61 protein-coding genes and 1 pseudogene (1 of these 62 cut by a window edge) are annotated in these 56,468 nt (G+C 46.4%); 43 read left to right on the top strand and 19 right to left on the bottom strand.

Going from position 1 to position 56,468, the window contains the following annotated elements; all coding sequences use genetic code 11:
• Together KXZ66_RS16865 and sspG are read right to left on the bottom strand one after the other, a co-directional pair.
• Positions 1 to 255, bottom strand: partial view of a hypothetical protein gene (locus KXZ66_RS16865; protein WP_003243521.1) — the 5' portion only. It extends 21 nt beyond the left edge of the window; 255 of the gene's 276 nt are visible here — the first part of the coding sequence; the start codon lies at positions 253 to 255; the stop codon falls past the left edge of the window.
• Positions 255 to 401, bottom strand: a complete 147-nt coding sequence (gene sspG / locus KXZ66_RS16860) for an acid-soluble spore protein SspG (protein WP_003228613.1) — start codon at positions 399 to 401, stop codon at positions 255 to 257. The genes KXZ66_RS16865 and sspG overlap by 1 nt, the downstream gene beginning before the upstream one ends.
• Positions 402 to 559: 158 nt before the next feature.
• On the opposite strand from sspG, the gene KXZ66_RS16855 reads away from it, so the two are divergent.
• The 7 genes from KXZ66_RS16855 (at position 560) to frlD (ending at position 7,415) form a co-directional block, all read left to right on the top strand.
• Entirely contained in the window at positions 560 to 1,678 is a 1,119-nt protein-coding gene (locus KXZ66_RS16855; protein ID WP_167568116.1) for an NAD(P)/FAD-dependent oxidoreductase, read from the top strand.
• 102 nt (positions 1,679 to 1,780) lie between these two features.
• Positions 1,781 to 2,155: a nucleotide excision repair endonuclease gene (locus KXZ66_RS16850; RefSeq protein ID WP_003228617.1), complete on the top strand. Its 375-nt coding sequence runs from the start codon at positions 1,781 to 1,783 to the stop codon at positions 2,153 to 2,155.
• A 214-nt stretch (positions 2,156 to 2,369) separates the two neighbouring features.
• On the top strand, positions 2,370 to 3,356 hold the full coding sequence (gene frlB, locus KXZ66_RS16845; RefSeq protein ID WP_167568115.1) for a fructosamine deglycase FrlB: 987 nt from the start codon (positions 2,370 to 2,372) through the stop codon (positions 3,354 to 3,356).
• 80 nt (positions 3,357 to 3,436) lie between these two features.
• Positions 3,437 to 4,705 (top strand): ABC transporter substrate-binding protein, encoded by a 1,269-nt coding sequence (locus tag KXZ66_RS16840; protein ID WP_038827818.1) that lies wholly within the window; start codon positions 3,437 to 3,439, stop codon positions 4,703 to 4,705.
• Positions 4,706 to 4,762: 57 nt separating this feature from the next.
• Positions 4,763 to 5,641, top strand: a complete 879-nt coding sequence (locus tag KXZ66_RS16835; protein WP_014477910.1) for a carbohydrate ABC transporter permease — start codon at positions 4,763 to 4,765, stop codon at positions 5,639 to 5,641.
• A gap of 3 nt (positions 5,642 to 5,644) precedes the next feature.
• Positions 5,645 to 6,547 carry a carbohydrate ABC transporter permease gene (locus KXZ66_RS16830; RefSeq protein ID WP_046160823.1) on the top strand — a complete coding sequence of 301 codons (903 nt, stop codon included), beginning with the start codon at positions 5,645 to 5,647 and terminating at the stop codon, positions 6,545 to 6,547.
• Positions 6,548 to 6,560: 13 nt separating this feature from the next.
• Complete coding sequence (frlD, locus tag KXZ66_RS16825) at positions 6,561 to 7,415, top strand: fructosamine kinase FrlD (RefSeq protein ID WP_003228626.1); 855 nt, start codon at positions 6,561 to 6,563, stop codon at positions 7,413 to 7,415.
• A gap of 24 nt (positions 7,416 to 7,439) precedes the next feature.
• On the opposite strand, the gene frlR is transcribed toward frlD, so the two are convergent.
• Entirely contained in the window at positions 7,440 to 8,168 is a 729-nt protein-coding gene (gene frlR / locus KXZ66_RS16820; RefSeq protein WP_014480777.1) for a transcriptional regulator FrlR, read from the bottom strand.
• A 181-nt stretch (positions 8,169 to 8,349) separates the two neighbouring features.
• Here frlR and KXZ66_RS16815 point away from each other — a divergent pair, with 181 nt between their 5' ends.
• Positions 8,350 to 9,453: an ABC transporter ATP-binding protein gene (locus tag KXZ66_RS16815; RefSeq protein ID WP_120028550.1), complete on the top strand. Its 1,104-nt coding sequence runs from the start codon at positions 8,350 to 8,352 to the stop codon at positions 9,451 to 9,453.
• Positions 9,454 to 9,486: 33 nt separating this feature from the next.
• Here the strand turns inward: KXZ66_RS16815 and KXZ66_RS16810 are convergent, their stop codons facing one another.
• Both KXZ66_RS16810 and KXZ66_RS16805 read right to left on the bottom strand, forming a co-directional pair.
• Entirely contained in the window at positions 9,487 to 10,353 is an 867-nt protein-coding gene (locus tag KXZ66_RS16810; RefSeq protein WP_042974677.1) for an endonuclease I family protein, read from the bottom strand.
• Positions 10,354 to 10,434: 81 nt separating this feature from the next.
• Positions 10,435 to 10,554 (bottom strand): annotated as a pseudogene (locus KXZ66_RS16805) (hypothetical protein); the annotation flags it as partial.
• 244 nt (positions 10,555 to 10,798) lie between these two features.
• On the opposite strand from KXZ66_RS16805, the gene allC reads away from it, so the two are divergent.
• The 7 genes from allC (at position 10,799) to pucE (ending at position 18,717) form a co-directional block, all read left to right on the top strand.
• Positions 10,799 to 12,037 carry an allantoate deiminase gene (allC, locus tag KXZ66_RS16800; protein ID WP_049139632.1) on the top strand — a complete coding sequence of 413 codons (1,239 nt, stop codon included), beginning with the start codon at positions 10,799 to 10,801 and terminating at the stop codon, positions 12,035 to 12,037.
• Between the two features lie 16 nt (positions 12,038 to 12,053).
• Positions 12,054 to 13,304 carry a (S)-ureidoglycine--glyoxylate transaminase gene (gene pucG, locus KXZ66_RS16795; RefSeq protein WP_151870063.1) on the top strand — a complete coding sequence of 417 codons (1,251 nt, stop codon included), beginning with the start codon at positions 12,054 to 12,056 and terminating at the stop codon, positions 13,302 to 13,304.
• A gap of 226 nt (positions 13,305 to 13,530) precedes the next feature.
• Complete coding sequence (locus KXZ66_RS16790; RefSeq protein WP_120028548.1) at positions 13,531 to 14,523, top strand: XdhC family protein; 993 nt, start codon at positions 13,531 to 13,533, stop codon at positions 14,521 to 14,523.
• Complete coding sequence (gene pucB / locus KXZ66_RS16785) at positions 14,520 to 15,137, top strand: xanthine dehydrogenase accessory protein PucB (protein ID WP_021480548.1); 618 nt, start codon at positions 14,520 to 14,522, stop codon at positions 15,135 to 15,137. The genes KXZ66_RS16790 and pucB overlap by 4 nt, the downstream gene beginning before the upstream one ends.
• Positions 15,134 to 15,967 (top strand): xanthine dehydrogenase subunit C, encoded by an 834-nt coding sequence (gene pucC / locus KXZ66_RS16780; protein WP_038829784.1) that lies wholly within the window; start codon positions 15,134 to 15,136, stop codon positions 15,965 to 15,967. The genes pucB and pucC overlap by 4 nt, the downstream gene beginning before the upstream one ends.
• On the top strand, positions 15,968 to 18,205 hold the full coding sequence (pucD, locus tag KXZ66_RS16775) for a xanthine dehydrogenase subunit D (RefSeq protein WP_049139627.1): 2,238 nt from the start codon (positions 15,968 to 15,970) through the stop codon (positions 18,203 to 18,205).
• Positions 18,196 to 18,717, top strand: a complete 522-nt coding sequence (gene pucE / locus KXZ66_RS16770) for a xanthine dehydrogenase subunit E (protein WP_049139625.1) — start codon at positions 18,196 to 18,198, stop codon at positions 18,715 to 18,717. Before pucD ends, pucE begins: the two co-directional genes overlap by 10 nt.
• A gap of 206 nt (positions 18,718 to 18,923) precedes the next feature.
• Here the strand turns inward: pucE and yuzJ are convergent, their stop codons facing one another.
• The 6 genes from yuzJ to pucR form a co-directional block, all read right to left on the bottom strand.
• Complete coding sequence (yuzJ, locus tag KXZ66_RS16765; protein WP_009968115.1) at positions 18,924 to 19,055, bottom strand: YhzE/YjcZ family sporulation protein YuzJ; 132 nt, start codon at positions 19,053 to 19,055, stop codon at positions 18,924 to 18,926.
• Positions 19,056 to 19,478: 423 nt separating this feature from the next.
• Entirely contained in the window at positions 19,479 to 19,823 is a 345-nt protein-coding gene (gene uraH / locus KXZ66_RS16760) for a hydroxyisourate hydrolase (protein ID WP_101501435.1), read from the bottom strand.
• Positions 19,823 to 21,307, bottom strand: coding sequence for a factor-independent urate hydroxylase (gene pucL / locus KXZ66_RS16755; protein WP_101501434.1), 1,485 nt, complete (start codon positions 21,305 to 21,307; stop codon positions 19,823 to 19,825). The genes uraH and pucL overlap by 1 nt, the downstream gene beginning before the upstream one ends.
• 12 nt (positions 21,308 to 21,319) lie before the next feature.
• Positions 21,320 to 22,612 carry a uric acid permease PucK gene (gene pucK, locus KXZ66_RS16750; protein WP_038829790.1) on the bottom strand — a complete coding sequence of 431 codons (1,293 nt, stop codon included), beginning with the start codon at positions 22,610 to 22,612 and terminating at the stop codon, positions 21,320 to 21,322.
• A 5-nt stretch (positions 22,613 to 22,617) separates the two neighbouring features.
• Positions 22,618 to 23,967 carry a uric acid permease PucJ gene (gene pucJ, locus KXZ66_RS16745; RefSeq protein ID WP_038829792.1) on the bottom strand — a complete coding sequence of 450 codons (1,350 nt, stop codon included), beginning with the start codon at positions 23,965 to 23,967 and terminating at the stop codon, positions 22,618 to 22,620.
• A gap of 144 nt (positions 23,968 to 24,111) precedes the next feature.
• Positions 24,112 to 25,707 (bottom strand): purine catabolism transcriptional regulator PucR, encoded by a 1,596-nt coding sequence (gene pucR / locus KXZ66_RS16740; protein WP_014477890.1) that lies wholly within the window; start codon positions 25,705 to 25,707, stop codon positions 24,112 to 24,114.
• A gap of 174 nt (positions 25,708 to 25,881) precedes the next feature.
• On the opposite strand from pucR, the gene KXZ66_RS16735 reads away from it, so the two are divergent.
• The 7 genes from KXZ66_RS16735 to yunB all read left to right on the top strand — a co-directional run bounded on the left by KXZ66_RS16735 (position 25,882) and on the right by yunB (position 32,008).
• Positions 25,882 to 27,222, top strand: a complete 1,341-nt coding sequence (locus KXZ66_RS16735; RefSeq protein WP_151870067.1) for an allantoinase — start codon at positions 25,882 to 25,884, stop codon at positions 27,220 to 27,222.
• Positions 27,223 to 27,317: 95 nt separating this feature from the next.
• Positions 27,318 to 27,665: a YunG family protein gene (locus tag KXZ66_RS16730; RefSeq protein ID WP_014480757.1), complete on the top strand. Its 348-nt coding sequence runs from the start codon at positions 27,318 to 27,320 to the stop codon at positions 27,663 to 27,665.
• A 37-nt stretch (positions 27,666 to 27,702) separates the two neighbouring features.
• Positions 27,703 to 28,551 (top strand): DUF72 domain-containing protein, encoded by an 849-nt coding sequence (locus KXZ66_RS16725; RefSeq protein WP_003243895.1) that lies wholly within the window; start codon positions 27,703 to 27,705, stop codon positions 28,549 to 28,551.
• Positions 28,552 to 28,568: 17 nt separating this feature from the next.
• Complete coding sequence (locus KXZ66_RS16720) at positions 28,569 to 29,390, top strand: sulfite exporter TauE/SafE family protein (RefSeq protein WP_003228670.1); 822 nt, start codon at positions 28,569 to 28,571, stop codon at positions 29,388 to 29,390.
• Between the two features lie 19 nt (positions 29,391 to 29,409).
• Positions 29,410 to 30,798: a bifunctional metallophosphatase/5'-nucleotidase gene (locus tag KXZ66_RS16715; protein ID WP_151870068.1), complete on the top strand. Its 1,389-nt coding sequence runs from the start codon at positions 29,410 to 29,412 to the stop codon at positions 30,796 to 30,798.
• Between the two features lie 64 nt (positions 30,799 to 30,862).
• Entirely contained in the window at positions 30,863 to 31,168 is a 306-nt protein-coding gene (locus KXZ66_RS16710; RefSeq protein ID WP_019712942.1) for a YunC family protein, read from the top strand.
• A gap of 72 nt (positions 31,169 to 31,240) precedes the next feature.
• On the top strand, positions 31,241 to 32,008 hold the full coding sequence (yunB, locus tag KXZ66_RS16705) for a sporulation protein YunB (RefSeq protein WP_015483652.1): 768 nt from the start codon (positions 31,241 to 31,243) through the stop codon (positions 32,006 to 32,008).
• 27 nt (positions 32,009 to 32,035) lie between these two features.
• On the opposite strand, the gene lytH is transcribed toward yunB, so the two are convergent.
• Positions 32,036 to 33,016 carry an L-Ala--D-Glu endopeptidase gene (gene lytH, locus KXZ66_RS16700; RefSeq protein ID WP_003243462.1) on the bottom strand — a complete coding sequence of 327 codons (981 nt, stop codon included), beginning with the start codon at positions 33,014 to 33,016 and terminating at the stop codon, positions 32,036 to 32,038.
• Between the two features lie 234 nt (positions 33,017 to 33,250).
• On the opposite strand from lytH, the gene lipA reads away from it, so the two are divergent.
• Entirely contained in the window at positions 33,251 to 34,147 is an 897-nt protein-coding gene (gene lipA, locus KXZ66_RS16695) for a lipoyl synthase (RefSeq protein WP_003222888.1), read from the top strand.
• 15 nt (positions 34,148 to 34,162) lie between these two features.
• On the opposite strand, the gene KXZ66_RS16690 is transcribed toward lipA, so the two are convergent.
• Positions 34,163 to 34,795, bottom strand: coding sequence for a YhcN/YlaJ family sporulation lipoprotein (locus KXZ66_RS16690; protein WP_167568114.1), 633 nt, complete (start codon positions 34,793 to 34,795; stop codon positions 34,163 to 34,165).
• A 113-nt stretch (positions 34,796 to 34,908) separates the two neighbouring features.
• Here KXZ66_RS16690 and KXZ66_RS16685 point away from each other — a divergent pair, with 113 nt between their 5' ends.
• From KXZ66_RS16685 to nucF, 3 genes are read left to right on the top strand one after another with little or no spacing between them, the layout of a single operon-like run.
• Positions 34,909 to 35,184 carry a YutD family protein gene (locus KXZ66_RS16685; RefSeq protein ID WP_003228682.1) on the top strand — a complete coding sequence of 92 codons (276 nt, stop codon included), beginning with the start codon at positions 34,909 to 34,911 and terminating at the stop codon, positions 35,182 to 35,184.
• 23 nt (positions 35,185 to 35,207) lie between these two features.
• On the top strand, positions 35,208 to 35,642 hold the full coding sequence (locus KXZ66_RS16680) for a DUF86 domain-containing protein (protein WP_003228684.1): 435 nt from the start codon (positions 35,208 to 35,210) through the stop codon (positions 35,640 to 35,642).
• A 28-nt stretch (positions 35,643 to 35,670) separates the two neighbouring features.
• Positions 35,671 to 36,441: a 5' nucleotidase NucF gene (gene nucF, locus KXZ66_RS16675; RefSeq protein WP_003243196.1), complete on the top strand. Its 771-nt coding sequence runs from the start codon at positions 35,671 to 35,673 to the stop codon at positions 36,439 to 36,441.
• A 26-nt stretch (positions 36,442 to 36,467) separates the two neighbouring features.
• Here nucF and KXZ66_RS16670 read toward each other — a convergent pair whose 3' ends face one another.
• On the bottom strand, positions 36,468 to 36,968 hold the full coding sequence (locus KXZ66_RS16670) for a phosphatidylglycerophosphatase A family protein (RefSeq protein ID WP_003243814.1): 501 nt from the start codon (positions 36,966 to 36,968) through the stop codon (positions 36,468 to 36,470).
• Between the two features lie 152 nt (positions 36,969 to 37,120).
• Here KXZ66_RS16670 and cotNH point away from each other — a divergent pair, with 152 nt between their 5' ends.
• From cotNH to KXZ66_RS16645, 5 genes are all read left to right on the top strand, one after another.
• The gene (gene cotNH / locus KXZ66_RS16665; protein WP_151870069.1) at positions 37,121 to 38,140 is read left to right on the top strand and encodes a spore coat-associated protein CotNH; all 1,020 of its coding nucleotides are present in this window, start codon (positions 37,121 to 37,123) and stop codon (positions 38,138 to 38,140) included.
• A gap of 200 nt (positions 38,141 to 38,340) precedes the next feature.
• Complete coding sequence (locus KXZ66_RS16660) at positions 38,341 to 39,642, top strand: homoserine dehydrogenase (protein ID WP_014665242.1); 1,302 nt, start codon at positions 38,341 to 38,343, stop codon at positions 39,640 to 39,642.
• Positions 39,642 to 40,700 (top strand): threonine synthase, encoded by a 1,059-nt coding sequence (gene thrC, locus KXZ66_RS16655; protein WP_151870512.1) that lies wholly within the window; start codon positions 39,642 to 39,644, stop codon positions 40,698 to 40,700. The genes KXZ66_RS16660 and thrC overlap by 1 nt, the downstream gene beginning before the upstream one ends.
• Positions 40,697 to 41,626, top strand: coding sequence for a homoserine kinase (gene thrB / locus KXZ66_RS16650; RefSeq protein ID WP_151870070.1), 930 nt, complete (start codon positions 40,697 to 40,699; stop codon positions 41,624 to 41,626). The genes thrC and thrB overlap by 4 nt, the downstream gene beginning before the upstream one ends.
• 109 nt (positions 41,627 to 41,735) lie before the next feature.
• Positions 41,736 to 43,709 carry a S9 family peptidase gene (locus tag KXZ66_RS16645; protein ID WP_151870071.1) on the top strand — a complete coding sequence of 658 codons (1,974 nt, stop codon included), beginning with the start codon at positions 41,736 to 41,738 and terminating at the stop codon, positions 43,707 to 43,709.
• 42 nt (positions 43,710 to 43,751) lie between these two features.
• On the opposite strand, the gene KXZ66_RS16640 is transcribed toward KXZ66_RS16645, so the two are convergent.
• Positions 43,752 to 44,087, bottom strand: coding sequence for a NifU family protein (locus KXZ66_RS16640; RefSeq protein WP_010886606.1), 336 nt, complete (start codon positions 44,085 to 44,087; stop codon positions 43,752 to 43,754).
• A gap of 100 nt (positions 44,088 to 44,187) precedes the next feature.
• On the opposite strand from KXZ66_RS16640, the gene KXZ66_RS16635 reads away from it, so the two are divergent.
• A complete protein-coding gene (locus tag KXZ66_RS16635; RefSeq protein WP_021480530.1) occupies positions 44,188 to 44,514 on the top strand; it encodes a YuzD family protein in 327 nt (108 codons plus the stop codon).
• 25 nt (positions 44,515 to 44,539) lie between these two features.
• Here the strand turns inward: KXZ66_RS16635 and KXZ66_RS16630 are convergent, their stop codons facing one another.
• Positions 44,540 to 45,607, bottom strand: a complete 1,068-nt coding sequence (locus KXZ66_RS16630; RefSeq protein WP_003228707.1) for an NAD(P)/FAD-dependent oxidoreductase — start codon at positions 45,605 to 45,607, stop codon at positions 44,540 to 44,542.
• A gap of 262 nt (positions 45,608 to 45,869) precedes the next feature.
• On the opposite strand from KXZ66_RS16630, the gene KXZ66_RS16625 reads away from it, so the two are divergent.
• The 6 genes from KXZ66_RS16625 (at position 45,870) to paiB (ending at position 50,378) form a co-directional block, all read left to right on the top strand.
• Entirely contained in the window at positions 45,870 to 46,106 is a 237-nt protein-coding gene (locus KXZ66_RS16625) for a YuzB family protein (protein ID WP_003222913.1), read from the top strand.
• A gap of 136 nt (positions 46,107 to 46,242) precedes the next feature.
• Complete coding sequence (locus tag KXZ66_RS16620) at positions 46,243 to 47,457, top strand: NupC/NupG family nucleoside CNT transporter (protein WP_003228710.1); 1,215 nt, start codon at positions 46,243 to 46,245, stop codon at positions 47,455 to 47,457.
• A 122-nt stretch (positions 47,458 to 47,579) separates the two neighbouring features.
• Positions 47,580 to 48,434 carry a diaminopimelate epimerase gene (dapF, locus tag KXZ66_RS16615; protein WP_003243745.1) on the top strand — a complete coding sequence of 285 codons (855 nt, stop codon included), beginning with the start codon at positions 47,580 to 47,582 and terminating at the stop codon, positions 48,432 to 48,434.
• Positions 48,435 to 48,512: 78 nt separating this feature from the next.
• Complete coding sequence (locus tag KXZ66_RS16610; RefSeq protein WP_003244166.1) at positions 48,513 to 48,875, top strand: HesB/IscA family protein; 363 nt, start codon at positions 48,513 to 48,515, stop codon at positions 48,873 to 48,875.
• Positions 48,876 to 49,212: 337 nt separating this feature from the next.
• Complete coding sequence (gene paiA, locus KXZ66_RS16605; protein WP_003244000.1) at positions 49,213 to 49,731, top strand: spermidine/spermine N(1)-acetyltransferase; 519 nt, start codon at positions 49,213 to 49,215, stop codon at positions 49,729 to 49,731.
• Between the two features lie 23 nt (positions 49,732 to 49,754).
• Positions 49,755 to 50,378, top strand: coding sequence for a protease synthase/sporulation negative transcriptional regulator PaiB (paiB, locus tag KXZ66_RS16600; RefSeq protein ID WP_038427891.1), 624 nt, complete (start codon positions 49,755 to 49,757; stop codon positions 50,376 to 50,378).
• A gap of 73 nt (positions 50,379 to 50,451) precedes the next feature.
• Here paiB and guaC read toward each other — a convergent pair whose 3' ends face one another.
• The gene (gene guaC / locus KXZ66_RS16595) at positions 50,452 to 51,432 is read right to left on the bottom strand and encodes a GMP reductase (RefSeq protein ID WP_072173663.1); all 981 of its coding nucleotides are present in this window, start codon (positions 51,430 to 51,432) and stop codon (positions 50,452 to 50,454) included.
• A 278-nt stretch (positions 51,433 to 51,710) separates the two neighbouring features.
• Between guaC and KXZ66_RS16590 the strand changes: the two genes are divergently transcribed.
• Positions 51,711 to 51,851 (top strand): hypothetical protein, encoded by a 141-nt coding sequence (locus tag KXZ66_RS16590; protein ID WP_003228723.1) that lies wholly within the window; start codon positions 51,711 to 51,713, stop codon positions 51,849 to 51,851.
• A gap of 38 nt (positions 51,852 to 51,889) precedes the next feature.
• Here the strand turns inward: KXZ66_RS16590 and yumC are convergent, their stop codons facing one another.
• Positions 51,890 to 52,888 carry a ferredoxin--NADP reductase 2 gene (yumC, locus tag KXZ66_RS16585; protein WP_003220618.1) on the bottom strand — a complete coding sequence of 333 codons (999 nt, stop codon included), beginning with the start codon at positions 52,886 to 52,888 and terminating at the stop codon, positions 51,890 to 51,892.
• A gap of 331 nt (positions 52,889 to 53,219) precedes the next feature.
• Here yumC and KXZ66_RS16580 point away from each other — a divergent pair, with 331 nt between their 5' ends.
• From KXZ66_RS16580 to spsC, 4 genes are all read left to right on the top strand, one after another.
• Complete coding sequence (locus tag KXZ66_RS16580) at positions 53,220 to 54,440, top strand: NAD(P)/FAD-dependent oxidoreductase (RefSeq protein WP_010886605.1); 1,221 nt, start codon at positions 53,220 to 53,222, stop codon at positions 54,438 to 54,440.
• A gap of 172 nt (positions 54,441 to 54,612) precedes the next feature.
• Positions 54,613 to 54,756, top strand: a complete 144-nt coding sequence (locus KXZ66_RS16575) for a YuiA family protein (protein ID WP_003243733.1) — start codon at positions 54,613 to 54,615, stop codon at positions 54,754 to 54,756.
• A 53-nt stretch (positions 54,757 to 54,809) separates the two neighbouring features.
• Positions 54,810 to 55,130, top strand: coding sequence for a YuiB family protein (locus KXZ66_RS16570; protein WP_032726805.1), 321 nt, complete (start codon positions 54,810 to 54,812; stop codon positions 55,128 to 55,130).
• Positions 55,131 to 55,233: 103 nt separating this feature from the next.
• Positions 55,234 to 55,890: a stationary phase survival protein SpsC gene (gene spsC, locus KXZ66_RS16565; protein WP_080286255.1), complete on the top strand. Its 657-nt coding sequence runs from the start codon at positions 55,234 to 55,236 to the stop codon at positions 55,888 to 55,890.
• 29 nt (positions 55,891 to 55,919) lie between these two features.
• Here the strand turns inward: spsC and KXZ66_RS16560 are convergent, their stop codons facing one another.
• Positions 55,920 to 56,396, bottom strand: a complete 477-nt coding sequence (locus KXZ66_RS16560) for a divergent PAP2 family protein (RefSeq protein WP_003244337.1) — start codon at positions 56,394 to 56,396, stop codon at positions 55,920 to 55,922.
• Between the last annotated feature and the right edge of the window lie 72 nt (positions 56,397 to 56,468).

The raw sequence follows: 56,468 nt of genomic DNA, 5'->3' as shown, positions 1-56,468 counted from the left end.
ATTGATAATTTGCTTTACAGATGATCTGCTGTTATTTTCTCTGTTCATCTCTCGCAATTGAGTATAAGCCATATCGAATTCCTCTTTTGTCATCTGCTTTGCGGCTAATGCAGAGCATAATATAGCAAAAGCAATTGGCATTGTATCAATGTGAATGTCGATATGGACCTCTGAGTTGCCGCTGTTTTTGATAACAGATTCAGTAGTGGGTATCTCTTGAGTATGTCTGTTAAGAGGAATGATGTTTTCGTTCATTAGTCTTCTCCGTCTTGTGACTGCGCCTGTGCCTGATCCTGATCTGTGTTCACGCTGACCACGACTTTTGCATTACCGCTGTTTTGGACTTTTGCCACTGCCGCATCGCGTCTGTTTTCTTCATTTTCATGACGATTTTCGCTCATGGTATCATCCTTTCTCTATTGATAGTGACAGGATATTCGATAGGAGAGTAAAGAGATTGGACGAACTTCGCGGTTTTTCCACATTAGGGCAAAAGGTCGAAGGAAAGCATTCTATTTGGTAAAATGAATAGACATTATAATAGAAAAGGTGTTTGCATATGAAATCGTACATCATCGTCGGCGCAGGGATTCTGGGCGCGTCGACGGCTTATCATCTCGCAAAATCAGGCGCTCGCGTTACTGTCATTGATCGGAAAGAGCCGGGACAAGCGACTGATGCGGCGGCGGGGATCGTCTGTCCATGGCTCTCGCAACGCCGTAATCAGGATTGGTACCAGCTTGCTAAGGGGGGAGCCCGGTACTATAAGGATTTAATCCATCAATTGGAAAAAGACGGTGAATCGGATACAGGATACAAACGTGTCGGTGCCATCAGCATTCATACTGACGCGTCTAAACTCGATAAAATGGAGGAAAGAGCGTATAAGAGACGGGAGGATGCGCCGGAAATCGGCGACATTACCCGCTTGTCTGCAAGTGAAACGAAAAAGCTGTTTCCGATTTTAGCTGACGGCTATGAATCGGTTCATATCAGCGGTGCCGCCCGTGTGAACGGGAGAGCGCTGTGCCGGTCGCTTTTAAGCGCTGCAGAGAAACGCGGCGCAACGGTCATCAAAGGAAATGCGTCTTTGCTTTTTGAAAACGGAACAGTCACCGGCGTGCAAACAGATACAAAGCAGTTTGCGGCTGACGCGGTCATTGTGACGGCGGGAGCATGGGCCAATGAGATATTGAAGCCTCTTGGCATTCATTTTCAAGTGTCATTTCAAAAAGCGCAGATTATGCATTTTGAAATGACAGATGCAGATACAGGATCGTGGCCGGTTGTCATGCCGCCGAGTGATCAGTACATTCTTTCGTTTGATAACGGCAGAATTGTAGCCGGCGCCACACACGAAAACGATGCAGGCCTTGATGATCTTCGTGTGACAGCCGGAGGCCAGCACGAAGTATTAAGCAAAGCGTTAGCCGTTGCACCGGGTCTTGCTGATGCGGCTGCTGTTGAAACAAGAGTGGGCTTCAGGCCGTTTACACCGGGATTTCTGCCGGTCGTAGGGGCCGTGCCGAATGTTCAAGGCCTGTACGCTGCAAACGGTTTGGGTGCTTCTGGACTGACGATGGGGCCGTTCTTGGGTGCAGAGCTCGCAAAGCTAGTTCTCGGAAAGCAGACTGAAATCGACCTTGGCCCGTATGATCTAGCCGGAGCGCTTGCATAATAAATAAAGGCTTAACAAACAAATAGTATAAAGCTGTTCTGGCTTTTCTTTTCTGTATGTGTTAGCATTTATCTTTAATGAAAAAGAGGACGTGAACTGATTTTGATAAAAATTGATATACCCGCACCGAATGTCACCATCACTGAACGACAGCAGTCAGCTAATGATAACGAACCGAAGATAAAACCGATTCACGGATTCATCGACTTTCACCAGATCCCAAGGGACAAAGGCGGCATTTTTATGTTTTACAACATTCATGACGAGCTGCTGTTTGTCGGTAAAGCCAGAAAGTTAAGACAGAGAATTAAGAAGCATTTCGAAGACACTGTTTCACCGATCAAACATCACAGAGACGAAGTATATAAAATTGAGGTATGTGTAGTTGATGATCCAATGGAAAGAGAGATTTACGAAACATATATCATCAATACACAGCACTCGAAGTACAACATAGACAAGGTATTTTTTAAATAAGACGTCAGTCTGCGGATTGAACAGCGAGCCAGAGCTTAAGTCAAGTTCTGGCTTTTGATTTGGGCATTTTTACGCATATAGGCCCTTTGTCTATCATTCGAATAAATTATTGAGAAATTTCAGAAAATAATATTGACAATCCTAGCCGCGGACTTTAATATAACAATATATAATGTTATATAACGTTATATAATAAAAACGGGGAGTGAAGGATTTGAGTCAGGCCACAGCAAAAGTAAATCGTGAGGTTCAAGCTTTCTTGCAGGATTTGAAAGGGAAAACCATTGATCATGTATTCTTTGTCGCATGCGGAGGGTCTTCTGCCATTATGTATCCGAGTAAGTATGTGTTTGACAGAGAGTCAAAATCAATAAACTCCGACCTCTACAGCGCCAACGAATTTATTCAGCGTAACCCTGTTCAGCTTGGTGAAAAGTCTCTTGTTATTTTGTGCTCGCATTCGGGAAATACCCCGGAGACAGTCAAAGCTGCTGCGTTTGCAAGGGGCAAGGGTGCACTTACGATTGCGATGACGTTTAAACCGGAGTCTCCTTTAGCGCAGGAAGCGCAATATGTTGCCCAGTACGATTGGGGTGATGACGCGCTTGCGATCAATACAAACTATGGCGTTTTGTATCAAATCGTTTTTGGAACCCTGCAAGTATTAGAAAACAATACGAAATTCCAACAAGCAATTGAAGGCTTAGATCAATTGCAGGCTGTATATGAAAAAGCCCTTAAGCAGGAAGCTGACAACGCCAAGCAATTTGCAAAAGCCCATGAAAAAGAAAGTATTATTTATACCATGGCAAGCGGTGCAAACTACGGTGTCGCTTACTCCTACAGCATCTGCATTCTCATGGAAATGCAATGGATTCATTCCCACGCCATTCATGCCGGAGAATATTTTCACGGACCGTTTGAAATTATTGATGAATCCGTGCCGTTTATCATCCTGCTCGGTTTAGATGAAACAAGACCTCTTGAAGAGCGGGCGCTTACCTTCTCGAAAAAGTATGGCAAAAAGCTCACTGTGCTTGATGCTGCATCTTACGACTTCACTGCAATTGACGATTCAGTTAAAGGCTATCTTGCTCCGCTCGTTCTCAATCGTGTGCTGAGAAGCTATGCAGACGAGCTGGCAGAGGCGAGAAATCATCCTTTATCTCACAGAAGATACATGTGGAAAGTTGAGTATTGATCTGAAAATGAAGAACCATTATGCATTAGACTATAATGTTATATAACATTATAGTCTAATGTCCAGAGGAGGCCAACCCTTTGAAGAAAATGTTGTTGTTCTTGATCATTGCAGCTGTCAGTATGCTCACCATCGCAGGCTGTTCGAGCCAAAGCAGTTCAGCGGACGGAAAGGTGACATTGAAATTTTTCCACAGATGGCCAAAGGAGCCGGAAAAAAGTTATTTTGAAGAGGTTGTTAAGGAATTTGAAAAAGAACATCCGGATATCGACATTCAAATTGAAGCCGTTTTAAATGACTCCTATAAAGATAAAATTAAGGTCATGCTGGGAACCACCAGCCCTCCTGACATTTACTTCTCTTGGAGCGATGAGTTTGCTTTTAAATTTATCAGAGGCAATAAAGCACTTGATCTCTCGTCCTACTACAAAAATGACACCGATTGGTCATCACAGCTCGTTCAATCGCAAATTACACCATTTACTTATGAAAACAAGCAATATGGCGTGCCGTGGCAAATGGACGCTAAATCATTCTTCTATAATAAAGACATTTTCCAAAAGCTGAATCTTGATCCCCCGAAGACGTGGGATGAATTAATCGATGTGTCAAAAAAGCTGAAAGAACATGGCTACACACCGATCAGCTTCGGAACAAAGGCGACTTGGACAATCTCGCACTATATCGGCACGCTTAATCAGCGGATGGTCGATGAAAAAACGCGAGACAAGGACTATAACGCCAAAACGGGTGAATTTACTGATGAAGGCTATGTAAAAGCCCTTGAAAAGCTTCAGGAGCTGATGCCTTATTTTAATAAACATGTAAACTCCGTCGACCACGAATATGTGAGACAGCAATTTAAGAGCGAAAAGTCGGCGATGATATATGCGGAAACAGCGGAAATCAAGCTGGTTGAACCGGTTAATCTCGGGATGTTCCCATTTCCTAAAATCAGCGGGCAAAAAGGATCTTCAGAAGCGTTAACGGGAGCGCCGGAAGGATTCATGATTTCCTCAAGAACAAAACATCCGAAGGAAGCGATGGAATTTTTGCAGTTCTTGACGTCGAAAAAAATGGGCGAAAAGCTCGTGAAAGATGTCGGGAAATACAGTGCAGTGCAAGGTACGGCTACTGAAGAAAATGCAACAGCTATTCAGCGTGAAGCCGTTCAGCATATTGTTGATGCCAAATCAATGGTTCCATGGTTTGATATGGATGTCGATGTTGAAGTCGCAGATGCGTACCTAACAGGCGTCCAGCAAATGCTTGGCGGCGACATGACACCGCAGCAGGTGATGAAAGCCGTTCAAAAGGCAGCAAAGCAGGTGAGGGCGTCAGCTGAATAAATCAAAGAAAAGGTGAAGCTTCGCACCTTTTCTTTTTATAAAGGAGATGAGATACCCTTGGTCAATCAGAATAAAATAATCCCCTATTTGTTTTTGGTGCCCGCTCTCGTTTTTTTACTTTTCGTTTATATCCCGATTTTTGAGAATGTATTCCTCAGCCTGTTTCAGTGGAGCTCATTTTCTCCGGAAAAAACGTTTATCGGCTTAAAAAACTATGTTGAATTATTTCATGATCCTGTCTTCTATCAGGCACTTACCAATAATGTGCTTTATGCAGTGATCTCAATTGTATGCCAGGTATTTGGCGGTTTGATTTTGGCGGCGGTGCTTGAGGATAAGCTGGTCAGAAAATGGTCGCCGTTTTTTCGTACCGTTTTCTTTTTGCCGGTTGTCATCTCAATGACGGTGATCGCGCTTTTGTTTGATTTTATTTACAATCCGGAGACAGGGCTTTTGAATCAGCTGCTTCAGGCCATCGGTCTTGATCAGCTGACGAGGGCCTGGCTCGGGGATGACAGCACAGCTATGCTTTCTGTCATTTTTGTGTCCCAGTGGCAATCTGTCGGTTATATTGCGATGCTGTACATCGTGTCGATTCAAAAAATACCGGATGAACTGTATGAAGCGGCCCGGCTTGACGGCGCGGGTAAAATTCAGCAGTTTTTTCATATTACTGTTCCCCAGACGAAAGAGATGTCTTTTGTTGCGGTGGTCATGACGCTGACCGGGGCCTTTACGGTCTTTAATGAGCCGTACATTTTGACAGGCGGCGGGCCGGGAAACGCGTCAGAAGTCTTGAGCACGTTTTTATATAAAAGCGCCTTTACAAAGGATATGATGGGCTACGCCTCAGCTATTGCCACTGTCGTGTTAATCATTACGCTTGCATTATCGCTCATGCAAATGAAGTTCTTTAAAACCGGAAAGGAGGAGTAACTGATGCTGCCTCAGAAGAAGACAGATTCGTTCAGATTGGAGCCTGTGCCTGACCAGCACATTGAGGTTAAAGATAAGCCTAGACGAAAATGGTATATCGGAGAAACGTCTGTGTGGGTTTTTCTGTTTCTTTATCTGATTGCGATTGCCTATCCGCTTCTCTGGATGGTGATGAGCGCCTTTAAAAACTCTGACGATATTTTTGAGCACAGCTGGTCGCTGCCGTCTTCGTGGCATCCGGAAAATTTTGTTTCCGCCTGGAACCAGGGGATTTCTTCTTATTTTATGAACAGTGTCATCGTTACGGCGCTGACGTGTGTGATCACTGTCTTTATCAGTGCATGGGCAGCGTATGGTCTTTCCCGGTTTGAGTTTAAAGGAAAAGGATTCTTTTTGGTGCTATGTCTTGGCGGATTGATGCTGACGCCGCAGGTCAGTCTTGTGCCGCTTTATTCTATTATTCAGTCGCTTGGCCTGTACAATACGTATTGGGCGTTAATCCTGCCGTATGCGGCTTATCGGATCCCATTCACCATCATTTTGATCCGCTCTTATTTTCTTTCTATACCCAAAGAATTGGAGGAGGCGGCCTATTTGGATGGGTGTACAAGTTTTGGAGTATTTTTCAGAATTTTCTTACCAATGAGCGTGCCAATTTTGGTGACATCCGGCATTTTGACGGCTTACCATACATGGAATGAGTTTATGTTTGCGATTATTTTCATAGATGATGAGAATTTGCGGACCATTCCAGCCGGGCTGATGCAGTTCAGAGACGCGCTGCAGACAGACTGGGGCGTCCTGCTGGCGGGGTTAACGATTTCAGCCGCGCCGATTATTATTCTATTTTTATTGATGCAGAAATATTTTGTCCGCGGGATTGCAAGCGGCAGTGTAAAAGGATAAAGGAGGAAGCACTATGAAATTGATTGCGGTTGGAGATAATGTTGTAGATTATTACCAGGATCAAGAAACATTCTACCCGGGAGGAAATGCCTTAAACGTTGCTGTGCTTGCCAAGCGGCTCGGGCATGAGTCTTCCTATATCGGAATCGTCGGCAATGACGAAGCCGCGGCGCATCTGTTGAACGTTCTCAAGCTGGAGCAGGTCAATGCAGATTATATCCGCCAGGCGCACGGAGAAAACGGGATGGCGATTGTCACCCTTGATGAACAGGGGGACCGCATTTTTGTCAGATCAAATAAAGGCGGCATTCAGTCCCGGCTTCGCCTCGCGTTTCAGGAGAAAGATGTATCTTTTATCAGCGGGCATGATTTGCTGCATACGAGCGTGTACAGCAGGCTTGAGAACGATCTTCCGCAGCTGTGCGGGCTGGTCCCTGTCTCATTTGATTTTTCAACCAATCGGGAGGATGATTATTTGAGGAGGGTCTGTCCTTATGTGACGTATGCGTTTTTTTCAGGAAGCGATTTGAGTGAGTCGGAATGCGGTGAGCTTGCCAAAACAGCTCATGGGTACGGAGCCAAAATGGTTTGTATGACCCGAGGGGGCCAAGGAGCAATCCTGTCTGCGGGTGATCGAGTCTATCATCAGCCGATTGTGGAAGCTGATATAATAGATACACTTGGAGCGGGAGATTCTTTTATAGCAGGCTTTTTGACTGCCTTTTGCGTGAAGCAGGATATAACGTATGCTTTGCGCCAGGCTGCTGAAACGGCTGCGAAAACATGCGGTGTGTACGGAGCTTTCGGCTATGGCTATCCTTATCGCTTGGAGGACGGGGGAAGCAGTGAAAAAACGAGAATACTATAAGCAGTGTCTCGTTTTTTATGCCTGTTATGTGTAGGGGCTGTTGATGGTAAAAGTGACACGGTTTGTGTGCATCAAAAACAATGAGCAATAGATTGGCTGGTCGTTTGATGTAAAAGCCGTTTTATCAATTTCAAACAGCGCATCCCCGATATCACAATCCAGGTATTTGCTTTCCTCCTGTTGGGCATATACAACGTTTAATAGCTTCGTATTGTGCGTGGGTACAACTTTGTATTGCTGTTTCAAAATATCATGCATGGAGACGCCGTCAGCAATAAAGGTATCAATGCCGGGAAACAAATCAAGCGGATAATGCGTCACTTCAAAGGTGAGAGGCTGATCATCATTATATAAAATCCGTTTTAATTCAACGACAGGGCTCTCGGGATGGATTTGAAGCTTTTCTGCGATGGGTTTTGACGCTGGAATGATGTCATGGGACAGCACATGATGCTTCGGTTTTTTGCCGGTTGATTCCATAAATTCCGAGTAGCCGTTTACAGCGATCAGCTCTCGTTTTAATTTAGGGCTTTTAACGAACGTTCCCTTTCCCTGCTGCCTGATCAGATAGCCTTCTTCGACTAAATCGAGAATGGCTTTCCTGACGGTGATGCGGCTGACGTTATACTTGGTGCAAAGCTCGTTTTCGGTAGGCAGCTTGGCGGTTGGGGAATACACGCCCTTTTTGATGTCATCAGTGATGATTTGTTTTAGCTGAATGTATAAAGGTGTAGAACTTCCGTTGTTTAACAAAGGGTAGCCTCCTTTTAACCTATTATTTATATTATAATGTATTATGACGTTATAATACAAATTTACATTTTTTATTTTAGAAATATAGCAAAAATGGGAATCGATTACTCTAAAAATAACAGAAAGACCAAGTTGTTTCCAGTGACGAAATAACGGGTCAAAAGATAGGGGGACTTTTCTGATGGCTTCATTAACATTTGAACACGTCAAAAAATCATATCACTCACAATTAACCGTGAAGGACTTTGATTTAGATGTAAAGGATAAGGAGCTTTTGGTGCTGGTGGGGCCGTCAGGATGCGGAAAATCAACAACGCTGCGGATGGTGGCTGGATTAGAAAGCATTTCTGAAGGAAATCTTCTTATTGATGGGGAGCGGGTCAATGATCTTCCGCCGAAAGAACGTGATATTGCGATGGTATTCCAGAACTATGCGCTTTATCCGCATATGACGGTTTTTGATAATATGGCGTTTGGATTAAAGCTCAGAAAGATGGCGAAACAGGAAATTGCCGAGCGGGTTCATGCGGCAGCTAGAATTTTAGAAATTGAACATTTGCTGAAGAGAAAACCGAAGGCGCTCTCCGGCGGGCAGCGGCAAAGGGTGGCGCTTGGCAGGTCGATTGTGCGGGAGCCGAAGGTCTTTTTAATGGACGAGCCGCTTTCTAATCTGGATGCAAAACTAAGAGTGACGATGCGGACAGAAATCAGCAAGCTGCACCAGCGATTAGAGGCAACGATCATTTATGTCACGCATGACCAGACCGAAGCAATGACAATGGGAGATCGGATTGTCGTCATGAATGAAGGGGAAATCCAGCAAGTGGCGAAACCTCATGACATTTATCATTACCCGGCCAATTTGTTTGTCGCAGGTTTCATTGGCTCTCCTGGGATGAACTTTTTGAAAGGCATCATAGAACAGCAGCATGGCGAGCTGTTTTTCACAAATTCTTCGATCCGGCTTCATATTCCTGAAGAAAAAGCAAAGCGGCTGAAGGAAAAGGGATATGCCGGAGAACAGATGATTGCCGGTGTACGGCCGGAGCACATCACACAAATGACAGGAAATGACCAGTTGTTTGATTCAGTGTTTCAAGCGAACGTGGAAGTGAATGAAAATTTGGGCTCGGAGCTCATAGTGCATGTCATGGCTGGGGACGAGCGGCTCAAGGTCCGCCTGGACGGAAACACGCGAATCGATGCAGGCGATTCAATCCAGCTCTCAGTGAAAATGGACCACGTAGTCTTTTTCGATGTGGAAACGGAAGAGGCTGTGTATTAGAAAAAGGTGCTCCTAAAAAGGAGCACCTTTTTCTTACGGCCAAATCTCATCCGCCCATTCAGGGTGGTCGATAAATGGATTGCGGTTGTGCTGATATTTTTCATAAATGATTTCATTTCTTTTCCGCTCGCGGTCGTCAACCGGATCCTGCTTATTCCATTCGAGCAGGACAGATTGTTTGCCATGATAAGGAGCTGAGCCGTTGCCTGTCTTATCATTAAGCTCAAGATCAGGATAGCCGTCATCACCCTCGTAACGGACAGCCATGTAAAACAGCATGCGGGCAACATCGCCTTTCACATCATCGCGGGGCTCCCATGAATCGCCGTCATAATAATTTCCGGGTGCCTTCGCATATTCAGTGCCGCCATTGTCAAAATCCATATTTCCTCTGGCGCTGTTAACTTGAACATCAGCCGGGCGCAAATGATGAATATCAGTACCAGGTCCCTTGCTCGTACCAAAATCGCCATGGGATTTCGCCCAGACATGCTCGCGGTTCCAATCGCCGACATTCCCGCCGTTCAGGTTTTTGGACCGCGATTCTTTCGTATAGAGCAGGATGACGTTATTCGGATTTCTCGGATCTTCATCCGTTTCTTTCAGCGCGTTCCACACTTCGCTGTAGGACAGCATCGTGTGTCCGCTGATAATACGGTGCAGGGTGCTTTTTAGCGAGTCTCCTGTTTTACCTTCAGCCCCTTCATAATAGGTATCTGTGTCAGCATAGGGTGCAGCTGGGGCGGCTAATGAGAGAAGGCTTCCCGTTCCTGAAGGGGAAGACGCCAATCGGTCATTAAGGCTTAATGCGGTTTGCGCGCTTGCTGAAGCTGCCGGCGCAAGCCATCCGGAAATCAGTAATACACAGACGAGCGGCAGAAACCATGCTTTTTTTGTCATCACTTGCCCTCCTTTTATCAGATCATGTCTATTATCTAAAATTGAAATAAAGGATAGAAGTGTCATTTTGTATATTTTTCATTAAAATTGTAAATTAGTTCCTTTGGAGGAGGCGGAAATCTCCTGTTCCCATACCTTTAGGTCCTGTTTTTGCGGGCTGCCGGCATTTCTGTTTTCATCCGTTCCGCAAACATCGCCTCTCTGGCAAGCTGAGCTTGTTCATATGAAAGGCATTTTGACCCTCTTTTTCGCTCTTGCTGGCTCTCTTCCTTACCGTGTTTTCTTTTGACCTTTACATCAAAATAGTTGTGACATGTAGGGTGAATCTGGTTGCTGGATGGATACTGTGACTAAAAAATAAACGTTTTTTTGGTTAATCTGTCAATGAACTATCATGTTGCTCCTTCTATAATGAAGTCACCATAGCGGCCAGAGGGGGGAGTACATGGAAAAGCAGAAGCTTTCAGTAAAAAACAGCATCACAGATTATATTGAATGGCTCGCCCAATACGGTGCGTCTGCGGATGGCGGCGTAACGAGGCTTTTATACACAAAAGAGTGGATGGACGCACAGCTTGCTGTGAAAACGGAAATGTCTTCTTTCGGGCTTGAAACAAGATTCGACGATGTCGGCAATGTGTTTGGAAGGCTTTCGGGCACCCAGTCTCCGGATGAAGTCATTGTAACCGGTTCACATATCGATACTGTCATCAATGGGGGAAAATACGACGGCGCCTATGGTGTTCTGGCGGCAATGCTTGCGATAAAGCGGCTCAAAGAGACATATGGAGCGCCGAAAAAAACACTCGAAGCGGTATCTTTATGTGAGGAGGAGGGCAGCCGTTTTCCAATGACCTATTGGGGATCAGGGAATATGACGGGTGTTTTTTCATTACAGGATGGAGCAGAGCCAAGAGACGAATCAGGAGTCTCACTGCAACATGCGATGCATGAGAACGGTTTTGGCAAAGGTGTGTTTCAGGCAGCATATCGGACAGATATCAGCGCTTTTGTTGAGCTCCATATTGAACAGGGACAGACATTGGAAATGTCAGGACGGGATCTCGGGATTGTGACAAGCATTGCGGGTCAGAGGCGATATCTCGTCACGCTGGAGGGGGAATGCAATCATGCGGGAACCACCTCCATGAAATGGCGCAAGGACCCGCTCGCAGCCAGCAGCCGTATCATTCATGAGCTGCTGCTGCGGTCGGAGGAGTTGCCGGAGGAGCTCCGTCTGACATGCGGAAAAATAACGGCAGAGCCCAATGTAGCCAATGTCATACCGGGCCGCGTCCAGTTTTCAATCGATATTCGCCATCAGCATCAGCATGTGCTGGAGCAGTTTCATCAAGACATGGTTGCTTTGATCAACGGCATTTGCCTACAAAAAGGAATTCGCGCCGTGATTGATGAATATATGCGGATAGAGCCTGTGCCGATGGACGAAAGGCTGAAGGCTGCGGCTTTTGAAACAGCATTAGAAAACGGCTTCAGCTGTGAGGAAATGGTGAGCGGAGCAGGGCATGACGCGCAAATGATCGGAAGGCGCTATCCTGCTTGTATGCTGTTTGTGCCGAGCCGAGGCGGCGTCAGCCACTCACCGAAGGAATATACGTCAGCCAGACAGCTCGAGATCGGCGTCCGCGCACTGACTGATTTATTATACAAACTGGCTTACTGATAAAGGAGGAATGGCTGTGTCAGGCAGAAGAGAATTATGCACCCCGTTAAGAACGATTATGACGCCAGGGCCTGTTGAGGTTGATCCGCGTGTATTAAGAGTAATGAGCACCCCGGTTGTCGGCCAATTTGATCCGGCGTTTACAGGTATTATGAATGAAACGATGGAGATGCTTCGGGAGCTGTTCCAAACAAAAAACCGCTGGGCATACCCGATTGACGGCACTTCAAGGGCGGGAATTGAAGCAGTGCTGGCTAGTGTGATAGAGCCGGAAGATGATGTGCTCATTCCCATTTACGGCCGTTTCGGTTATTTGCTGACTGAAATCGCAGAGCGATATGGGGCAAATGTTCATATGCTTGAGTGCGAATGGGGAACGGTTTTTGACCCGGAGGACATCATACGGGAGATAAAAAAAGTAAAGCCGAAAATTGTGGCAATGGTGCATGGAGAAACATCGACAGGACGGATTCACCCGCTGAAAGCCATCGGCGAAGCCTGCCGCACCGAGGATGCATTGTTTATCGTCGATGCAGTCGCAACGATTGGGGGCTGCGAGGTTAAAGTCGATGAATGGAAGATTGATGCTGCCATCGGCGGAACGCAAAAGTGTTTGTCTGTGCCCTCAGGAATGGCGCCGATTACATATAATGAGCGGGTGGCGGACGTGATTGCAGCTCGTAAAAAGGTGGAGCGGGGGATTGCGTCACAAGCTGACAGGGAAGCGCTTTCGGGAAATCGGCCAATCACAAGCAACTACTTTGATTTGAGCCAGCTTGAGGATTATTGGAGCGAAAGACGGCTCAATCATCATACAGAAGCGACGACGATGCTGTACGCCTTACGTGAGGGAGTCAGACTGGTGCTTGAAGAAGGCCTTGAGGCGCGTTTTGAGCGGCATCGGCACCATGAAGCCGCATTAGCAGCAGGGATAAAGGCAATGGGGCTAAGATTGTTTGGAGATGATAGCTGCAAAATGCCTGTTGTCACCTGTGTCGAAATTCCCGGCGGCATTGACGGCGAGTCTGTCCGTGGCATGCTGCTGGCACAATTCGGTATTGAAATCGCCAGCTCATTCGGCCCGCTCGCAGGGAAGATCTGGAGAATCGGCACGATGGGGTACAGCTGCAGAAAAGAAAACGTGCTATTCGTGCTTGCCGGGTTAGAGGCTGTGCTTCTCAGACATAACGCAGGAATCGAAGCAGGAAAAGCGCTCCAAGCAGCGCTGAATGTGTATGAAAACGCTGGCCGCCAGGCAGCGGTGTAAAGAAAAGCTTGCGGAACTCCGCAAGCTTTTTAGATATGATTTCGTGTTTTCTCCAATCTAATTTTCTTCGTTTGACTCTTTTTACAAATCCTCTTTCTATGTGTTTCATTTTCTGACAAATCATGAGTCATTTTTTCTTCCATCGTCTATTCTTTATACAAGTTACCTATAAAATCACGCTGAACTAGTTGTTTCTCACGGCAATTTTCGAGAGGAGGATGCGGCATTGGGGAATTTTCACACGATGTTAGATGCGCTCCTGGAAGACCAGGAGGAGGCTGTACTGGCGACAATTGTTCAAGTGGAAGGCTCCGCGTATCGAAAAGCAGGCGCCTCTATGCTCTTTAAGAAAAATGGCAGACGGATTGGCTTGCTGAGCGGCGGGTGTGTGGAAGAAGATGTATTCCAAAGAATCAGTGCGCTGGGCGATCAGCTCACACCAACGCTGATTCCCTACGACATGCGGTCGGAGGACGATCTTTCTTGGGGCATGGGAGCCGGGTGCAATGGCATTATTCATGTTCATGCAGAGCGAATCACTCAGGAAAAAAGGCGGCACTATGAGAAAGTGAGGGACTGCCTTCAATCAGGCAAAGCTGTCACTTCCGTTACAAAGATTGGATCCTCCCATTATTTATTTCTGACGGAGAACGGGCATTTTGGCAACTGGCCGGACGCGCCTCTGCAAGATATTCAACGTACTCTTTCAACGCTTCATTTACCGCATTTCGATCCACCCACTAACATGTTTATTCAGCGAATTGAACCGAAGCCGCGCCTCATTCTGTTTGGGGCGGGTCCGGATACTGTACCGCTGGCCAATTTGGCGGCTGACACAGGGTTTTCTGTTATCGTGACGGATTGGCGGCCCGCTTATTGTACATCCTCTCTTTTTCCAAAAGCGGATCAGCTGATTACCGCTTTTCCGGAACAAATGCTTAGCAAATTTCAATTTTTTCCGCATGATGCAGCTGTTGTGGCAACCCATCATTATCAGCACGATCAAACGATCATCAACTTCTTATTTTCTCAAAACCTCCATTATATTGGACTGTTGGGTTCGGCAAACCGCACGAAACGGCTGCTGAACGGAAAACATCCTCCGTCTCACTTTTACAGTCCGGTCGGGCTGAAAATCGGTGCGGAAGGTCCAGAGGAAATTGCGGTAAGTGTAGTTGCAGAAATTATTCAAACAAGAAAACGGGTGGCGGTTGTATGAGAAACCCCTATCTGATCGGCGTGTTTCTCGCTGCCGGCAAAAGCAGAAGAATGGGCCAAAACAAGCTGGCTTTGCCGCTAAAAGGAGAAAACATCGGCTCACTTTCCTTGAAAACTGCTCTGTCGTCCCGCCTTGATCACGTGCTGGTCGTCGAGCGGACAGAACATGCCTCCCTTGAGTGGATAGGAGCGCCGTATCACGCTCCGCCTTTTCAAAAACGCTGGAGCCTGCACGTTTGCCAAGACGCAGAAAAGGGTCAGGGGCATTCAGTCGGCAGCGGGGTGAGAAAAGCAGAAAGCATGGGGGCGGACGGCGTTGTCATTTTGTTAGCCGACCAGCCTCAGCTTTCCGTCGATCATCTCAATGCCCTTGTGGCACTGGCCCCTGAGTCATTTGCCGTGTCATCGTTTTTAGGGGCGTTCACCCCGCCAATCTACTTCTCGTCGACATGTTTTCCTTATGTAAAGGGGTTAAAGGGAGATGAAGGGGCTCGCAGGCTCCTGAAAAGCGGACAGCTTGGAGCAGGAGCGGTTTTGGAGGCAAAGGATAGCGGCGAGTTGGACGATATTGATACACCCGAGGAATATGACATGGTAAGGAGGGCGATGGCTTGAACGGCCAAGTGACAAAAGCAAGGATGAATATTCAATTATGGAGGCCGACAGCGCTTGATGAGGCCTATTCGCTTTTAGAGAAGCTTGCTCCGGATGTGTGTGCCGCATCGGGAAGCACGCTGCTTCAGCTTCAGTGGGACAAAGGAACTCTGCCGAAACAGCACCTTGTCAGCCTTGAAGGGATTGACGAGATGCGAGGGATCAGCGCCAGTGACACCCACGTGTCGATCGGGGCGCTCACATCACTGAATGAATGCAGAAAGAACCCTTTGATCAAGAGAGCGCTTGGCTGTTTCAGTGACGCTGCTTCCGCTGTCGCTGCACCGGGGATCCGCAGCCGTGCCACGATTGGCGGCAACATAGCGAGTAAAATCGGTGATTTCATTCCGCTTCTGCTTGTGCTTGGTGCTGAGCTTATCGTATATCAAAAGGAGCTAATCAGGCTGCCGCTTGGCGCTTGGCTCAGTGAGGAAGACTTTAGAACGGCTATCGTCACGCGTGTCATCATCCCGCGGGCGGAGGGAGAGCGTGTATTTTATCACAAGCTTGGGAGGCGCCAGGCTTTTACAGGAGCGGCTGCTGTTGCAGCTGGACGTTTTTTGAAAGACGGCGGCATTCGCCTCGCCGCTGGCCATGCCGATATCACCCCTAGGAGATTATTGGACAGCGAAGCGAAATGGATGGCACCAGGGTGGGACTCGCATGAGCTGTACAAAACACTTATCCATGAGCTGCCGTTTTCCTCAGATGCTTTTATGTCAGCGGCATACAGAAAAAAAGCCGCTGCCAACGTCATCATGGCAGAGCTGATGGCTGAGGGAGGGGAATAAATGATCATCAACAAACCGTCAAGAGTCAGGCCGGATGGAAGGGATAAGGTCACAGGGGAATTGAAATATATGACCGATCTCAGCTTTCTGGGAATGCTGTATGGCAAGGTGCTGAGAAGTGCTTATCCTCATGCAGAGATTGTGTCGGTTTGCACCATAAAAGCTGAGAAAATGGAAGGCGTGCAAGCCATCGTCACGCATAAAGACGTTCCTGGCTTAAACCGATTTGGCATTGTCATCCCTGATCAGCCGGTTTTATGTGAGGACAGGGTGCGGTATGTCGGGGATGCGATCGCCGCAGTTGCTGCGGAAACGGAGGAAATCGCGGAAGCGGCGCTGGAGCTGATTCGAGTTGAGTATAAAGAGCTGGAAGTCATAGATTCACCAGAAAAAGCGCTTCGGCCGAATGCGCAAAGACTGCATGAGGACGGGAATATCCTGCACCGCACATTTTTTTCAAACGGCGATGTGGAAGAAGGGTTTCAAGCATCTGATACAGTCCTTGAAGAAACCTATGAGCTGCCGCGGCAGATGCATACGTATATGGAAACGGAGGGAGGCGTAGCCGTTCCGGAAGACGACGGGGGTTTTACGATGTATGCAGGAACTCAGCACGGCTATAAAGACCGTTTCCAGCTTGCCCGTATTTTTGATATTCCTGAAGAGAAGATCAGAATTGTGTCAAGTCCGATGGGCGGCTCGTTCGGAGGGAAGGATGAGCTGAATATTCAGCCGTATGCTGCGCTTTTGGCCCTGAAAAGCGGACGCCCTGTCAAAATCCATCAGACACGAAAGGAATCTGTACGTTCTGGCATTAAGCGCCATCCGATGAAGATTACGATAAAAACGGGTGCAGATCATTCGGGAAATCTATTGGCGCACGACGTGAAAATTGTGGCGGACACAGGCGCTTACGCCACGCTTGGGCCTGCCGTTCTAGATTTTTCTGTCGAGCATGCCGCGGGGCCGTACCGTATTCCGAATATCCGGACTGAAGGAATATCAGTATTTACGAACAACGGGGTGGCGGGTGAATTTCGAGGCTTTGGCGGCAACCAAATCACATTTGCACTCGAAACCCATCTCGATCGTCTCAGCGGCATGCTCGGCATCGACCCGCTGGAGCTGAGAAGAAAAAATATCAGAAAACCGCATGACTTGGGGCCGCTGGAGCATCGGATTGCATCGACTGACGGAGCGGCACAGGTGTTGAATGCCATATCTAAATCTCCCATTCTTAAAAAAACAAGCCGGAACTGCGGGTATCTGCAAAGAGGCACGGGAGCGGCAATTACAATGCACGGCGGCGGGCTGGGGTTTGGCCGAATGGATGCGGCAGGAGGCCGTTTGTCTCTTTCGAGTGAAGGCAAAATCACAGCATCATTTGGATTTGAAGAATGCGGACAGGGGATTCTAGCAGCGATTGAACAGATTGTCATGGAGGAGCTGGGTTGTGCCGCAGAGGATATTTCCATTGTTATTGGGGATACCGCAAAAGTGCCGAAGTCAGGCTCCTCCACAGCATCCCGCGGCACAAGCATGGTGTGGCACGCGATCCAGCGTTTGAAGAAGCCGTTTCTATCTCAGTTGAAAAAACGGGCGGCAGAATGGAGCGGCTGTTCAGCGGAAAACCTTATTCCCGGCGCTGCAGGCTTGCGTGACAAAAACACAAAGGCGCTCGTGGTGACGTATAAGGAGCTGGCTGAAAAAGGCCCTTTGGCAGAGGAAACGGCCTTTGACTTTCCAACAACGCCTGATCCTGTGGTGGGCGGCCATTTCCTCTACTCATTTGGAGCGGCTGCCGTTGAGGTGGAGGTAGATCTGTTAACAGGCGATGTCAAATTGATAGATTGTGAGCACGCTATTGCGGCAGGTCCGGTTGTCAGTCCGCAGGGATATCGAGGTCAAATTGAAGGCGGCGCTGCCATGGCACTCGGCTATACGCTGATGGAGGAAGCGAAAATGACGGACGGCCGTTATGCCGCAGAAAATCTAGATCACTATTTGATCCCTGGAGTCAAAGACGTTCCTGACATGAAGGTGATCGCAATAGAAGAACTAATGAAGGGTGATGCATATGGACCACGCGGTGTTGGCGAAATTGGAACAATCGCCATCACTCCGGCGATTGTAAAGGCAGTACATGATGCGGTCGGATGCTGGATAAACAAGCTGCCAATTTCAAGAGAAGAGCTGCTTGAAGCGATAGACAGAAAGGGGCTGAAGCAATGGACGTAAAAGAGGCCGGGCCATTTCCTGTAAAAAAGGAACAGTTCCGGATGACCGTGAATGGGCAGGAGTGGGAGGTTGCTGCCATTCCTACGACACATCTGAGTGACTTGCTTAGAAAGGAATTTCAGCTGACCGGGACAAAGGTGTCCTGCGGAATCGGCCGCTGCGGAGCCTGCTCTATTTTAATCGACGGAAAACTGGCCAATGCGTGTATGACCATGGCTTATCAAGTGGACGGCCACTCCATTACAACAATCGAGGGCGTACAACAAGAGGAACTGGATATCTGCCAAACCGCTTTTCTGGAAGAAGGAGGCTTCCAATGCGGCTACTGTACCCCAGGAATGATAATTGCGCTTAAAGCACTGTTTCGGGAAACCCCTCAACCTTCTGACAAAGATATAGAAGAAGGGCTGGCGGGGAACTTGTGCCGGTGTACCGGGTATGGCGGGATTATGCGGTCAGCTTGCAGGATTAGAAGAGAGTTGAACGGGGGTAGTCTGGAGTCCGGCTTTTAAGAGCCGGACTTTTTTAGCCTCAGTCAGACAGCGCGATCAAGACGCAGAAGCGTTGTGGGAAAACACACGATAAATCTCGTAGAACTTGACAGCTTCTGGATTAGAAAATGATTAGTGAATCACATAGCAAAGACGCCATAAAAACTTCTTATGGCGTCTGTCGGACAGGGAGGTGTTGGATACGGCGGAGGCAAGGAAAGTTAAACTTAATAATTAAAGATAGCTGCTCCAACAATGATCAACAAAATGAATAGCACCACGATCAAAGCGAAGGAGCTCCCGAAACCGTTTGAGTAACCAGAGTTTCCACTGTATCCACCAGAATTGTAGAATCCCATAATGTCACCTCCTTTAGTGGAGATAGTATAAGATATGCCAAACGATCATTTTCGACATAGATTTAAGTCTAAAAAAGAAAAAATGAATATTTTGTCTAAAGGTGTAAGAGAGAACGCATTATCAAAACTATTAAAACCGCAGCAATTGTTTTCAGAGTAATTTTTCGAGAAAAAACGCGGTCTGTTTATAGGATTGGAAAAGGGAGCTCGGCTTCTAAGAGCTGACTTATTAGTTTGAAACCCCGATTTATAAATGAAAGGACTACAGGATATTTTTCTCGTAGGCAATTATCCTGAAAAATATTGGTGAATGTTTATTCTAGCTGTTGTTTCACTAAGTGTGGGATCACTGCAAGTACTGTCCTAGGATTAAAAGTTTATTGAAGTGCAAATAGAAGCCCGCCTTACCGGCGGGCTTTCTTCTTAACTCCCCCTATACACCTGATAACCAAACGGCGACAGCAAGAGCGGGATATGATAATGTGCATCTGGATCTGCAAGCTGAAAACGGACGGTGACGATGGTTAAAAACGGCTGGTCGATCGTATTCACGTTTTTATTCGCAAAATAGTCTCCTGCATAAAATTCCATCACATACTCTCCGGAAACCAGCTCTTCACCAGCCAGCAGAGGGACATTGGCTCTGCCGTCATTGTTAGTGTAAACCTCTTTCAAAATACTTTCGCCCAGCCGCTTCACTTCAATTTTTACGTTCGCCGCTGGTTTGCCGCTGGTTAAATCTAAAATATGGGTTGTCAGTTTTCCCATCAGGCTTTCAGGCTCCGACATTTTTCAGCGGCTTTCTGTTTTTCTTTCTCGGCGTCTTCTCTTGTCACGGTAAAATGTTGGAAACCGTATGGCGGGCGCGGTTCGGTGTAGACTTTTCCTTGTGAGCCCGGGATTTCTTCGACAACCGTATCCCACGTGTGATTTTGAGATTGGAAGCTGACATCAGTGAGCTGCGGGAACCTCGCTAATATTCTGCAGCCGATATGATAGATTAAGTTTTGGATTGAAGGGGTTTCGAGCTCGTGAAAAACGGTGCTCGCTAAGTCGCGGACTTGTTCAGCCGCAACGTAGCGGGATGGATCAAAAGCGTATGCGTCATTGGTATTTTCATATTGCCAGCTGATGTTTAAATAGACAAACAGCGGGCGGTTGCCGTCTTCCGGGAGAGTCGTATATTCGTCCCGGATGAAGCCGACGAAGGAGTTGCCGCTCACCTTGACGAGCTGAAGATCCATGATTTCGCTGTATTGCTCTGTAATCGTTATGGTATTCCCGCTTCGTTCTGCTTTCAGCACAGAGCGGCTTCGTTCATTACGCGATCTTCTGAAGACGAGGCGGCTTGTGCTAAGCTCTTTCTCCTCGTATGCAGGCATTGCTTCAAACGGAATGTCTTCGCCAGTCAGAGTGATCTTGTCCATATGAGAATAGGTATCTAAAAATCGGTGAGCTACATAGTGTAGGAACCCCTCGGTTGTCGTTCCTTCATAGGATGCGAGATGGCGCTGGATAAAGTTTTTCATTGAATCCGTTGCCACGACGAGAGTATTGTCTCCGTCTGTAAATGATGGCAGGAAGGCTTCTCCGCCAATTTCGCATGTCACATCAACGCCGACAACGGTATTGCTTCTCCCGGCAAAAGATGATTCTGGGATTTGCTTCACTCCAGTGAGCGGTTTTAAAAACGTTCGGTATGCAAATACATTTCCTTTGCCATAAGACATAGTTCTTTTCATTTGCGTCTCTCCTTTTTCAGTGATGATGTCAGCCAGACGAAAGCGGGCGATTCGGTAAATTTCTATAAGGGCCTGCTGGAACTCCGTTTCTCGTTCGCTCTCAAGCCTTGCCAGAAGGGCTTGGTGAATGTCCTGTTTCGTCTTTCCCTTCACCGCTAAAATAAAAGGAAAGCCGAAGCGATCATAATAGTGTTCATTCAGTTTGAGAAACTCCTCGTATTCCTGCTGTTCTAATTTGCTGAGCCCCGCGTTCTGCTGCTCTCGTACCGAGTCATTGCTCATTGTTTTCTTTGTTCCGAGCCGGGGATGCTTTTTGATTAAATCAAGCTGTGTCTCGCGATCCGCGGCTTTTACAATGCCAGTCATTTTGCGGTGAAGATCAGAAAGCGACGAAAACGGCCGTAGTGCTGCGGATCTCTCCGCAATCCATGAAGAGTGTTCAAAAATAGAGCCAAGTGTGTCTGTCAGTGTTTGTGTGTCCATTTGGTTCAGGTCATCCATTGTGAACATTGGCATCTTCCTTTACGTTTTTATGTCTGCGCCATTCGACTGTTTGGTTTGAAAAAAAGCGTGCAGTGCAATGGCCGTCAAACTGCCGATCACAATTCCGCTTCCTGCCAAGACAGAGGCCGCGCCCGGAAGAGATGAAAACAACGCGGGAACTGTTGTAGCGCCAAGCCCTAAGCTGACGGAAGAGGCGATAATCAGCAGGTTGCCTTGCGAATCAAGGTCAACGCTGGATAGCATTTTGATCCCGTAAGAAATGACCATACCGAACATGACGATCATTGCGCCGCCGAGAACTGGGGTGGGGATCACTGTTGTCAGGGCCGCTGCTTTTGGAACCAGGCCGATCGCGACCAGTATGATTCCTGTGATGGCGATGACGTTGACACTTTTCATCTTTGAAAGCTGAACGATGCCGACATTCTGCGAGAAAGCTGTATAAGGAAACGCGTTAAATAAGCCGCCCAGCAAAATCGCAAGGCCTTCTGCCCGGTAGCCCTTTTCCAGATCCTTCTCCGACAGCCTGCGGTTTGTGATATCAGCGAGGGCAAAATAAACGCCTGTCGATTCAACGAGGCTGACAATCGCAACGAGAAGCATCGTGACAACAGCCGGCAGCTCAAAGGTTGGCGGTCCGAAATAAAACAGAGATGGAACATGAAGCCAAGACGCTTCCAAGGCCTCAGAAAAATCGACCTTTCCCATCAAATATGCAGCCGCTGTTCCTGCGATAAGACCGAGTAAAATCGCTATGGAGCGGATAAAGCCTTTAAAGAAATAAAATAGCAATAAGATAAAAGCTGTGACGCCAAACCCGAGGAGCACGTTGTCGAGTGAGCCGAATTCTTTGCTTCCTTCACCTCCGGCCAGGTTATTCATTGCCGTTGGAATCAGGCTGATGCCGATGATCATGACGACTGATCCGGTTACGACAGGCGGAAAAAAACGGACAAGCTTCCCGAAGAAGCCCGCGGCTAAGACGACAATCAGTCCTGCGGCGATAATGGCACCATATATCGCTGGGACACCGTAAGTGCTGCCGATGGAAATCATCGGGCCGACTGCGGTAAACGTACATCCGAGCACAACGGGAAGGCCGATGCCGAAATATCGGTTTCTCCAGAGCTGCAAAAGAGTTGCCGCCCCGCACATAAACAAATCAATCGCGATTAAATACGTCAGCTGCCCCGCATTCAGCCCGATCGCCGCTCCGACGATCAGCGGAACGAGAATGGCTCCCGCATACATGGCAAGCATGTGCTGAAGCCCCAGCATCATCAGCTGTAAGGCATTGTGTTGTTCCTTCATCTTTTTTACACCTCTTTTTCTAATACGAGTGTACGTTCTAATACCGGAAGTTCTGTTTGCTGTGCTGTTAATTCTTTTTTGTCGCGCAAGCTGAAAAATAGATTCAAAAAGATGGCGGTCAGGCTGCCAGTGATGGTGCCGTCACTGACCAGAATCCGGATCGGAGCGGGGAATTCAGCAAAAATCCCGGGGACCGTGCTGGCGCCGATGCCGAGTGCGATTGAGCATGCGATGGTCAGGAGGTGGTATTGATTTTTGAGATCCGCTGTGCTCAGCATTTTGACGCCAGAGGCAATCACCATGCCGAACATGACGAGGGTCGCGCCGCCAAGTACAGCAGCAGGAACGGCAGATGCAAGGGCGGCAATCTTCGGAATCAGCCCGAGACAGACAAGGATACAGCCTGCGGTAACGACGATGTTTCTTGTTTTCACTTTGGTCAGCTGCAATAAGCCGGCGTTTTGCGCAAAGGTATTATAAGGAAAGGCATTGAACAGCCCGCCGATGAGAATGGCGATTCCTTCCGCTCGATAGCCTTTGACGAGATCTTTTTCAGTTAAAGGTCTGCCGCATATCTTTCCGATTGCGTAAAAAACGCCGGTTGATTCCACAATAATGACGATTCCGACGATCAGCATCGTTAAGATCGGACCGATTTCAAACGTGGGGGCTCCGAAGTAAAAAGGCTTCGGGATTTGGAAGAACGGTGCTTCTGTAACAGAAGAAAAGCTGACTTTGCCCATGATCGCTGCTGCCGCTGTTCCGGCGGCGATGCCGATCAGAACGGACAGTGTTCGGGCAAATCCTTTGAGAAAGCGGTTGAGGACTAAGATCAGAACAAGGACACCGACAGAGAGAAGAAGGTTTTCGAGCGAACCGTATTCGGGGTTGGCGCTGCCGTTTATTTTTTCGCCGCCAGCCATATTTTTCACACCTGTCGGAACAAGTGAAAGGCCGATCAAGGTCACAACGGTACCTGTTACGACAGGAGGAAATAACACAGTCAGCTTGCCGAAAAAACGCGCAAACAAAAAGATGAACACACCGGCCGCGATGATGGAACCGTAAATCGCGTGAATGCCGTAATTGCTGCCGATTGCAATCATCGGGGTGACGGCCACAAATGAACTGCCAAGCATGACGGGAAGCCCGATGCCGATGTATGCTCCGCGCAAGGTTTGCAAAAGCGTCGCGACGCCGCACGTTAACAGGTCAATCGCCAATAGGTAGGACAGCTGTTCAGTTGTTACATTCAGCGCCCTGCCGACAAGCAGGGGCACCAAAATCGCACCTGCATACATGGCGAGCACATGCTGCAGGCCAAGCGTAAACACCTTAAACGATCTTTTTTTCACCATAGTCCCTCCCTGTATGTGAACTTTAGTAACATGATATCGTGCCGGCCGAGGGGTGTCATTGGATACAGTAGCTGAAAAAGACAGGTGTGATTGCTGAAAGTGACGAAAAATGATTCATTTTGTAGGAAAATGTGACAAACGTTAGCTGATCAGCCGCTGCATACGTAAGGCAAGCCGCAAACGCATCGTTGTTTCAGGATCTTTTAAGCTTTTACCCAGAAGCTCTTCGCATTTTTCAAGGCGGTATATGACCGTATTGCGATGAACGTACAGACGCTTTGCCGTCTCTGAAATTTGGCAGTGTGTCTCTAAATAGACGGAAAGCGTATGAAGCAGGCTTTGATCCTCCTGCTGTTTTTCAGCGAGGCTCTGAAGCGTGGAGTTGTAAAATTTCTTCAAATCCTCAACTGGGAGCAAGCGCAGAAGCTCAGGCACATCTTTGGCGTGATACACCTGGATAAATGCTGTGCTTCTTGACAAATGCCCCGATTGCAGAGCATCAGAAGCTTCTGTGAAAGCGTCGGGAACATCAATGAGCTTTTGGCATATATTGCTGATGCCAAAGGACACGGTTCGTTTAAATTGAGCGCTGACCTGTGTTTGAAACTGTTCTAAAAAGCTGATCACCGAGGCGTGCATTTCACTCCAGCTGTCTGTCGCCTCGATTAGAATAATGCCGACATTTCCTTTCATAAAGAAGTGAGGCGGAAACGGGAAGGCTGATAGTTCACCTTCAAGAAATTCGAATACGCTGTCGGAAGCGAGCTGATTTTCTGTAAAACTGATTGATTCATCATTCCGATCGAGTTTGCCGGCAATGCACATGTATTTTTGATCCCAGCGCAGCTTGAATTCTTTCGCCCGGTTTTTGATTTCGTCATCTGAAGAAAAGGACCGCTCAATAAAATTGTTGAAAAACTCATTGCGGGCCCGCCGGCTGAACTGCTTCAGCGCATTTTCCTTCAGCAGTTCAAAGGAAATGACGTTGGCCGCTTGTTCAATCGTGAGGATCAATCCTTTGTCGCCGGCCTGCACCATGTCCGGTATCAGCAGGTAGCCGCAGTTTTTTTCGTGATTATAAATAGGCAGGACAGAATATGTTTTCTGATCTGAGATTGTAGAGAAACAAGTGAAAAATGGCCCGGATACGGTATTCAGGGTGCCTTTCAGCTTTTCGGTCTCAACTGAAATCTGATGAGACGCAGACAGCATTTTGGCATGCTGGTCAAGCAGCAGCACGGGAAGCTGAAGGAGGTCTGACACCTTTTTGAGGAGGGATTGCAGCCCCTTGCCGCTCATAATGTGGTTTGTGAATTTTTTGTGCGCGTAAATGGCTTGCTGCAACTCGTTAGAACGCATATCGAGAATGTGGCTGAGTGTGGCATTTACAATATCGCCGAGGCGGATGTGTTCTGGAAGTTCAATGATCGGAAACGCATATGAATCGGCCAGTTCGATGATTTCCTTCGGGATATCTTCCAGATAGCGCTTTGTTTTAATGCCGAGGCCCGCGCAGCCGCGTTTTGCCATTTGCCGAATCAGTTCAGATAATTGATGCGGGTGATCCTTCAGGTGATAGGCGGTGGTGACGAGCAATTCATTCTTATGCAAAAAGTCTGCGATATCCGGAGCGTCCATCATATTGACATGCTGAACCTCTCTTTCCCCTCCTGCTTTTCCAGCGATTAAATTGGCGTTTTCAAAAGCCGGTATTTTCATCACATCAAAAATATTCATAGCGCATTCTCCTTTTCTATAAAAACATTGGTTAAGGTGAATAATTTTCAATAGGAATTCTAGCGGTTTTGCTGATGTAATACGATCATAGTAGCAGTAAACTGTTGAAAATAGAACTGGTTGTGTTACATAAACTGACATGAAAAATCGTCATCCTGACATGGGGGGATCAATATGGCTTACGATATGGTGATAAAAGGTGCGAAGGCAGTTACGCCAGATGGCGTTATAGAAGCTGAGATTGCAGTTCAAAACGGTGTCATTGCCGAGATAGGTTCTGACATTGAAGCAAGCGGGACGGAAATCATCCAGGCAGACGGGAAATACGTGTTTCCTGGTGTGATAGACTGCCATGTTCATTTTAATGAACCGGGCAGGGAGGATTGGGAGGGGTTTGAAACAGGTTCTCAAATGATGGCCGCAGGCGGTTGCACCACCTATTTTGATATGCCGCTCAACTGTATTCCATCAACCGTGACGGCAGAGCATCTTCTCGCAAAAGCTGAGCTAGGCAGGCAAAAATCTGCCGTGGATTTTGCGCTATGGGGCGGCCTTGTGCCAGGCCATATCGAGGACATCTGTCCGATGGCTGAAGCGGGAGCGATCGGGTTTAAAGCGTTTTTATCAAAGTCAGGCACTGATGAGTTCCGCTCTGTTGATGAACGGACATTGCTCAAAGGCATGGCAGAAATCGCGGCTGCAGGAAAAATCCTCGCTCTCCACGCGGAAAGCGACGCGATCACAAGCTACTTGCAGATGGTTTTGGCCAATAAAGGAAAGGTGGATGCGGATGCGTACGCCGCCTCCCGCCCGGAGGAAGCAGAAGTTGAAGCGGTGTATCGCACGATTCAGTATGCGAAGGTGACAGGCTGTCCGGTTCATTTTGTCCATATCAGCACGGCGAAAGCGGTCCGGCTGATCAGAGAGGCGAAACAGGAAGGTCTTGATGTTTCGGTTGAAACATGCCCGCATTATGTCTTGTTCAGCCATGACGATTTACGGCAAAGGGGCTCTGTCGCAAAATGCGCGCCTCCGCTCCGGTTACGGCAATCAAAAGAGACGCTGATCGAGACGCTCATTGCCGGGGACATTGACATGGTTTCCTCAGACCATTCCCCCTGCCGTCCATCCTTGAAGCGGGAGGATAACATGTTTTTATCATGGGGCGGAATCAGCGGCGGGCAGTTCACTTTATTAGGAATGCTGGAACTGGCGCTTGAGCATCAGATTCCGTTTGAAACCATCGCAGAATGGACAGCGGCGGCCCCTGCAAAACGATTCGGCCTTCAGAAAAAAGGGCGGCTTGAGGCGGGGTGTGATGCAGATTTCGTGCTCGTCAGCATGGAGCCGTACACTGTTACAAGAGAATCGATGTTTGCAAAGCATAAAAAAAGCATTTACGAAGGACATACATTTCCCTGCAGCATTTCGGCCACTTACAGCAAAGGCCGGTGCGTGTACAATGATGGGGAAAAAATCACTGAAATTGATGGAGCTCTGGTCGTTCCTTCGTAAGCCCGGCGGATTTACCGCCGGGTTTTTTGATTTCCTCCGTTCTAGTTTTTAAAATCTCATCAACGTGGTATCTTTTTTTAAAGGAGGCGGAGGCAATGGAGCATGTCAAATACATACTTAAGCAATCCTGGTCGCGTCATTCGAGCTCTAAATGGACGGAAGAATGCCCGTCATGCGGCCAATGCGGCGTGACGGCATTGGTGATTCAAGACCATTTCGGCGGCACGATTTTCAAAACAAAAGTCGGTGAGAGCTGGCATTTTTACAACAGCATCAATGGTGTGATGTACGATTTTACGAGTGAGCAGTTTCAGGCGCCTATTGAATATCAGCATATTCCTTCCTCAAGAGAAGAGGCGTTTTTAGATACGAATGAGGAACAATATCAGCATCTTCGTTCTGCATTTTCCCGCCATATGAACAGCATTTCCAAGGAAACCTGAAAACACGTGTGATAAACTGGAAGAGAGGTGAATGAGTGTGATTTATATCGGACTGACGGGGTGGGGGGATCATGACAGCATCTATCCGCCGAAAACGGCCAGCCAGAAAAAATTGCAGGCCTATTCCTCCCATTTTCCGATCGTGGAATTAGACGCGAGCTTTTACGCGATTCAGCCGGCGCGCAATAATGAAAAGTGGGTGAAGGAAACGCCCGAAACCTTCCAATTTATCGTGAAAGCATATCAGGGCATGACAGGGCATCAGCGCGGCGAAATTCCCTTTGACTCAAAAGAGGAGATGTTTGATGCGTTTAAGGTGTCTTTAACGCCATATTTACATAGCAATAAGCTCGCCATGGTGCTGTTTCAATTTCCGCCGTGGTTTGACTGCAAGAAGGAGAATGTCGCCTATTTGAGATGGTGCAAGCACCAAATGGGAGATATTCCTTGCGCGCTTGAATTCAGAAACCGTTCCTGGTTCTCGCCGCCATTTTATGAGCAGACGCTTTCATTTATGAAAGCGGAAGGCTGGATTCACAGTGTCTGTGATGAACCGCAAATCGGAGAAGGCAGCGTTCCGACCGTGTTGCGCGCGACCGATGAAAACAAAACGCTCGTCAGGTTTCACGGACGCAACAAGCAGGGCTGGATGAAGCCTGATGGCGGGAAAAACTGGCGGGAGGTCAGGTACTTATATCGCTACAACCAACAGGAGCTGGAGGATTGGAAAAAGCACCTGAATGAATTGCAGCAGCAATGTAAAGATGTTTTTGTCCTGTTCAACAATAATTCCGGCGGTGACGCTGCGGATAATGGCAAGCAGATGCTTGAACTGCTTGATATCGAGTACAGCGGACTTGCTCCGAGACAGCTCGATTTATTTTAGAAAAGAGGTTTTTACTGATGTCGTTTGTGATTTTGGTCGTCCTGGGATTAATCGCAGGTACGGTAGGAAGTCTGATCGGGCTTGGCGGCGGAATTGTCATTGTGCCATCTCTGATGTTTTTAAGCACAGTGACGCAGCTGTTTCAGGATGTGACGCCGCAGGTTGCGATTGGAACTTCGCTTTTGGTCATTATTTTTACGGGCCTTTCTTCAACTTTGGCTTATATTAAATATAAAACAGTTGATTATAAGAGCGGGCTCATTTTCTTTATCGGTTCAGGTCCCGGCAGCATGATCGGGGCTTACGTGTCAAAGCTGTTCAATTCAAACTCGTTTTCCGTTTGGTTTGGCATTTTTATGATTCTGATTTCATTATCCTTAATGCTGAAAGCGAAAGCCCGGCCAATCAACAAAGCGCACAAAGGAATTATCCGGACATTTCAGGATGATGCCGGTGAGCCTTATACGTACTCATATCAGGCCTCTGTGGGTATTGCCATTGCCTTTGTTGTCGGTTTTTTAGGCGGACTTTTCGGTATAGGCGGCGGATCACTGATGGTTCCGGCGATGATGCTGTTATTTCTGTTTCCGCCGAAGGTTGCGGTGGCAACGTCCATGTTTATTATTTTCCTGTCTTCTATGACAGGGTCTGTTTCACATATGATTTCCGGGCACGTCAATTGGCTGTACGCCCTCGCGCTTGTGCCCGGCGCTTGGTTCGGCGGAAAGCTTGGCGCCGCCATCAACAGAAAAATGCAGACGAAAACGATCGTTATGATCATGCGGATCGTATTGATTTTGATCGGCTGCCAGCTCATTTATGAAGGCATTTTCAGCTGAACGATTAGGGAGAGATATTATGAAGGAGAAGCTCCGCTTATATCATACAAATGATTTGCACAGCCATTTTGAAAATTGGCCGAAAATTGTAGATTATATCGAGCAGAAAAGAAAAGAGCATCAGTCAGACGGCGAAGAGACGCTCGTTTTTGATATTGGCGATCATCTTGATCGTTTTCAATTCTTGACAGAGGCGACATTCGGAAAAGCGAATGTCGATCTCTTAAACCGCCTTCACATTGATGGAGCGGCGATCGGCAATAACGAAGGGATTACGCTTCCGCATGAAGAGCTTGCTGCCTTATATGATCATGCTGAATTTCCTGTCATCGTCTCTAACCTGTTTGATAAAAATGGAAACCGTCCGTCCTGGGCGGTGCCTTACCATATCAAATCATTGAAAAACGGTATGTCCATTGCTTTCTTAGGTGTAACTGTGCCGTATTATCCTGTATATGACAAGCTGGGATGGACAGTAACGGATGCTCTTGAAAGCATAAAGGAAACCATTCGGGAAGTGAAAGGGCAGGCTGATATTATCGTTCTGCTGTCACATTTAGGCATTCTTGATGATCAGGCAGTGGCTGAAGCGGTGCCTGAGATTGATGTAATCCTCGAATCACATACCCATCATTTGCTTGAAGATGGACAAGTGGTGAATGGGGTACTGCTGGCCAGCGCCGAGAAATACGGGCATTATGTCGGCTGTGTAGAAATCACGGTGGACAGCGTACAGCGAAGCATCATCAGCAAAACGGCTTCTGTGCAGAACATGGCGGAATGGACAGGAGAATCCGCAGAAACAAAAGCGTTTCTCAATGAAAAAGAACGTGAAGCCGAGGAGAAGCTATCCGATGCCGTTGCAGAGCTTGCACAAGATGCTGAGGTGAAGTGGTTTGAAGAATCAGAGCTGCCTTTGCTTTTGGCATACGCCTTAAAGGAATGGTGCGAGACGGACATCAGTATGGTCAATTCAGGTGTCATTCTCGGTCCGCTAAAAGCAGGTCCTGTGACAAAGTTGGATCTGCACCGCATCTGTCCGCATCCGATCAACCCGGTGGCTGTCCGCCTGACGGGAGAAGAATTGAAGGAAACCATTGTCCATGCCGCTTCCGAACAAATGGAGCAGCTCCGGATCAAAGGACTTGGCTTCCGCGGAGAAGTGATGGGGAAAATGGTGTATGCCGGCGTTGAGGTAGAAACGAAACGGCTCGATGACGGGATCACCCACGTCACCCGGATCACACTGAACGGGGAAGATATTAAAAAACATAAACAATACTCCGTTGCGGTGCTTGATATGTTTACGCTCGGCAAACTGTTTCCGTTGATTCGCGACGCTGCAGAAAAAGAATATTTTATGCCGGAATTTTTGCGGGATCTGCTTGCTTGGAAGCTTGCGCAATAAGGCAGTCAGCCCACAACAAGCTGTGCCCTTCATCATAAAGTGATGAATGAAGGGAGTGGTTGACGTGGTAAACCTGACACCGATCATGATAGAAGGACAGCCTTTTACAGCTGTGACAGTGAAACTTCCAAAAACGAATTTTATGGCCGTCGCCAATGATCACGGATATATTATGTGCGGCGCGCTGGATGTGGCGCTGCTGAATGAAAAATTAAAGGAGCGCGGCATTGTGGCGGGACGCGCAGTTGGTGTCCGCACCATTGACCAGCTGTTAGACGCACCTTTAGAATCCGTCACGTACGCTGCGGAAGATCTTGGCATCAAAGTCGGTATGAGCGGCAGAGAAGCGCTTTTAAAAATGGTGAAATAAAATAAATTGGCCCCGGCTATTACTATGTCCCCTCTTACAAGCATACATTGTGATATGTAAGGGGGGATTTTCTTGCCAAGATATCGCGGCCCTTTTCGCAAGAGAGGACCTTTGCCTTTCCGTTACGTGATGCTCCTGTCCGTTGTTTTTTTTATCCTGTCAACAACGGTCAGCCTTTGGATGATCAATGGCTCGATCAAACCTGTTTTAATGGACATCGGCGAGATGGAAACGAAGCGTATAGCGACAGAGGTGATCCAGGATTCGATTGAGGACTATATGTCTGACAGTGAAAATATGAAAGATATGTTTCAAATGAATTCTGATGAAAACGGAAACTTAACGACAATCGATTTTAATACACAGGTTGTAAACAGTGTGAAAACAAAAGTGACAAAGCAGCTTCAGGCTCATTTGAAAGAGATGGAAACCCATACCGGACACAGCGGCGCCAGTGAAAACATTATGATCAACATTCCGCTGGGACAGGTAACCGGCAACAGCCTTCTTGGAAACCTCGGGCCGAAAATCCCGGTCCGGTTCAATTTAATCGGTGACGCTTTTACAGATGTCAAAACCAAAATCAAGCCGTATGGCATAAATAACGCACTTATTGATATCAGCATCTTTGTCGAAATTAAAGTGAAGGTCATCATTCCATTTGCCAGCAAAACCGCTGTCGTCACAAATAATGTTCCTGTATCGATTAAAGCAGTGCAGGGCGAAGTGCCGCAGTTTTATAATGGAAGCGGCGGCTCGGGTGTCACGCCTTCTGTCCAGCTCCCGAGCAGCAAAGAAGAAGACGGTGCTGATTCAAAAAAAGAAAAAAGCAGCAAATAAGCCGCCTGTCGTAGAGGCGGCTTTTTGTTACTTCTTTTTTTGGTATTCATATCGCTCCCACGCCCTCAAATGCGGGTATGGATCAAATGACCATTCGGTTCTTCCGTTATCTTTGTACATGCCATAGTGCAGATGCGGCGGGAACTTCCCGGCGGTTCCCGGCGGGCCGTATCCGGAGCTGCCGACTGATCCGATCACTTGGCCAGGCTCAACGATTTGTCCTGTTTTAATCCCTTTGGCAAACCCATTGAGATGGGCAAAATAATGATACGTATTGTTAATGTCCCTGATGCCGATTCTCCATCCTCCGAAGCGGTTCCAGCCCTTCATTTCAACTACGCCGTAACATGTGGATTTGACAGGAAGGCCGTAATGGGCAAAGATATCCGTACCTTCATGAATCCGCCTTCCACCGAAGCCGCGGGCATCTCCCCACGTGCTTCGGTAGCTGTAATCGGTTCTGATCGGAAGCGGGAATGCATGCTCGCCCAGATCAATATGGCCGTAGGCTTTAAACAGCTTCATGAATTCAGATATAATCCCCACTGTCTGATCACGCCGGTAATAATTCCAAAGCCCGATCCGGATGTTGTCTTCATCTGTGCCATACGACAGTAAGTATTGGCTGAACGTATACAAGATATCTTCATCGTTGCTGACCTCGGCTTTCCCGTCTCCATCGCCATCCATTCCGATTCCGTCAAACACTTTAATGCTTAACGGCGCATCGTCTTTCGGATTCGGGTTTTCAGGCCCGCTCCAGATATCATCGGGTATATAGATGCTGATGATTCCCGCCTTTTCAGGCAGATCTTTCCGGTTGCTCCGCACGTTTTCTTCGTATTGATCAACAGCGGCGAGCGCATACCAAGGGATCTGCGTCACAGCTTCGATTTTATGATATAATTCCATCCGTTTCGACAGCACTGGATCTGAAAGTTTTTTTCCAGACGCAGAAGGCTCAAATGCAAACAAAAGGAGAAGAAGAGCGGATAACAAAACTTTCACAAAATAATCTCCTTTCATATTGAATACACATAGTTTGCGGCAACCTGGCTTAAAAATGTCAGTAATCATCTTCCCTTGTCGAGAAATTTTTCCTATGTTAAAGTGTCTAAAGAAAAGACTTTCTTTAGTTAGAAAAACATTATTTTTGTTGCAGAACTAAAATCTGCACCTTTCTCGTTTTCAGAATGTTTCGTGTCAGAAATTGAGTATATTGGATATTGGAGATGATGGGAATTGGCAAAGAAAGACGAACACCTCAGAAAGCCCGAATGGCTTAAAATTAAATTAAATACAAATGAAAACTATACAGGGCTCAAAAAACTCATGCGGGAAAACAACCTTCATACCGTATGCGAAGAAGCAAAATGTCCGAATATTCATGAATGCTGGGCTGTCAGACGTACAGCGACATTTATGATTTTAGGTTCTGTTTGTACAAGAGCATGCCGTTTCTGTGCTGTCAAAACAGGCCTTCCAACTGAGCTTGACCTGCAAGAGCCGGAACGCGTAGCGGATTCAGTCGCGCTTATGAATCTGAAGCACGCGGTTATTACGGCTGTTGCGCGTGACGATCAGAAAGATGGAGGGGCAGGCATTTTCGCGGAAACTGTCCGTGCGATCCGCAGAAAAAGCCCGTTCACAACAATTGAGGTGCTGCCGTCTGATATGGGCGGAAACTACGATAACCTAAAAACCTTAATGGATACACGCCCAGACATCCTGAATCACAATATCGAAACGGTTCGCCGCCTGACGCCAAGAGTCCGTGCGCGTGCGACATACGACCGTTCATTGGAATTTTTGCGCCGTGCGAAGGAAATGCAGCCTGACATTCCGACAAAATCAAGTATCATGATCGGGCTCGGCGAAACAAAAGAAGAGATTATTGAAGTAATGGACGACCTCTTGGCGAACAACGTGGATATTATGGCAATCGGCCAATATCTGCAGCCGACGAAGAAACACTTGAAAGTCCAAAAATACTACCATCCTGATGAATTTGCAGAATTAAAAGAAATCGCGATGCAAAAAGGCTTCAGCCATTGTGAAGCCGGTCCGCTTGTCCGTTCCTCTTACCATGCGGATGAACAAGTAAACGAAGCATCTAAAAAGCGTCAAGCCCAAGCATAATGCCAAAACGCCAGATCATCTGGCGTTTTTGTCATTCCTATCGATTTTCATGTCCTGACGCGTTTCTCCATTGGCATTTTCATTCTCTGAGACAGGGCTTCCTTGCGGGGAGGTTTTCATTTCTTGAATCGTCCCCGACATGATCTCTCTGATATCCCTTGAACCAGAGCCGAGATTGCTGTAATTTTCGACGGACTGCATATGGTTTGGATTATCGGAAATATACACGTGATAGTATCGCGGTATCACGGAAGCCGCTGTTTTTTTCACCTGATCGGCGGTCAGCTCCCGGTTTTTAGAATCGGTTTTGTATACGACAAGCGCTTCTCGGTCAGTCACCAATGTCGCAGCATCTTGAATATGGGGGAGCTGAACCGTTAAACTTGATATCATGTGAGCGGTTTCTTCCCGGTTCATCACCGGCGTTTTCTGCTGGTCTCCGTCAAATTGTTCTTTTTGATAGCGGACATAGCCAAATTGTTCGTTCTCATTATGCCTGTTAAAAGCCTCGTTGCGGTCCGACACATGAATGGGTTTGATTTGATTCTGCGTCTGATTCCGGACATTTTGGGCATTATCCAATCCTGCGCCTCCGCACCCGGATAAAAGTCCGGTCAGCAGGCAGAGGCTGACAGCGGTTCGTTTCATTTATAAATCCCTCCTCATGTGTAGGGTAGCCAAATCGCATGATTTATTCTTTAGCAATTGATGGGGACGGGGCAATGAATTATGATAGGAATGAGTGAAAAAGAGGTGAGATCATGATTCTTATTCAAAATGCCGAATTTGAATTGGTGCACAATTTCAAAGACGGCTTCAACGAAGAGGCTTTTAAAGCCCGCTACTCCGATATATTAAATAAATACGATTATATTGTGGGAGACTGGGGATACGGTCAGCTAAGGCTCAAGGGCTTCTTTGACGACCAGAATCAAAAGGCAACCTTCGAAACGAAAATCAGCACATTAGATGAATATATTTACGAATACTGCAATTTCGGCTGTGCGTATTTTGTCTTGAAACGGATCAGAAAATAAATATACACAAAGGGGATGCTGTCATGTATTTTGTTGACAGAAGCAAAATCGAGAAAACACTAGGGTTCTTCGAGCACCAGCTGGCGCTATTTGACTCACAAACAGACTGGCAGTCTGAAATCGGGGAATTGGCACTTCAGCGTATAGGCCATCTGTTAATCGAATGCATTTTGGATACAGGCAATGACATGATTGACGGCTTTATTATGCGGGACCCGGGCAGCTATGACGACATTATGGATATACTTGTTGATGAGAAAGTTGTCACGGAAAAAGAGGGTGATGAGCTCAAAAAATTGATCGCCTACCGCAAAACGTTGGTTCAACAGTATCTGCTCGCTGACAGCGGCGAGCTTTACAGGCTGATCAAGGCGCATCAAACAGCTCTTCAGGACTTCCCGAAACGGATCAGAAGCTATTTGGAAACAGAGCTAGGACCTGTTTCTGCGTTTAAATAACAACTGGAAAGCCACAGGAGTGTTGGATATGAAAACATATAAAGGGTATTTAATTGATTTAGACGGAACGATGTACAATGGCACGGAAAAAATCGAGGAAGCGTGTGAATTTGTCAGAACGCTGAAAGATCGCGGCGTTCCTTATCTTTTCGTGACAAACAACTCTTCGCGCACACCGAAGCAGGTAGCGGACAAGCTCGTGTCTTTTGATATTCCGGCAACAGAAGAGCAGGTCTTCACGACCAGCATGGCAACTGCCCAGCACATTGCACAGCAGAAAAAAGACGCGTCTGTGTATGTGATTGGGGAGGAAGGAATCCGCCAGGCGATTGAAGAAAATGGCCTGACATTTGGCGGAGAAAACGCGGACTTTGTCGTTGTTGGCATCGACCGTTCCATTACATACGAAAAATTTGCTGTCGGCTGCCTGGCAATCAGAAATGGCGCCCGCTTTATTTCCACTAACGGAGATATTGCGATTCCGACTGAAAGAGGGCTTCTGCCGGGAAACGGCTCACTGACATCAGTGTTAACCGTATCTACAGGTGTACAGCCTGTATTTATCGGCAAGCCGGAATCAATTATTATGGAGCAGGCGATGCGCGTTCTCGGCACAGATGTGTCTGAAACACTCATGGTCGGCGACAACTACGCCACTGATATTATGGCCGGCATTAACGCGGGTATGGATACGCTGCTCGTTCACACAGGCGTAACGAAAAGAGAACATATGACAGACGATATGGAAAAACCGACTCATGCCATTGACTCTCTGACTGAATGGATTCCATACATTTGAAAAAAGGGCGCCCTAAAAGGGTGCCCTTATTCTGTATGCCGCGCGCGGTGAGCAAGTCTGCTTGAAGCCGCGGCGGAAATCGCTCCGACGATGTCATCTAAAAAAGTATGGCATTCACCGGTTGATTTATCATTCAATCGTTTAAGGATTCCGGGTTTTTCTTTGTCGATGTAACCGTAGTTCGTAAACCCGATCGATCCGTAAATGTTCACAATGGAAAATGCCAGAACTTCATCTACTCCATATAGGCTTTCATCTATTTCCAGCATCGTTTGCAGCGGTTCAGACAGTTTTTTCTGCTCAGCAAGAACATCCAATTCAATGCCCGTTAAAATCGCGTTTTGCACCTCGCGTTTTGCGAGAACACGATTGACGTTCAGCGTGCATTCATCAATGGTTAAATCCGGATGATATTTTTTCTGCAGAAAAAAGACAAGCTCGGCAATGTCTGATACCTCAACGCCGCGCTCCTTCATCCGTGCTCTTGCTTTAGCTTCCATCTGACTGAATTGTTCGTTTTCTGACATCAGCTTCACCCAATCTTTTTTACTAGTTTATACAAAATGCTTGAGAAGTTTACGACTTTTTCTTGCGCCTTCTTCGGATTAAAATATGTATTCATAATTCCGGCTGTGTATGACTACGATGTGATGAGCCCTAATTCAACAGGCAGGTGATCTTGGTGAAAGGTACAATAAAAGAAAAATACGGCATTCACATCAGGCAGCTTTCCATGTACCAGCACACATATCAATGCTTTCAGACGCCTAATTCATACTTTCTGATTGTCCCCGTTTCCCAATTCTCAGATACAGAGCTGGCGGAGCTTTATTACATGAGTCAGTATTTACAAGAACAAAGTGACCCATACGTTTCGGTTTTTATCTTTACAAAAGAAGGTGAGCTGACATTTGAACATGATGGAAAAACGTACGCTCTGCTGAAGGCGGCCCCCCCTTATTCAAACAGGGCGTTCTCCATTGGAGCGGAGCTGGCGGAATTTCACCGAAAAGGCCGAGGATATCCGTATGAGGTGAAGGCAGCCGGAAGAATCGGCCAGTGGAAGGATCTGTGGGGAAAACGAATTGATCAGCTGGAAGCATTTTGGCAGAGAAAGGTTCAGACCCCTCCGCATGAGCCATTCGATAAAAAAATGATCGAATCATTTCCCTATTATTTAGGACTGTCAGAAAACGCGATACAATATTTAGTGGACACTGAGCTGGATGACAAGCCCCAAGCCGCTGATTCAGGAACGATATGCCATCAGCGGATGGAAAGGCATACATGGTCACCGGAATCATTGATCAGGATTCCGGCGGATTGGGTGTTTGACCACGCTTCCCGTGATTTGGCTGAATATATGAGGCATACTTTTTTGCATCACAGACAAGATTTTAATCAGCATGGCTTTCTCTTTTTACAGGAATACGAGCAAGTCACACCGCTGTCTTCGTTTTCGAAACGCCTTTTATACAGCCGTCTGCTTTTCCCGCTTCATTATTTTGAAATCGTGGAAAGCTATTACATGTCATCAGAATCAGAAAAGCATTATTTTGAAGAACAGCTTGACTTCATTCTTAATGACTGTGGGCGTTATGAACAATTTCTCAATACAGCGCAGGAATTCATGAATATGAGGGCGCAGAAGCTGTTTGTTCCACGCGTCAGCTGGCTCGGCAAAGGCAGCTCAGGGTGAGGAGAAAATCTGACAAAAATAATTAGAAAATAAAGAATCTTGTCATATCAATGCGTTAAGCGTTTACATTCGCAAAATTCAGCCTAATGCTGTCTTGTCAAAATAGGAGCGGGCTTATATAATGTTTGTAACTTATATGTCTGTGTTGAGTTAACAATTGTCTTTTTCGAGAGGACAATTAAAAGAAAGGTGGAGTTTTTTTGAAAGCGATTCGTGTAGGGCTTTTAGGTTTAGGTACCGTCGGAAGCGGTGTCGTTAAAATTATTCAAGACCATCAGGATAAGCTTATGCATCAGGTCGGCTGTCCGGTTACGATAAAAAAAGTGCTTGTAAAAGATGTAGAGAAAAAGAGAGAAGTAGATTTGCCGAAAGAAGTGCTTACAACAGAAGTGTATGATGTCATTGATGATCCAGATGTTGATGTCGTCATCGAGGTGATCGGCGGCGTTGAGCAGACAAAACAATATTTGGTCGACGCGCTGAGATCGAAAAAGCATGTTGTCACAGCAAACAAGGACTTAATGGCAGTGTACGGCTCCGAGCTGCTTGCTGAAGCGAAGGAAAATGGATGCGATATCTACTTTGAAGCCAGTGTTGCCGGCGGGATTCCGATTCTGCGCACATTAGAGGAAGGCCTCTCATCTGATCGAATTACAAAAATGATGGGAATTGTGAACGGCACAACAAACTTTATCTTAACCAAAATGATCAAAGAGAAAAGCCCATACGAGGAAGTGCTTAAGGAAGCGCAGGATCTCGGTTTTGCCGAAGCTGATCCGACTTCTGACGTGGAAGGGCTTGACGCCGCACGGAAAATGGCGATATTGGCGCGCCTCGGCTTCTCGATGAACGTGGATCTGGAAGACGTCAAAGTAAAGGGGATCTCCCAAATTACAGACGAGGACATCAGCTTCAGCAAACGCCTCGGCTATACAATGAAGCTGATCGGGATTGCTCAGCGTGACGGCAGCAAAATCGAGGTCAGCGTACAGCCGACACTGCTTCCTGACCACCATCCGCTTTCTGCTGTTCATAATGAGTTTAACGCTGTTTATGTATACGGCGAGGCTGTCGGTGAGACGATGTTCTACGGGCCGGGAGCCGGAAGCATGCCGACAGCGACATCCGTTGTTTCTGACCTCGTCGCTGTCATGAAAAATATGCGCCTCGGTGTAACCGGCAACAGCTTTGTCGGACCGCAATATGAGAAAAACATGAAATCGCCGTCTGACATTTATGCACAGCAGTTTTTAAGAATTCATGTAAAAGATGAGGTTGGTTCATTCTCGAAAATTACATCTGTGTTCTCAGAGCGGGGCGTGAGCTTTGAAAAAATCCTTCAGCTGCCAATTAAAGGCCATGATGAGTTAGCTGAAATCGTAATTGTCACACATCATACATCAGAAGCTGATTTCAGTGATATTTTGCAAAACCTAAATGATTTGGAAGTCGTTCAAGAAGTCAAAAGCACATATCGTGTAGAAGGGAACGGTTGGAGCTAATGTGGAAAGGACTTATCCATCAATATAAAGAATTTTTACCTGTAACAGATCAAACACCGGCGCTAACTTTACATGAAGGAAACACACCTCTTATTCACCTGCCGAAGCTGTCTGAGCAGCTCGGAATTGAGCTTCATGTCAAAACGGAAGGCGTCAATCCTACGGGATCATTTAAAGATCGCGGAATGGTTATGGCTGTGGCCAAGGCAAAAGAAGAAGGCAATGACACGATTATGTGCGCGTCAACAGGTAACACTTCCGCTGCTGCGGCAGCATATGCAGCCCGTGCTAACATGAAATGCATTGTCATCATCCCGAACGGAAAAATTGCATTTGGAAAACTCGCTCAAGCTGTCATGTACGGAGCCGAGATTATCGCAATTGACGGAAACTTTGACGATGCGCTTAAAATTGTCCGTTCCATCTGTGAGAAATCACCGATTGCCCTTGTCAACTCAGTCAACCCTTACCGCATTGAAGGCCAAAAAACTGCTGCCTTCGAAGTGTGCGAACAGCTGGGGGAAGCGCCTGATGTTTTAGCGATCCCGGTCGGAAACGCGGGAAACATCACTGCGTACTGGAAGGGCTTCAAGGAATATCATGAGAAAAACGGCACAGGCCTTCCGAAAATGCGTGGCTTTGAAGCTGAGGGTGCGGCGGCAATCGTGCGCAATGAAGTGATTGAAAATCCTGAAACAATAGCGACAGCCATTCGTATCGGAAACCCGGCAAGCTGGGACAAAGCTGTAAAGGCAGCCAAGGAATCCAATGGGAAAATTGACGAAGTCTCTGATGATGAAATCCTTCACGCATATCAGTTGATCGCCCGTGTAGAAGGCGTGTTTGCAGAACCAGGTTCTTGCGCGTCTATCGCAGGAGTGCTGAAACAGGTGAAATCCGGAGAAATTCCGAAAGGCAGCAAGGTCGTAGCTGTGTTAACAGGAAACGGACTGAAAGATCCGAACACAGCGGTCGACATTTCAGAAATCAAGCCTGTCACATTGCCGACTGATGAAGACAGCATCCTTGAATATGTAAAAGGAGCGGCCCGTGTATGAACGAAGCCGACATGCTGTTCTCTGTCACTGTTCCCGGAAGCACAGCTAACCTAGGCCCCGGCTTTGATTCAGTCGGAATGGCGCTCAGCAGATATTTGAAGCTGACCGTCTTTGAAAGCGACAAATGGTCTTTTGAGGCTGAAACAGAAACAGTCGCCGGAATTCCGGCGGGTACAGATAACCTGATCTATCAAGTGGCTAAACGGACCGCAGATTTGTACGGAAAAGAAATGCCTCCTGTCCATGTGAAGGTGTGGAGCGACATCCCGCTTGCACGCGGCCTTGGCAGCAGCGCCGCGGCGATTGTAGCGGCCATTGAACTGGCTGATGAATTATGCGGCTTAAAGCTGTCTGAAGCGGACAAGCTGCATTTAGCCAGTCTAGAAGAAGGACACCCGGACAATGCTGGCGCTTCTCTCGTCGGCGGACTTGTGATCGGCCTGCATGAGGATGACGAGACCCAAATGATCCGCGTCCCGAATGCTGACATTGACGTAGTCGTTGTCATTCCTTTTTATGAAGTGCTGACAAGAGACGCGAGAGACGTGCTTCCGAAGGAGTTTCCATATGCCGATGCCGTAAAAGCAAGTGCTGTCAGCAATATCCTCATTGCTGCGATCATGTCGAAGGATTGGCCGCTTGTCGGGAAATTCATGAAGAAGGATATGTTCCATCAGCCGTACCGGGCGATGCTTGTGCCTGAGCTGTCAAAAGTAGAGCACGTCGCCGAGATGAAGGGCGCATATGGAACGGCTCTCAGCGGAGCAGGCCCAACGATTCTCGTCATGACCGAAAAAGGAAAGGGAGAAGAGCTAAAAGAACAGCTCGCGCTTCATTTCCCTCATTGTGAAGTAGACGCTTTGACCGTTCCGAAAGAGGGAAGTATAATAGAGCGAAATCCTTTATATCAAGTAAAAAGTGTATAGATCATGCCAAGCGTTCCTCAGCGTCAGCGGAGGGCGCTTTTTTTTTTGCTGGAGATAAAGGAGTTTTTATTTAGAAAAACGAAATACATGTAAAAAGGAGGAGATGAATATGAAAAAGCTGATAACCGCAGAAGACATCACAGCGATTGTCTCTGTGACCGATCCTCAATACGCCCCAGACGGCACCCGTGCCGCATATGTAAAGTCACAAGTAAATCAAGAGAAAGATTCGTATACATCAAATATATGGATCTATGAAACGAAAACGGGCGGATCTGTTCCTTGGACACATGGAGAAAAGCGAAGCACCGACCCAAGATGGTCTCCGGACGGGCGCACGCTTGCCTTTATTTCTGATCGAGAAGGCGATGCGGCACAGCTTTATATCATGAGCACTGAAGGCGGAGAAGCAAGAAAACTGACTGATATCCCATATGGCGTGTCAAAGCCAATATGGTCCCCGGATGGCGAATCGATTCTGGTCACTGTCAGTTTGGGAGAGGGAGAAAGCATTGATGACCGAGAAAAAACAGAGCAGGACAGCTATGAACCTGTTGAGGTGCAAAGCCTCTCCTACAAACGGGACGGCAAAGGGCTGACGAGAGGCGCGTATGCCCAGCTTGTGCTTGTCAGCGTAAAGTCGGGTGAGATGAAGGAGCTGACAAGTCACAAAGCTGATCATGGTGATCCTGCTTTTTCTCCTGACGGCAAATGGCTTGTTTTCTCAGCTAATTTAACTGAAACAGATGATGCCAGCAAGCCTCATGATGTTTACATAATGTCATTGGAGTCTGGAGATCTTAAGCAGGTTACACCTCATCGCGGCTCATTCGGATCTAGTTCATTTTCACCAGACGGAAGGTATCTTGCTTTGCTTGGAAATGAAAAGGAATATAAGAATGCAACGCTCTCAAAGGCGTGGCTCTATGATATCGAACAAGGCCGCCTCACATGTCTGACTGAGATGCTGGACGTTCATTTAGCGGATGCGCTGATTGGAGATTCGTTGATCGGTGGTGCTGAACAGCGCCCGATTTGGACAAAGGACAGCCAAGGGTTTTATGTCATCGGCACAGATCAAGGCAGTACGGGCATCTATTATATTTCGATTGAAGGCCTTGTGTATCCAGTTCGTCTGGAAAAAGAGTACATCAATAGCTTTTCTCTTTCACCTGATGAACAGCACTTTATTGCCAGTGTGACAAAGCCGGACAGACCGAGTGAGCTTTACAGTATCCCGCTTGGACAGGAAGAGAAACAGCTGACTGGCGCGAATGACAAGTTTGTCAGTGAGCATATGATATCAATACCTGAAGAGATTCAATATGCTACAGAAGACGGCGTGACGGTGAACGGCTGGCTGATGAAGCCTGCACAAATGGAAGGTGAGACAACATATCCACTTATTCTCAACATACACGGCGGTCCGCATATGATGTACGGACATACATATTTTCATGAGTTTCAGGTGCTGGCGGCGAAAGGATACGCGGTCGTTTATATCAATCCGAGAGGAAGCCACGGCTACGGGCAGGAATTTGTGAATGCGGTCAGAGGAGATTATGGAGGAAAGGATTATGACGATGTGATGCAAGCTGTGGATGAGGCTATCAAGCGAGATCCGCATATTGATCCTAAGCGGCTTGGTGTCACGGGCGGAAGCTACGGAGGTTTTATGACCAACTGGATCGTCGGACAGACAAACCGCTTTAAAGCTGCCGTCACCCAGCGCTCGATTTCAAACTGGATCAGCTTTCACGGCGTCAGTGATATCGGCTATTTCTTTACAGACTGGCAGCTTGAGCATGACATGTTTGAGGACACAGAAAAGCTCTGGGACCGGTCTCCTTTAAAATACGCAGCAAACGTGGAGACACCGCTTTTGATACTGCATGGCGAGCGGGATGACCGATGCCCGATCGAGCAGGCGGAGCAGCTGTTTATCGCTCTGAAAAAAATGGGCAAGGAAACCAAGCTTGTCCGTTTTCCGAATGCATCGCACAATTTGTCACGCACCGGACACCCAAGACAGCGGATCAAGCGCCTGAATTATATCAGCTCATGGTTTGACCAATATCTCTAATAAAAAAAGCCAGGCTGATCAAATATCCGCCTGGCTGCTTTATTAAAAGACTTGTTCTACTTCAACGACACCCGGCACTTCTTCTAGAAGAGCGCGCTCAATTCCGGCTTTCAACGTAATCGTTGAACTTGGGCAGCTGCCGCATGCGCCTAGAAGACGAAGCTTAACGATACCTTCATCTACGTCTACAAGCTCACAGTCACCGCCGTCACGAAGTAAAAACGGACGAAGTTTGTCCAGTACTTCCTGCACCTGTTCTTTCATTTCAACTTCAGTCATGACATTCGCTCCTTTCGTCGTCATAAAACCATTATATTCAGTGTAACAATAAAAATCTATTGTTTGGTTTGCAAAGTTGCTTTCCCTATTATAGCACATTCAGACTTCAACACAAAAACGGTTTTTTTTCTATAAAAACGCCCTTAGGCTCTGTATACTTAAAAGAAAGGACTTACATAGGAGAAGGGGGCGTCTACAAGTGATGAAACCAGTCATGCTAAGCGTGTACGGGGCAGAAACCGTTTGTGCGAGCTGTGTCAATATGCCGACAGCCAAGGATACATACGAGTGGCTTGAGGCTGCGCTGAAAAGAAAATATCCAAATCAGCCTTTTGAGATGCAGTACATCGATATTCATGAGCCGCCTGACAATGAACATGCGAAAGAGCTTGCGGAAAAAATCAGAAATGACGAGTATTTTTATCCGCTTGTGCTCGTAGAAGACAAAATTGTCGGTGAAGGCAATCCAAAATTAAAAGACGTTTATGAGGAAATGGAGAAGCATGGGTATACAGAAAACCGCTGACTTGATCAGCGGTTCTTCTCTATCATTAACCGTTATGGTGTTTATACATCCACAGCAAGCCGGATTTCAGCATACGCGGAACACGGCCGATCAGCGGACGGTCAGCAACAAGCCCGAAGCCGGCTTTTTTTCCGAGTGAACCGAGGACGCCTTTCAGCTTAAACTGCGGCATTGATTCAGGCAGGGCTTCTCCATTCCAGCGTTTTTGCAAGATTTGGACAATCTGCTCTGCTTGAGCCTCTGCCAGCTGGGCGCTCGGTGCATGAGGAAGGCTGGCGCAATCGCCGACAACGTACAGATGTTCATCACCTGGAAGATTATGATGAGGCGTTAATACAATACGCCCTTGTGCGTCCTTCTCCACATCTAAGTCTCTGACGACTTTGTTTGGCTGGATGCCGGCTGTCCACACGATGGCGTCTGCAGAAATCGGATCATCGTGGTTATACACAACGCCTTCTTCTACTTTTGTGATATTTGCCCTGTTAATAATGCGGACACCGTGCTCTTCGAACCATTTTTGTACATATTTGCTTAAACGCTCGGGAAAGCTTGATAAAATGAGATTACCGCGGTCGAACAAAATAATGTTCAGGTCATCACGGCTTTCTCTCAATTCACTTGCAAGCTCAACGCCGCTTAAGCCCGCTCCGACAATGGCGACGGTGGCATTAGCGCTCAGATTATTCAGCTTTTGGTAGGTTTCGCGGGACTGATCGATGGTTTGAATACTGTAGGTGAATTCAGGCGCTCCCGGCACGTTGTGATATTTATCCTCACAGCCGAGCCCGATTACGGCGTCATCGTAAGAAATCGGTTCACGATCTTGGAACAGCACTTGTTTTTGTACAATATCAATTGATGTGATATCACCGTATTGGACATCCAGGCGAGGGTGCTCTGGGAATGACACTCTGATATGATGGTCAGAAATTGTGCCTGCGGCAAGGGCATAATATTCTGTTTTCAAGCAGTGATAAGGATTTCTGTCAATTAACGTGATTGAAACATCATCAGGCAGCTGGTTTGGCAATAAGCGATGAAGAACACGCATGTTCCCGTAACCTCCGCCGATCAAGACCAATTTTTTCATTTGAATTCCCCTTTAATCCGAAGAGTATGATAGATACATTGAAGAAAATACGAACTATGTAAAATAACATCTAGAATTATATCGAATTTGATCTAAAATCACAATAATAGTTTCAAAATAACCTACAATTTAGCCTGAAAACACAAATTAGTAAAACGTTATTTGAGAAATAATATGTTACGATAATAAATTTTGAATCATCCGTTGTCTTTGACGAATAGTGAAAAATTCGCGATAATGGACATATGTGAGGTGAAACCGCATGAATCCAATGATTGAATTTTGTGTCAGCAATCTGGCTCACGGCTCTCAGGAAGCCCGGGCGATTTTGGAGAAGGATCCCAACCTTGATGTCCTTGAATATGGCTGCTTAAGCTACTGCGGGACATGCATGGAATCGCTTTTCGCTCTGGTAAACGGAGAAGTCGTCATGGGTGAAACGCCTGCTGAGCTTGTTGAGAATATATATACCTTTATTGAAGAAAATCCAATGTTTTAAAGAAAAGGGCCTGGACAGGCCCTTTTTTATTTTGCCGTACAAAAGAACTAAAAAAATGTGTAGACATCAAAAAATATTATTGTTATCGTATAAAAGATATTTTTTTAAATAAAATTTAAGAGGTGTACGAGTATTCATGAATGTTCTGTGGGGGCTGCTGGGCGCAGTTGCGATCATTGCTATCGCGTTTTTATTTTCAGAAAAGAAAAGCAATATTAAGATAAGAACCGTCATCGTTGGTTTATGCACACAGGTGGCGTTTGGATACATCGTGTTGAAATGGGAAGCGGGACGCGCTGTTTTTTTATGGTTTTCAAGCCGTGTACAGCTTCTGATTGACTATGCGAATGAAGGCATCAGTTTTATTTTTGGACCGCTTCTAAAGGTCGGAGACAGTCCGGCATTTGCATTAAGTGTACTGCCCGTTATCATTTTCTTCTCAGCACTGATTGCAGTTTTATATCATTTGAAAATCATGCAGCTCGTTTTCCGTGTCATTGGCGGCGGATTGTCGAAGCTCCTTGGAACAAGCAAAACGGAATCTCTGGCGGCTGCTGCCAATATTTTTGTAGGACAATCAGAATCTCCGTTAGTGATCAAACCCCTGATTGCCGGGCTGACGCGCTCTGAGTTGTTTACGATTATGACGAGCGGTCTATCGGCAGTAGCGGGATCTACCTTGTTTGGGTACGCGCTTCTCGGTATTCCGATTGAATACTTGCTGGCGGCCAGCTTTATGGCTGCTCCAGCTGGACTAGTCTTTGGTAAATTGATTATACCCGAAACGGAAAAAACGCAAACCGTAAAAAGCGATTTCAAAATGGATGAAGGCGAAGGCGCAGCCAATGTCATTGACGCAGCTGCAAAGGGAGCGTCAACAGGACTGCAAATTGCGTTAAACGTTGGGGCGATGCTGCTTGCGTTCGTTGCGTTAATCGCTGTAGTAAACGGTATTCTCGGCGGGGCTTTCGGCTTGTTCGGTTTAAAAGGCGTAACATTAGAATCCATTCTCGGCTATGTGTTTTCTCCTATCGCCTTTTTGATTGGCGTGCCTTGGCATGAAGCATTGCAGGCGGGAAGCTATATCGGCCAGAAATTGGTGCTGAATGAGTTTGTCGCTTATTCTAACTTCGGTCCGCACATCGGCGAGTTTTCTAAGAAAACTGCTACCATTATCAGTTTCGCGTTATGCGGATTCGCCAATTTTTCATCAATTGCGATTATGCTTGGTACGCTGGGCGGATTAGCGCCCAGCCGCCGTTCAGATATCGCACGTCTCGGCCTGAAGGCTGTTCTTGCAGGAACATTAGCCAATCTGCTCAGCGCAGCCATTGCCGGCATGTTTATATAAACGATAAAAGCTCCTTGCGTCAGTGCAAGGAGCTTTTATGTATGAAAAACGGGGGATAATTGTATTGTGTCCGCTTATAATAGCTTTTATACTAAGAAAAAGAAAAAAAGTTGGAGGCACCTATGAACTCATTTCGATTTACCAAAATGCACGGCCTGGGAAACAGTTATATTTATGTGAATCAATTTGAAGAACAGCTTCCAGAAGAAAAACTGTCAGAGATTGCAATTCAGGTTTCTTCTGTTTATACAGGGATCGGATCGGACGGAATGATCCTGATATGCCCATCAGACCAAGCGCCTGTTAAAATGCGGATTTTTAATAATGACGGGTCTGAAGGGAAAAACTGCGGCAATGGCCTGCGCTGCGTCGCAAAATACGCATATGAGCATAAGCTGGTTGAGGAAACATCTTTTCTGATTGAAACTCTTTCCGGGCTTGTAAAAGCGGAGGTTCAAGTCGAAAACGGAAAAGTGAATGTGGTCACTGTCGATATGGGCGAACCGCGCTTGACAAAATCCGAGCTCCCGATGCTTGACGGCGGGGAAGAGCACACAATCAATGAAACGATGGCATTTGGTGAAGTAGAACTAACAGGCACTGCCGTTTCAATGGGAAATCCGCATATCGTTTTTCCGATCGCAGACATTGAACAGGCACCCTTAACGACACTGGGGCCGGTGATTGAGAAAGATCCGAGATTTCCGGAAGGCATCAATGTGGAATTCGTTGAAACCGTGAATGAACAAGAATTGCATTTCCGCGTCTGGGAACGGGGATCAGGGATTACTCAGGCATGCGGGACAGGAGCATGTGCAGCGGCAGTCGCATCTGTATTAAACGGCGTATCAAAGCGAAATCAAGACATCACGGTGCATTTAGCAGGCGGGGATTTGGTGATAAACTGGAAAGATAACGGCCATGTAATGATGACAGGGCCGGCTGAAACCGTTTGTGAGGGTGTCTATTTCTTGTAAAACACCTTGTTTGAGAATTGGAACGATCATGTTTATAATAAAAGACAGCAACCGGTTTTTAAAAGGAGGTTCACAATGATGAGCAACCCGGTAACAATTACAGAAGCAGCAGCTTTGCATATAAAAGATATGATGAAAGAGCATGAAGAAGAAAACGCGTTTCTGCGTGTAGGCGTCAAAGGCGGCGGCTGCAGCGGACTTTCTTACGGCATGGGCTTTGAGCATGAAAAGAGTGAATCAGACAGTGTGTTTGATCAGCACGGCATCACTGTTCTAGTTGACAAAGAAAGCCTTGACATCATGAACGGCACCGTGATTGATTATAAACAATCCATGCTCGGCGGCGGCTTCACCATCGACAATCCAAACGCCATTGCTTCATGCGGCTGCGGTTCTTCGTTCAGAACAGCAACGAATGCAGGCAAGCCTGAAGAGTGCTAAGCACTAAAAACGGATAGCAACTATTAATGACGCTTTTCTTAGCGATAAATCATCGTTAAGGGAGGCGTTTTTATTATGGGGAAATGATGCAGAGAGTTCCGGGGACTTCGGCAAGAGAAACGCTGCTTTGTTGTTTGATTTTTGTTGTAAATACAGCAAAGTTACGCTATATTTAATGCGGAGTATATTTTATTGCATTTACAACAAAAACATGATAGGGAGTTGGTGATGAAGAAGATTTTTGGACTGGTAACAAGGCCAGTATCTGTTCCGTGTTTAAATATATAAAAGGGACACTAGACAATTGAATTTAAAATAAAGGGGCTGAATCCGAACAATGAGTGTAAAAATGAAAAAATGCAGCCGGGAAGATTTACAAACACTTCAACAATTGAGTATTGAAACATTCAATGACACTTTTAAGGAACAGAACTCACCTGAAAATATGAAAGCCTATTTAGAAAGCGCATTTAACACTGAGCAGCTGGAAAAAGAGTTATCCAATATGTCTTCGCAATTCTTTTTTATTTACTTTGATCATGAAATCGCTGGATATGTAAAAGTCAATATCGATGATGCTCAGTCTGAAGAAATGGGTGCTGAATCACTTGAAATCGAGAGAATTTATATAAAGAACAGCTTTCAAAAACATGGGCTTGGCAAACATCTGCTGAATAAAGCGATAGAAATTGCGCTGGAACGTAATAAAAAGAACATTTGGCTAGGTGTGTGGGAAAAAAATGAAAATGCCATCGCCTTTTATAAGAAAATGGGGTTTGTTCAGACCGGCGCCCACTCTTTTTATATGGGTGATGAAGAGCAAACGGATTTAATCATGGCTAAAACACTCATATAATATTTTTCGAAGGGTGGATGATGATGTATATTCCAAAATATTTTAAAGTCACAAATGCTGAAGAAATTTGGAATTTTGTACAAGAAAACTCCTTTGGTACGATTGTCACAACAGAACAAGGAAAACCAATTGCCACACATTTGCCGTTAGGATTCAATAAAAAAGACGATCATTACTATATTACGGGGCATTTCGCTTATGGAAATCCTCAGTGGAGAACGTTTGAAGCCTGTGAAGATGTACTTGTGATGTTTCAGGGACCGCACGCTTATATTTCTTCTTCCTGGTATTCTCGCGAAAATGTTCCGACGTGGAATTATCAGGCTGTCCACATGTATGGAAAAGCAAGTATGTTAGAGAAAGATGAATTAGCAGAAGAATTAACAATCATGCTGGAGAAATACGAAAAACATCGTGACAATCCTGTTTTATGGGATAAGCTTTCTCCAAAACTCTTAGAACGTGAATTGAAAGGTATCGTTGGATTTAAGATTAAGGTGGAAGATATTCAAGCGGCATATAAATTAAGCCAGAACCGAAATGAAACGGATTATATGAACATTATTGAACAGTTGCAAAATGAAGAAAATCCAAATGCAAAACAAATGGCAGAACTGATGGAAAATAAATTCAAAAAGCAAATATAAGCTTACTTTGCTGAAGAAGTAGCAGAAAACGCCAACTCAAGCGGAGAACCGCTGACTTGGCGTTTTTTTATGATTAATATTTATCCCCATTAAAAATGGAATTCTTCACAATCACATAATCCACATTGCGGATGGCGTCAAGCTTTGTTCCGCCTGCATAAGAAATAGAAGATTGAAGATCCTGCTCCATTTCAATCAGTGTATCCTTGATTGAGCCTTTATGCGCCACGTGCATTTTTTTGCCTTCGACATTTTTCTTTTCGCCTTTTTGGAATTCAGAGGCTGAGCCGAAGTACTCCTTGTAAAGCTTTCCGTCTTTTTCGATCGTTTGGCCTGGCGATTCTTCGTGTCCGGCAAATAGTGAACCGATCATGACCATCGTTGCGCCGAATCGGATTGATTTTGCGATGTCGCCATGGGTGCGGATGCCGCCATCGGCGATAATCGGTTTGCTGGCAGCCTTGGCACACCAGCGCAGCGCCGCTAATTGCCAGCCGCCTGTGCCGAAGCCGGTTTTGATTTTCGTAATACATACTTTTCCCGGTCCGATGCCGACTTTAGTGGCATCCGCTCCCGCATTTTCAAGCTCTCTGACTGCTTCCGGCGTTCCGACGTTGCCAGCAATAACAAAGCTGTCCGGCAAATGTTTTTTAAGGTGCTGGATCATTTCAATGACAGCATTTGAGTGCCCGTGAGCAATGTCAATTGTCACGTATTCAGGAGTCAGATTTTCTTCTGCCAGCTGGCGGACAAATTCATACTCCTCATCTTTGACGCCCACGCTGATAGAAGAGAATAACCCGCGTGCGTTCATATCTTTAATAAAATCAATTCGTGTCTCAGGCTCAAATCGGTGCATCACATAAAAGTAGCCATTTTCGGCTAATGAAATCGCTAGTTTTTCATCTATAATCGTCTGCATATTGGCAGGGACGACGGGCAATTTAAATGTACGTCCGCCTAAACGTACGGATGTATCACATTCTGAACGGCTATTTACAATGCATTTTGCAGGAATTAGCTGAATATCTTCGTAATCAAATACGTTTTCCATGGTTTTCACTCCTAAAAACGAATATTTAAAATTATATTATATGAAATGTTCGCCTTCTATAATGTACTCTGTTTTATTTAGGATGTCAAACATTATGATTTGCTGGCAGGTGTGGTGCAAGTGCCGAAGCTTGTCATGCAGGGTGAGTTTAGGTATCATAGTTTTAACGAATGGTCTTAGAGAGCGGATCAAAACGCGAATGATATACGTTCAGCAAAGCTTGGTCGTTCAGCACCAGGCTTTCTTTATGGCATGGACATGGGAAAGGAGCGAATAAAATGGCCCAAAACGAAGAAAAAACACCGAAGTCCCAAAAGATTCAGGACCGCATTATTATGGCAATGATCTGGGTAGTCGCAGCCCTTGTGATTGCGCTGGTTGTAGGAACTGCATTGAATTATATAAATATCTTCAAATAAAAAAGGAGCTGTGTCGCAGACACAAGCTCCCTTTTTTATTATTTATTTTCAAAAAGACTTGTTGAGTGAAGAGGCTGTACGCGGGCTTTCGGGTCCATGTAAGCCTTGGCGTTGTTCACTGCTGTCGGTGCCTCACCGAAGCCGCTGGCAATCAGGTTGACTTTTCCTTCGTATGTACAAATGTCACCTGCTGCAAAGAAGCCTTCGATATTTGTTTCCATTGTTGATTTCACGACAATGGAATTTTTCTCGATGTCCAGGCCCCAGTTTTTGATCGGTCCAAGAGATGAAACGAAACCGTAGTTGACGATTAAGTCATCAATTTCTAAAATCTCTTTGCGGTCGCCTTTCACTTCTTCAAGCACAAGCTGTTCGATTTTGTCTTCGCCGATCAGCTCCGCAGGGACGAATGGTGTCAGGACATTAACCTTCGACGCATGAAGGTTTTCCACACTGTGCTCGTGCGCACGGAACTTGTCACGGCGGTGAATGATCGATACTTCTTTTGCGATCGGCTCAAGCATAAGCGCCCAGTCAACCGCGGAATCTCCACCGCCAAGGATCGCAACGCGTCTGCCGGCAAATTTTTGCAGATCATCAACGAAGTAATGGAGGTTTTTGCCTTCATACTGCTCGGCATTTTCAAGTTCCAGCTTTCTCGGTTTGAATGCGCCGTTTCCTGCAGTGATGATGACTGTTTTAGAGTAGTGGGTTTCTTCATTTGTTACAAGCTTAAACACGCCGTCCGCTTGTTTCTCAACAGATTCAACCGCTTGCTCCAGACAAATGGTTTGGTCGAATTTCGCCATTTGCTCTTTTAGGTTATTGATAAGCTCTTGCGCACGGATTTTCGGGAATCCCGCTACATCATATATATACTTCTCAGGGTATAGGGCGCTAAGCTGTCCGCCGAGCTGAGGCAGGCTTTCGATAATTTTGACGCTTGCCTGTCTCATCCCGCCGTAAAAAGCGGTGAATAAGCCGACCGGTCCCCCGCCTATAATTGTAATATCATAAACCTTTGTATCCTCTCGCATACGAAAATTGCCTCCTAAATGAAAATTGTTATTAATTATACCATATTGCCGTTCAAATTGACGAGTCAGCAGAAAAAATCGTAAGGATCTAACGTGCCCATCCGTTCTTGAAAATATTTCCGCAGGCCGCTACGATAATAACCAAATGAAATGATCTTTTTCTGAATGTTTCTTGGGCCAGCCGGATAAACATGATAATAGTGCTACGGGTAAGGACTTCACAAAAAACTTTTCAATATATTTCATAAAATCCCGCCAATAAGCTGAAGCTAACACAAATGATGATTTTATTATGGGTCTAACAAAAGCAAAAAAAGAGAAGGTGGATGTGATGGCATTGAATAAGCCCAAAATCGTGATTTTAGGTGCAGGATATGGCGGATTGATGACGGTGACAAGGCTGACGAAGTATGTCGGGCCGAATGATGCTGACATTACGCTTGTAAATAAACACAATTATCATTATGAAACGACATGGATGCATGAAGCGAGCGCGGGTACGCTCCATCATGACCGCTGCCGTTATCAGATAAAAGATGTAATCAACCAGTCACGGGTGAATTTTGTACAGGATACCGTAAAGGCAATCAAAATTGATGAGAAAAAAGTTGTGCTTGCGAATGGAGAACTGCAGTACGATTATTTAGTCATCGGGCTCGGCGCCGTGCCTGAAACGTTCGGCATTAAAGGCTTAAAAGAATATGCGTTTCCGATTGCCAACATCAACACGTCGCGCCTGCTGCGGGAACATATTGAGCTGCAGTTTGCGACTTACAATACGGAAGCGGAAAAACGGCCGGACAGGTTAACGATCGTTGTTGGCGGTGCCGGATTTACGGGAATTGAATTTCTTGGCGAACTGGCTGCTCGCGTGCCGGAGCTCTGTAAGGAATATGACGTTGACAGAAGCCTTGTCCGCATCATTTGTGTGGAAGCAGCGCCGACCGTTTTGCCGGGCTTTGATCCGGAACTTGTTGACTATGCCGTACATTATCTTGAGGAAAACGGAGTTGAGTTCAAGATCGGCACGGCTGTACAAGAATGTACACCGGAAGGAGTCAGAGTCGGCAAAAAAGATGAGGAACCAGAGCAGATCAAATCGCAAACCGTTGTATGGGCGGCAGGTGTCCGCGGTCATCCGATTGTGGAGGAAGCCGGTTTTGAGAATATGCGCGGCCGAGTCAAAGTCAACCCTGATCTCCGCGCCCCGGGACATGACAATGTCTTTATTCTCGGCGACAGCTCGCTGTTTATGAATGAAGATACAGAGCGCCCGTATCCGCCGACTGCGCAAATTGCAATGCAGCAGGGCATAACGGTCGCTAAAAACCTTGGCAGGCTTATTAAAGGCGGAGAGCTTGAGGAATTCAAGCCGGACATTAAGGGAACAGTGGCTTCTCTTGGCGAGCATAACGCGGTTGGGGTTGTTTATGGCAGAAAGCTGAAAGGCACGCCCGCTTCGTTTATGAAAAAAGTCATTGATAACCGCTCACTGTTTATGATTGGCGGACTCGGACTGACATTGAAAAAAGGCAAGTTCAAGTTTTTCTAAAAACCCGCGGAAGCGGGTTTTCTTTATTAAAAAACGCCAAAATAAAAAGAGAACGAGAGGAAAATAAGTATGTTTCCGCTTACATCAAAAGATTTGTCACATGATCTGACTTTATTGTTGACAGCTTGATATGGTATATTATCAGAAAATTAAGAAAAAGGGTGATGATTAGATGAAAACTGCAACGACAACCGCTTCACATGCATGCCCATTTTGTTCAGGAAAAGGATATTTTCAATTGATTCTCGGCGGTTCAGAGACTTGTCCGTCTTGCCAGGGGACAGGAAAAGACAGTCATTCTTTTTCCAGCCGTTGACTTTATTTCCACCCCCGCGTTACACTAAAAACAACGCAGGGGGGTGGAATAGGTTGATTAGTCTGCCAGTCGTAATCATCTCAATTGTTTTGTTTTTTGTCTTGTTTTTTGGAATCGGTTTCTTATTAAACATGCTGCTGAGAATGTCTTGGATTATGGCTGTGATTTATCCGATTGTATGCCTTTTCATTATCAGCAAAGAAAAGCTGATCAGCTATGTCCAGTCGCCGGGAGAATCCTTTGCCAGCCTGTTTCATCGTGTCTTATCATTAGCGGCTGCCGATGTGCTGATTTTAGTCAGCGGTTTGGCCGGCGCCATCGTGTCCGGTATAACGATCAACATGCTCAGAAAAAGAGGATATCAAATGTTTTAAATGCCGCTTTCTTCTAAAGAAAGCTTTTTTTATGCGTTCAGCTCATTCACCATTTTGAATAATGCTCTCTCCACTTGGGAACAATGATTCGGAGGAGAGGTGAATGATGTTGAATATGATCAGACGTTTGCTGATGACCTGTTTATTTCTGCTTGCATTTGGCACGACATTTTTATCAGTGTCAGGAATTGAAGCGAAGGACTTGTCAAAATGGGTGCAGGAACATCAGGAAAAGCACTTGAAGCATGCAGGACTGACATTAAAAGCATTGCAGCAGAAACAAACACAAACCACGTCCGCGGCTGAGGATAAAACAAAACCGTTAGAAGAGGCATTTGATTGGGATGAATATCCAGTCCAAAGAGTAACAGCAACAGGCTACACAGCAGGAGCTGAGTCGACGGGCAAAAATCCCGGTGATCCATTATACGGGCTTACATATTCAGGTGTGAAAGTGAAACGGGATTTATATTCCACGGTTGCTGCTGACCCGTCCGTTTTCCCGATCGGAACAATTTTATTCATTCCGAACTACGGTCTCGGAGTTGTGGCCGACACAGGATCAGCTATTAAGGGAAACCGCCTTGATCTGTACTATGAGACAGTCAAAGATGTATACAATGAATGGGGCAAAAAAACCCTTGATGTTTATGTGATTAAAAAGGGAACGGGAAAAATTACCGAGGATGAGCTTGAGAAGCTCAATGAAACAAAATCTTTGCAAGTGTTCAGAAATCAATATAAAACTGTGAAAGAATAAAACGCTCCAGCGAAAGCAGGAGCGTTTTTTTACATGAAAAAGTAAGCGAGTACCAATGTCAGTAAAATACCTGTTAGTCCTCCGAAAAAGACTTCGATCGGCTGATGTCCGAGAAGCTCTTTCAGCTTTTTTTGCTTTTCTTTCTCTGCAGCCTTAGGGAAGTCCTTCGCTTCATTTACGAAACGGTTAAAATCAATGACAAGCTTATTAATGACTGTTGCCTGCTCACCGGCATGACGTCTGACGCCAGTTGCGTCAAACATGGTTATGACGGCGAAAATGGCGGAAACCGCAAAGAGTGAGGAGTCTAATCCATGCTCCAAGGCTACGCCTGTTGAAAGTGCAGTGACCGCTGCGGAGTGAGAGCTGGGCATGCCGCCTGTGCTTGTGACCAGCGACCAGTCCAGTTTTCTGGACACGATAAACTGTATGGGCACTTTGATGACCTGAGCAAAAATAATTGCGGCCAGGCTTGATAATAAAGGAAAATTCGTTAAAAGTTCCATCGGCGACATCCTTTCTATTTGAAAAATCCTTCGTGTTTCAAAAGAAAAAAGCAAGTCTTAGACTGTTGTTTG

Source organism: Bacillus sp. LJBS17 (genome assembly GCF_019334685.1).
GTDB classification, from domain to species: Bacteria; Bacillota; Bacilli; order Bacillales; family Bacillaceae; genus Bacillus; species Bacillus subtilis.
The sequence above is the reverse complement of the archived record's forward strand: the minus strand, read 5'-3'. Positions and strand labels throughout refer to the sequence as shown.

Excerpts from the sequence above, each read along its gene's own strand:
- KXZ66_RS16720 (WP_003228670.1), top strand. The coding sequence starts at position 28,569 with ATGTCGTTTGTGATTTTGGTCGTCCTGGGATTAATCGCAGGTACGGTA.
- spsC (WP_080286255.1), top strand. The coding sequence starts at position 55,234 with ATGATGTTGAATATGATCAGACGTTTGCTGATGACCTGTTTATTTCTG.
- KXZ66_RS16645 (WP_151870071.1), top strand. The coding sequence starts at position 41,736 with ATGAAAAAGCTGATAACCGCAGAAGACATCACAGCGATTGTCTCTGTG.
- KXZ66_RS16690 (WP_167568114.1), bottom strand. The coding sequence starts at position 34,795 with ATGAAACGAACCGCTGTCAGCCTCTGCCTGCTGACCGGACTTTTATCC.
- sspG (WP_003228613.1), bottom strand. The coding sequence starts at position 401 with ATGAGCGAAAATCGTCATGAAAATGAAGAAAACAGACGCGATGCGGCA.
- KXZ66_RS16830 (WP_046160823.1), top strand. The coding sequence starts at position 5,645 with ATGCTGCCTCAGAAGAAGACAGATTCGTTCAGATTGGAGCCTGTGCCT.
- KXZ66_RS16735 (WP_151870067.1), top strand. The coding sequence starts at position 25,882 with ATGGCTTACGATATGGTGATAAAAGGTGCGAAGGCAGTTACGCCAGAT.
- yuzJ (WP_009968115.1), bottom strand. The coding sequence starts at position 19,055 with ATGGGATTCTACAATTCTGGTGGATACAGTGGAAACTCTGGTTACTCA.
- paiB (WP_038427891.1), top strand. The coding sequence starts at position 49,755 with ATGTATATTCCAAAATATTTTAAAGTCACAAATGCTGAAGAAATTTGG.
- KXZ66_RS16815 (WP_120028550.1), top strand. The coding sequence starts at position 8,350 with ATGGCTTCATTAACATTTGAACACGTCAAAAAATCATATCACTCACAA.
- KXZ66_RS16580 (WP_010886605.1), top strand. The coding sequence starts at position 53,220 with ATGGCATTGAATAAGCCCAAAATCGTGATTTTAGGTGCAGGATATGGC.
- paiA (WP_003244000.1), top strand. The coding sequence starts at position 49,213 with ATGAGTGTAAAAATGAAAAAATGCAGCCGGGAAGATTTACAAACACTT.
- KXZ66_RS16560 (WP_003244337.1), bottom strand. The coding sequence starts at position 56,396 with ATGGAACTTTTAACGAATTTTCCTTTATTATCAAGCCTGGCCGCAATT.
- pucK (WP_038829790.1), bottom strand. The coding sequence starts at position 22,612 with ATGAAGGAACAACACAATGCCTTACAGCTGATGATGCTGGGGCTTCAG.
- KXZ66_RS16640 (WP_010886606.1), bottom strand. The coding sequence starts at position 44,087 with ATGTGCTATAATAGGGAAAGCAACTTTGCAAACCAAACAATAGATTTT.
- KXZ66_RS16730 (WP_014480757.1), top strand. The coding sequence starts at position 27,318 with ATGGAGCATGTCAAATACATACTTAAGCAATCCTGGTCGCGTCATTCG.
- uraH (WP_101501435.1), bottom strand. The coding sequence starts at position 19,823 with ATGGGAAAACTGACAACCCATATTTTAGATTTAACCAGCGGCAAACCA.
- frlD (WP_003228626.1), top strand. The coding sequence starts at position 6,561 with ATGAAATTGATTGCGGTTGGAGATAATGTTGTAGATTATTACCAGGAT.
- thrB (WP_151870070.1), top strand. The coding sequence starts at position 40,697 with ATGAACGAAGCCGACATGCTGTTCTCTGTCACTGTTCCCGGAAGCACA.
- KXZ66_RS16685 (WP_003228682.1), top strand. The coding sequence starts at position 34,909 with ATGATTCTTATTCAAAATGCCGAATTTGAATTGGTGCACAATTTCAAA.
- guaC (WP_072173663.1), bottom strand. The coding sequence starts at position 51,432 with ATGGAAAACGTATTTGATTACGAAGATATTCAGCTAATTCCTGCAAAA.
- KXZ66_RS16670 (WP_003243814.1), bottom strand. The coding sequence starts at position 36,968 with ATGTCAGAAAACGAACAATTCAGTCAGATGGAAGCTAAAGCAAGAGCA.
- nucF (WP_003243196.1), top strand. The coding sequence starts at position 35,671 with ATGAAAACATATAAAGGGTATTTAATTGATTTAGACGGAACGATGTAC.
- pucD (WP_049139627.1), top strand. The coding sequence starts at position 15,968 with ATGATCATCAACAAACCGTCAAGAGTCAGGCCGGATGGAAGGGATAAG.
- KXZ66_RS16810 (WP_042974677.1), bottom strand. The coding sequence starts at position 10,353 with ATGACAAAAAAAGCATGGTTTCTGCCGCTCGTCTGTGTATTACTGATT.
- thrC (WP_151870512.1), top strand. The coding sequence starts at position 39,642 with ATGTGGAAAGGACTTATCCATCAATATAAAGAATTTTTACCTGTAACA.
- dapF (WP_003243745.1), top strand. The coding sequence starts at position 47,580 with ATGAACTCATTTCGATTTACCAAAATGCACGGCCTGGGAAACAGTTAT.
- pucL (WP_101501434.1), bottom strand. The coding sequence starts at position 21,307 with ATGTTCACAATGGATGACCTGAACCAAATGGACACACAAACACTGACA.
- KXZ66_RS16680 (WP_003228684.1), top strand. The coding sequence starts at position 35,208 with ATGTATTTTGTTGACAGAAGCAAAATCGAGAAAACACTAGGGTTCTTC.
- pucR (WP_014477890.1), bottom strand. The coding sequence starts at position 25,707 with ATGAATATTTTTGATGTGATGAAAATACCGGCTTTTGAAAACGCCAAT.
- KXZ66_RS16575 (WP_003243733.1), top strand. The coding sequence starts at position 54,613 with ATGAAAACTGCAACGACAACCGCTTCACATGCATGCCCATTTTGTTCA.
- allC (WP_049139632.1), top strand. The coding sequence starts at position 10,799 with ATGGAAAAGCAGAAGCTTTCAGTAAAAAACAGCATCACAGATTATATT.
- yumC (WP_003220618.1), bottom strand. The coding sequence starts at position 52,888 with ATGCGAGAGGATACAAAGGTTTATGATATTACAATTATAGGCGGGGGA.
- KXZ66_RS16625 (WP_003222913.1), top strand. The coding sequence starts at position 45,870 with ATGAATCCAATGATTGAATTTTGTGTCAGCAATCTGGCTCACGGCTCT.
- KXZ66_RS16610 (WP_003244166.1), top strand. The coding sequence starts at position 48,513 with ATGAGCAACCCGGTAACAATTACAGAAGCAGCAGCTTTGCATATAAAA.
- pucE (WP_049139625.1), top strand. The coding sequence starts at position 18,196 with ATGGACGTAAAAGAGGCCGGGCCATTTCCTGTAAAAAAGGAACAGTTC.
- pucB (WP_021480548.1), top strand. The coding sequence starts at position 14,520 with ATGAGAAACCCCTATCTGATCGGCGTGTTTCTCGCTGCCGGCAAAAGC.
- KXZ66_RS16855 (WP_167568116.1), top strand. The coding sequence starts at position 560 with ATGAAATCGTACATCATCGTCGGCGCAGGGATTCTGGGCGCGTCGACG.
- KXZ66_RS16590 (WP_003228723.1), top strand. The coding sequence starts at position 51,711 with ATGGCCCAAAACGAAGAAAAAACACCGAAGTCCCAAAAGATTCAGGAC.
- KXZ66_RS16620 (WP_003228710.1), top strand. The coding sequence starts at position 46,243 with ATGAATGTTCTGTGGGGGCTGCTGGGCGCAGTTGCGATCATTGCTATC.
- KXZ66_RS16715 (WP_151870068.1), top strand. The coding sequence starts at position 29,410 with ATGAAGGAGAAGCTCCGCTTATATCATACAAATGATTTGCACAGCCAT.
- KXZ66_RS16630 (WP_003228707.1), bottom strand. The coding sequence starts at position 45,607 with ATGAAAAAATTGGTCTTGATCGGCGGAGGTTACGGGAACATGCGTGTT.